Raw genomic sequence first — 54,383 nt, 5'->3', positions numbered from 1 at the left:
TCTTTCATCGATCTCTGGCTGCCGTCCGCCGTCTGCTTCGGCGTCGTCATTCTGTTCGGTGGCGCAACCCTGTTGTCGCGCCGGCTGCGAAGCGGCACTCGTGTGCCTCCCCCGTAATCGGGGGAGGTGGCCCGTAAGGGCCGGAGGGGGAGGGCCTCACACGAGGTTCATAAGGTTCCGACGTCGAAATCTCATGGATCTCGACTGAGGCTCTCCCCCTCCGCCCCTACGGGCCGCCTCCCCCGATCACGGGGGGAGGGATTGGAGGTCCGTCCGGGCGTGCGCGCCTACTTGCGGTCCTTGTAGGGCGGCGCCGGGTAGACCGCCTTGGCCGTGGCGATCTCGGGCGGGAAGACCGCCTCGGGGCCGGACGGCATGTTCTGCATGACGGCGAACTCGCTCTTGAACTGCTTGCCCGTCTGGTCGATTTCGTAGGGACCGGTGACGGTGACGATCTTGTTGTTGAGCTTCAGGGCCGCGGCCTTGAGCTTCGCCGCCTCGAGCGACTGCGCCTCGACGATGATCTGCTCGAGCGCCGCACCGGCGCCGTAAGCCAGCGCGGTCTGGAAGTCGGCGGGATACTGGGCATTGGGGAACAGCCTGGCGTAGCGCTCCATCATCTGCGCCCGGTTGAGCCCGCCGGTCACCTTCCAGTTGATGCGCTCATGCAGCAGGGTCTGGCTCCAATGGTAGAGCGCGTCCTTGCCGATGGCGAGGAACTGCGGCTGCGAAGCATAGACCAGGTAGACCGCCTTGAACTCGACGTTCATCTCGCGCAGCTGGCGGGCGATCGTCATCTGGTCGCCCTCGTAGGCGGTCGGCATGAAGACGTCGGCGCCGGTCGCCTTGGCCTTCTGGATCAGGATGTTGAAATCCTTGGTTCCCTTGGCAAACTTCTCGTTCATCGTCACCTCGATGCCGAGCTTCTTCGCCTCCTCGACGGCGCCGTTGGTCAGCGCGGCGGGGAACGGCTCGTCGAGATAGGCGAAGGCGATCTTCTTGGCGCCGAGCCGGGCGAACGCCTTCACGCCCGGCCGTCCGAGCAGGGTGCCGGCCTGCTGCGTCGCCGACACGATGTATTTGTAGCCCTGCTGGTAGATCGAATCCGCCGAGGCCGACCAGATCACCATGAACTTGTCGTTGGCCTCGGTGGCGTTGACGGCGGCCGCGGTGAGGGTCGAGCCGAACGGGCCGAAGCAGAGATCGACCTTCTCCTCCTTGACCAAGGTCTCGTAGACCTTGGGCACGGTGGTCTTGTCGCTGCGGTCATCGAGCTTCACCAGCTCGACCTTGCGTTTGGTGCCGCCGATCGCGATGCCGCCGCGGCTGTTGACGTCGTCGACCCAGATCTCGGCGCCGCGCAGGCCCGATTGGGCGGCGAGCGCGAAGGTGCCGGTCGACGACACCGTCATGCCGATGCGGATCGGCTTGGCATCCTGTGCACGGGCGCCACTGATCGCGATCGTTCCGGCAGCGCCGGCGAGCAGCGTCCTCCTGGGCAACTTGATTGACATGGCGTTCCTCCTTCCCATCGTGGCCGAGGCTAGCAACCGCCGGCCGGGCGGTCACGTGTCGATGCGCCCCTTCACGTGTCGATACGATAGTCGACCCATTCGGCGATCAGGTCGCGCAGTCCTGAATCCTCCTGAAAGGCATGCGCCGAGCCGTCGACCTTGTTCTGGCCGAGCTCCAGAACGTAGAGGTGCTGGGCGATGCGCACGCACTGGCGCACGTTCTGGTCGACCAGCAGCACGGTGATGCCCTGAGCGGGCAGGCCGCTGATGAAGTCGTAGATGTCGGCGCTGACCCGCGGCGCGATCATCGCCGTCGGCTCGTCGAGCAGCAGCACGCGCGGCCTGAGCGCCAGCGCGCGGCCGAGCTCGAGGAAGCGCTGCTGGCCGCCGCTCATCGAGCCCGCGAGGTCGCGGCGTTTTTCGCGCAACATCGGGAATTGGGCGTAGGCGCGCTCCAGCGCCTCCTCGACCCGGCGGCGATCGCGGCGGAACGACCAGCAGGCGAGGCGCAGATTGTCTTCGACCGACAGCTCGTTGAACAGGCTGCGCTGCTGCGGCACCAGGGCGATGCCGTGCTCGATGAACTTCCACGGCGGCAGGCCGGTCACCGTGCGGCCGTCAATCAGCACTTCGCCGGCGACCGGCTTCAGGAGGCCGTAGAGGGCGCGCAACGCCGTCGACTTGCCGGCGCCATTGGGGCCGATGATGCCGGTGATCAGGCCGGACCTGACCTCGAGCGACAGCCCGCGCAGGATGCGGATGTCGCCGTGATAGGCGACATCGACCTTGTCGAGCGCGAGGACGGGTGGCCCATTCGGGTCATTCGTCGCCATCGTCAGGCCCCGAGATAGGCTTCGATGACGGCCGGGTTGCCGCGGATATCGGCGACGCCGCCTTCGGCGATGACGCGTCCCTGGTTCAGCGCGATGACGCGGCTCGACAGCCGATAGATCGAGGTCAGGTCGTGACTGATCAGCAGCACTACCTTGCCGGCCCGGGCGGTCTCCTCGATGCGCTCGATCATGAACCTGCACAGCACCGGATGGACGCCGGCGAACGGCTCGTCGAGCATGACGATAGCCGGGTCGGGCATCAGCATGCGCGCCATCTCGAGCAGCTTCTGCTGGCCGCCCGACAGCTCCTCGGCGTAGTTGTGGCGCAGCTCGATCAGCTGCATGCGCTCGAGCATCGCCTCGGCGCGGCCGATCAGCTCGGAATCCGATGCCGGGCGATCGAGCACCGGCACCAGGAGGTTGTCGATCAGCGACATCTTGCGGAACACGCGCGGCACCTGGAAAGTCCGGCCGATCCCGTGATGGGCGATCACGTGCGGCGACTGGCCGGTGACCCGCGCGCCGCCGATGAACACGTCGCCGCCATCCGGCCGATAGAGGCCGCAGATGCAGTTCATCAGGGTCGTCTTGCCCGCGCCATTGACGCCGATGACACCCAGGATCTCGCCGGAAGCGGCCTGCAGGCTGACACCGTCGAGCGCCACCAGGCCACCGAAGCGCTTGGTGAGGTCGCGCGTCTCGATGGCGGTGCTCACCGTCGGAATCTCGTGCCGAGCAGGCCCGACGGGCGCAGGAAGATGGTGCCGACCAGGATGACGAAGCCCACGATCTGGGCCAGCGCCTGCGGCAGGAACACCGTCGCCATCTGCTCGGCCAGGCCGAACACCACGCCGGCCAGCAACGCCCCGACCGGATTGCCGAGGCCGCCCAGCACCACGACGATGAAGGCGATGATGGTGTACTCGGCGCCGGAGAAGGCATTGAAGGCCGGGAACACCAGGGCGACCAGCACGCCGGTGACCCCGGCCAGCGCGGAGGCCAGTGCGAAGGCGAAGGCCGACAGACGGACGATGTCGACGCCCATGATCTGGATCGCTTCCGGGTTCATGATCGCCGCGCGCAGCGCCTTGCCGGGGAGGGTGCGGAACAGGAATAGCGCCAGTGCGATCGAGATCGCTATGGTGATGGCGAGCGCCACCAGGCGCGCCGTCGAGATGTAAATCGGGCCGACCTGGACCGAGACCGGCGTGAAGGTGAAGTCGATCGAGCGCGAATCGGCCTCGAACAGCAGCAGCATCAGCGCCGCCGCCGCGATCGACACGCCATAGAACATCAGGAACGACATCAGCTCGGGATCGTCGCTGAGCGCCAGGCGCGGGATCAGCACGTAGTAGAGCAGCCAGCCGGCGACGAAGAAGGCGACGGCGGCCAGCGGCAGGGCGAGCAGGGGAGGGATCTTCAAGGTGCTGAACAGCACGAAGGCGAAGAACGAGCCGGCGATGACGAACTCGCCATGGGCGAAGTTGACGACGCGCAGGACGCCGTAGAGCAGCGTCAGGCTGACGCCGATCAGGGCATAGATGCCGCCGACGATCAGCCCGTTGGCGAGGCCGTTCAGGATCAACAGTTCCACGGCGTCTCCCTAGGGCACGTAGCGCCGCCAGTGCGGCTTGCGGCGCAGCACGGTGCCGACGATGCCGCGCGGCAGGAACAGCACCAGGATCACCGTGGCGACGCCCAGGATCAGGAGATTGAGCAACGGAAACTGGCGCCAGATCAGCTCGTCGAGCCACACCATGGCGACGGCGCCGATGATCGGCCCGGTCACCGTGCCCATGCCGCCGGCGACCGCGTAGATCACCGTCTTGGCGGTGATCAGGGTGTTGAAGGCGGTCTCGGTGTCGACGACGTTGGTGTACCAGGCCTCGACGCCGCCGCACACCGCGGGGAAGAAGGCCGAGATCAGCCAGCCGTAGAGTCGTACCAGGGGAACGTTGACGCCCATCATGTCGGCCGCCTCGGCGTCGTCGCGCGTGGCGCGCAAAGCCTTGCCGAGGCGCGAGCGCGACAGCCACAGGATGGTGGCGAGCGCCAGCACCATGACCGCCATCATCACGTAGAAGCTCTGCAGCGGCTGGGCGCGGCTGCCGAGCTGCAGGCCGAAGCTGCCGCCCGTAATCTCTTCCGGCATGTTGGTGATGGTGAGCCGGCAGATGCCGGCCAGCGCCAGGCTGACGATGCCGAAATAGATGCCGGACAGGCGAAGCGTCGGCGCGAACAAGAGCGCCAGAACGAGGCCCGCGACTCCCGACAGCGGCAGGGCGAGGAACAGCGGAAACGCCGCCTTCTTGACCAGGATCGCCGTGGTGAAGGCCCCGACTCCGTAGAACGCCACGTAGCCGAACGGCATGTATCCCGCGAAGCCCGAGGCGACGTTGAAGGCCGACGCCATGGTGATCCACAGCATCAGGTAGAAATGAAAGGCGACGTTGAGCCCGAGCGCCGGCACCGCGGCGAAGTACACCAGCAGGGCGCCGCCGATCAGGGCAACCAGCGTGAAGTAGATCCGGTCGGCCGAATCGGCAGCGCGAGAAACGGAAAACATCAGATGTCGCGCGAGTTAGGCACGCGGCACGATAGGACAGGGTTATCGCTCCGACAACGAGGGACGTTTGGTGCGACTGCGAAGTTTTCCAACCTCCCCCGTAATCGGGGGTGGGGGCCCGTATGGCGGGAGGGGGAAGGCAACAGTATGGATGTCTCCGACCATGACGTCGGAATCAGAGGGACCTCGACTGTGGCCTTCCCCCTCCGCCCCGTAAGACGGGGCACCTCCCCCGATGACGGGGGAGGAGAATGAGGCGTGTCCGCCGAGCATCACGGAATCTCATAGATCGCCACCTCCGTCGCGATGCCGCGCAGGGGCTGGCTTTGCGCCACGGGCTTCTGCCCGTTGCCGCTGAGCAGGCTGGCGCTCTTCGGATTGTGGACGACGGGGGCCGTCGCCAGGATCGAGCGCGACAGGGCAAGTCCCTGGACGCGCGAGGCGATGTTCACCGTCTGGCCGAAATAGTCCTGGCGCTCGTTGAGGTTCACGGCGAGGCAGGGACCTTCGTGGATGCCGATCTTGAGCAGCAGGTCCTCGCGGCCGTGAGTCTCGTTCAGCTTGCGCATCGCCTCGCGCATGCGCAGCCCCGCCGCGAGCGCCTGGTCGGGCGTGAGGAAGGTCGCCATCACGGCGTCGCCGATCGTCTTGACGACGGCGCCGCCCTCGTCGGCCACGATCTCGTTCAGCGTGCGGAAGTGCTCGCGCACCAAGTCGAAGGCCACCAGGTCGCCGACGCGCTCGTAGAGCTCGGTCGAGCCCTTGAGATCGGTGAACAGGAAGGTGAGGCTGGTGATCTTGAGTCGCTGGTCGACGTCGAGCGTGTCCGTCCGGTAGATGTCGCGGAACGTCTGGTTTGACAGCAGGCGCTTGGCGGTGAGGAACGGACGGCGCTTGCCGGTGATCCCTTCGAATTTCTTGCTGACGACCCACACGGTGGGCAGCACTCGCGTGCCAGTGCGATTCTCGAGAGAGAGCCGGATCGGGCCCGGCCGCATCTCGAGGGCCGCGCCAGGCGCTCGCAGGTTGTTGTAGACGACGGAAAGCGCCTGCCGATCGGCGGTCGGCTCGCCCTTGACGTCGATGAACTGCGCGGTGTGTGTCACCGGCTCGAGCACGATGACGAAGTTCGCCGGCAGCTGCAGGGAAAGCAGCGCCTTCTCGCCAGCCGGCAGCTCGACGGCATCGAGCGTGATCTGCTGCAGGGTCGGCTCGAGGTCGCTGTCGGGCAGCTCGACACCGGAGCCCCAGAAAACCTGGCGGTAATACTCCCAGAGCGGCAATTCGTCGGGATTGTGTGCCGCGATCCGCCGCGCCCGCGGGCTGACGGTAAAGGTCACCTCGACCATCTCGTCGAGCGTCGGTTCGTTGTCGAGATTGCAGAATGCGCAATGGTATTGCCCGGAGCGTACGCTTTTCAGCGAGGCATTGGCGTCGAGCACGCCGCTGCAGCTCGGGCAAAGCACGTTCCATGACAGGTCGAACAGCCCGATCCGGGCAGCCTGAAGGAACGCCGTGATCATCTGTTCTTCGTCGACACCCTCGGCCCTGGCGAAAGCCAGCACGTTGATGCGGGTGAGCTTGCGGTCGGGTGCCTCGCGGACCAGCCGCGCCAGGGCGTTCACGCAATCGGCGTCGGTGGACTGTCGCAGGACCGCAAACAGGTCTTGGGCTTCGCTCATGATCTCGTGCCTCGTCCCCAGACGCCCAGACATGGCACCGGAACAGGCGGGTTCAAGGGCCGTAAGCCTCTATAAAATCTGCTAAAGGCTTTTGGCAGCTCGGCGGCGAAAATGCCGATTACAAGCCCGATTCCCCGATCCAGTCGATCAGCAGGCCGGCCAGCTCGCGGGGACGCTCGAGCGGTGCCATGTGCCCGCATTCCTCGAGGATGGCGAAGCGGGCACGTGGCAGGTGCTGCGCCATGCGCTCGGTCTCGGCGAGCCGGCGCAACCGGTCCTGGCGGCAGGCGACGACCAGCGCGGGGCAGCTGATGCGCTCGAGGTCGGCATAGCCGTCGTTGCGCACCAGCTGGGCCTGGCGCGCCCGCACGTCGCGGCCGAGCCGGCGTTGCATGCCGCGCAACCGGTCGAGCAGCACCGGGTCGGTCTCGCGCGCCGGATGCAGGCCACGCGCCACCGACTCCTCGCCTGCCTTGCGCGGCGGCCGGTCACCCGGCTGATAGCCCGCGCGGCGGCGCGCGATCTCCTCGGCCGAGTAGCCGCGCGCCGAGGAGGCGACGAAGGCGACGCCGGTCACCCGTTCGGGCGCCATCAGAGTCAGCACGCGCGCGACGAAACCGCCCATCGAGAAGCCGACCAGCACGAAGCGCTCGGGCGAGGAGTCGAGCACGCGCCGCGCCATGCCTTCGAGCGAGGTATCCTCGTAGACGTTGCCGTAGTGCAGGGTCGCCACGGTCTTGAGATCGGGGACCATGTCGGCCCACAGATCCCTGTCGCACATGAAGCCTGGGAGAAGGACGAGATCGCGCAAGTGCCTGGTTACTTTTTCAGGGCCCGCAGTATCTTCCCGGAATCGGTGACGAAGCCGAAGCACTTCCTCACGTTCCACACCGTGGCTTCGGTGCAGAAGTCGGGCGAGCTGGTGGCACAGCAATCCTCGACCAGCACGCAGCCGTAGCCCAGAAAGTTGGCGTCGGTCAGCGAATGCAGGACGCACTGGTCGGTGTTGACACCCGAGAACATCACGGTGCGGATGCCGAGATTGCGCAGTATGGAATCGAGGGGCGTGTCCCAGAAGCCGCTGATGCGGTGTTTGTCGACCATGATGTCCTCGGGCACCTGCTCGAGCTCATCGACCACGGCGGCCGCCCACGAGCCCTTCTGCAACACGGCCGCGCCGCTGCCCGGCAGCGGGTCGCCCAACCCGATACCGACGCCTGACGGCTTGTAGATATGGATCTGGTTGGGCGGCATGTTGGCGAGGTCGGGCCGATTGCCCCAGTTGACCCAGATGATCGGCACGCCCGCCTTGCGCAGCGCCGGCAGGAGCTTCTGCAGCGGCGCAATCGGCTTGCGATCGGGCGTGTAGTCGAGGCCAAGCGAATCGACCCAGCCGCCCTTGGCGCAGAAATCGTTCTGCATGTCGATCACGATCATTGCCGTGCGCTTGAGATCGATGGTGATGTTCTGGGGTTGGGCAGCGATGCGCAGGGGCTTCGGTCTCGCAGCCGGCGTCGCCATGTCGATTTCCCTGGCGCTCGCCGTCCAGTGGTAGCCGGCGCGGGGCGCGCCGAGCCGGTGCATCTTGTTGGCCATCCATGTCTCCCAAGCGTCGTAGGCGGTGGCAGGAAAGCAAGTTTCCCGCCATTTGACACGGTCAGACCTTGAGCGGGCCGGCAATGAAGGCGCCAAGCCATGCCGCGACGACCATCAGGATCAGGCCGGGAATGACATAAAGGGCGAAGGCGCGGCCGCCGGTGGTGATGGCGAAAGCGGCCTTGGTGAGGGTATTGGTGGTGAGCGCGGCCAGGATCGGCACAATTGCCATCTGTGAGCTGATCCGCTGGTCCTGAACCAGCGAAGCGACGGACACCGCCGCCGAGTGCGTGTCGGCGAAGCCGCCGATTGCGGCGGCGATCAGCACACCGGTCTCGCCGAACCAGTCCTGCGCGGCCGCGGCAGCCAGCAGGATGGCCGCCAGGATGGTAGCGAAGGCGAGTGCAGTCTTCAGGCTGAACGCGCTGCCCGCCGCGGAGTGTTGGTCGATCCGATGCTCGAGCGCCCACAGGGTGAAGATGCCGCCATAGACGATGGCAGTGACGCCGGAAAGGACCAGCGGCAGCCAGAAGGCGCCGAGCGTCTCCATGCTGATCGCGCCGATCAGGATGGCGAGCTGAACGATGGTGGCGACCGACGACAGCACGGCGCCGGCGACAGCGGGCTTCGTCAGCTCGGGCTGGCCCCGCGTACGCTCGCCCATGGCGCCGATGGTGACGCTGCTCGAGACGAAGCCCGCGGCTAAGCCGGCCAGTGGCAATCCGAACTTCGCGCCGGCCAGGCGCACGGCAACGTAGCCCAGCGCGCTCACACCCATCACAAGGATGACGACCAGCCAGATGTTGCGCAGGTTCAGCGCACCGTAGGGTCCGATCGGATGATCGGGCAGGAGGGGCAGCACGACCAGGGTCGATCCGGCGAAGATCAGCAGGCTGCGCAGCTCGTCGTCGGTGAGGACCGAGCGCGTGAAGCGGTGCAGCGGGGTACGGGCGGCCAGCAGGACGGCGACGACCACGCCGAGACCGGCAGCGATGGCGGGTTCGCGGATCGCCAGGCCGCCGATCAGGGTGGTGACCACGAGCGCGGTCTCGGTGGTCAGCCCGGGATCCTCCTCGTGGGCGCGCCAGTAGGACACGCCGGCAAAGCCCGCGACGGCGAGGCTGGCCGCTGCAAGCAGCAGCGCCCCGCCCGCCGCCATGGCGACGGCGCCGAGCAGGGACGCCAGCGTGAACGTGCGCAGGCCGGCGGCGCTGCGCGTCGAGCCGTCGCCCTTGCGGCGCTCGCGATCGATGCCGACCAGCAGGCCGATGCCAAGCGCCACCAGGAAGCCGAGGGCCAGGGGGTGAAGGTCGCCCATGTCGACGATTATCCCCATCGCGTGCCGGCCGTCACGCAAAGGTAGCCGACCCGTACCGTTCTGTACGCACCGGCATGCATCGCCATGTGCGACGCAACAGACAGGTGCCCGGTGGCGTTTAGATGAGGCGACAGCTGGCTCCGGTCAGGTCTTGGGATCGTTCGTTGCCTGACGGAGAGCAGCCCGAGCTCGTGGGAAGTTTTATCAACGGTGCGAGGCAGAATGGCGCGATGGTATCGGACGGCAGCGCTGTGCTGCGGTGTGTCATTCGCTGTGCTTGCTGCAGCGAGACTTGAAGCCCAGACCAGCACAGGGGGCGGCGCAGTAGGCGGCGTAGCCGGCACCGTGGGCAGCGCGGCAGGCACTGCGGCTAGTGCCGCGGCAGCGGCCGTGGGTGCCGTCGGTTCGGCTGTCGGTTCTGCCGTGAGTGGCGTTGGGGGCGCCGGACCAGGTGGAAGCGGCACCGGCAGTGGCAACGCCGGAGCAGGCAGCGGCAGTGCCGGAACGAGCGAAGGCGCAGCCAGCAACGGCAGCGCTGGATCGGCAAGCGCCGCTGGCGGTGGGACGGCGAGCGGTGCGGCTACCAGCGGTGCAAGCAACAGCGGCGGAACCGGCGGCTCCGGCAGTGGCGCCGGCGGCACCTCGGGGAGCACCGGCAGCACTGTCGCCAACCCGGAGCTTGGTGGTGCAGTCTCCCAGGGCCTCATCAGAGGTGCCGTGGCTCCGGCTGGGGCCGTTAGCAGTGGCACAGTGCCCGGCACCAACGGTGACGGTGCGGGGATCGCCTGGCCCGCCTTCTCCGGTTCCTCGGCAAGCCGAGGCGGATCGGCGGCAGGCGCATACCAGATGCAGGCGATCTATTTCCGCCGCGAAGAGTTCAAGAGCGAAGCGGAGTGCCTGACGGCGGCCTATCGCCAACTCCTGCCCCTCGAGGTGTGCCGGTGATCCGCGCCGCGGCGCGGCGTGACAGTCCTCCACCGCTGCACTTGCCGATGGCCACGAGGATCATCCGGTTGCCGATGTACTTCGCTGCCTTGGCCGTTGCCGCTGGAACGGCAACGGCCGATACGAAACGCTACGCTTGGCAAGACATCGACTGTCGGCAATCGCGCATCGTCGCCTGGGCGGGATTGAAGTGCCGGGCCACCAATCTGGTCACCGGTGAAGGGAATGTCGGCGCTTTCCGCCAATGGGCGGCCTTCGGGGCGGGCAGCAATGGCTACTACGTCCACATGTTCGTGTGGGAGGCACGCAATACCTACTCCTACGTCGTGGCGGACGAGACAACGGCCGACTTCGTGAAATGGATGTTCGAGGACGGCAAGTTCGTCACTCGGATTTCGCAGGTTGCGCGCTACAAGGACGCCGACTACGTGACCTTCCAGGAGGACAAGCAGGGCCGCAGCTGCGTCGGCTTCCGACGGCTGGGCCAGTTCCAGCGCGGCGGCTACGACTCGGTGACCGGCGGCATACTCTGTGCGCCGCCGGGCAAGGGCGTTCCCGACAACGACATCTTCCTCTTCATCGACAATGTGCGCCTTCAGCCGGCGGCTGGCTGAGAAGCCGGCGACGCGGCTGATGGGTGTTATTATCCCCATTGCCTGACGGCCGTCACGCAAACGTAGCCGCTCTGTAACAGTTCCTTGTTCCACCCGCCCTAGGCATCGGGCGGCATGAGCATGAGCATGGCCGGCGCGACCGGGGCTCTCGAATCCCGTCAGGATCGCCCCCGGGCGAACGCGGCGTCGACTCGGCGGCGCAAGGCGCGGCTGCTGCCCTATGCGCTGCTCGCGCCCTCGCTGCTGTTCCTCGCCCTGTTCACCTACCTGCCGATCCTGCGCGTCCTGGTCGATTCGCTGTTCGACAAGCCGCACGGCGCCGGCGCGACCGAGACCTTCGTCGGGTTCGGCAACTACGCCAGGGTGCTTGCCGACCCGGCGTTCCGCCAGGCCGCGCTGAACAACCTCGTCTATGCGCTGGGTGTGCTGGTTCCTACCCTGGTGCTGGCGCTGGCTTTTGCGCTTGCGGTCCGGCGCTCGACGCGCCTGTCGGCGGTGCTGCGCACGGTCTTCTTCTTCCCTTCGCTGGTGCCGCTGGTCGCGGCTGCCTCGCTGTTCTTCTTCATTTTTCTGCCGGGTGTCGGGCTTCTCGACTACTACCTCGCCAAGATAGGCGTGCAGGGACCGAACTGGCTCGGCGATTCCGACATCGCCCTGTGGTCGATGATCGGCCTCACCGTGTGGAAGAACGCCGGCTACTACATGCTGTTCTACATCGCCGGCCTGCAGAACGTGCCGCGCGACACGGTCGAGGCGGCGATGATCGACGGTGCCAATGCGTGGCAGCGCCTGCGCTTCGTCATCCTGCCGGCGCTGGCGCCGACCACGGCCTTCGTGACCGTGATTGCCCTGATCCAGCTCCTGACCAGCGTCGACCACGTGATCGTGCTGACCCGCGGCGGCCCGTCCAACGCCACCAACCTGGTGCTCTATTACATCTTCCAGGCGGCGCACGAGAATTTCGAGTACGGGAAGGCAGCCGCCGCGACCCTGATCAGCGTCGCCGTGCTGCTCGCGCTGTCGCTTGGCTCGCTCAAGGTGATGGAGCGCGGAGCCCGTGGCAATGGCTAGGCGCCGGCTCGCGAAGCGCCTGCCCGGCGCGTTTCTCGTCGCGCTGCTGTCGGCTGTCGCCCTCCTGTGGGCGAGCCCGTTCCTGTGGACCGTGGTCGCATCGTTCCGGCCGGACGGCGCGGGCAGCGCCGGCATGGCCTCGCTGCTGCCCGACTTCACGCCGACATTTGAGAATTTTCGCAACGCGCTCGAGAGCGGCTCCTTCGGCCTCTACTACGTCAACACCATCATCGTGGTGACCGGCCTGCTCGCGGTGCAATGCGTCACCGTCGGCCTGGCCGGCTACGCCTTTGCCCGCCTGCGCTTCGCCGGCCGCGATGTGCTGTTCTACGCCTTCCTGCTGCAGCTCATGCTGGTGCCGCCGGCGCTGATCGTGCCCAACCTGCGCACTGTGGTCGATCTCGGCCTGTACGACACTTTGCCTGGCGTCATGGCGCCGTACTTCGCCTCGGCCTTCGGCACTTTCCTGATGCGCCAGACCTTCCTCGCCTTGCCGCGCGACTTCGAGGAGGCGGCGGCGATCGACGGCGCGCCGTGGTGGGCGATCGTCTGGTACGTGCTGCTGCCGATGGCGCGGCCCGGGCTGCTCGCCTTCGCCATCGTCTCGGTGACGGCGCACTGGAACGAGTTCCTGTGGCCGCTGATGGTGGTCAGCGATCCGAAGAACCAGACGCTTACGATCGGCCTCGCCGCCTTCACGCGCGGCGCCGAGGGCGGCAAGGAATGGGGCGTGCTGGCGGCCGGCACGCTCCTCGTCATGGCGCCGCTGGCGGTGGCGTTCGTCGCCTTCCAGCGCCGCTTCGTCGACAGCTTCGTCTTCAGTGGAGTTAAGGGCTAGGAGGCCAGACCGATGACAATGATCGCCCGCCTGGGCAAGAGCGCGCTGGCAATGTGCCTCGCGATGACGCCGTTCGCGGTGTCGGCACAGACCAGGATCGAGTTTTTCTTTCCCGTTCCGGTCGAAGGCAAGCTCGCGCGCGAGATGACGCGGCTGGTCAAGCTTTACAACGAGAGCCAGAAGGAAGTCGAGGTCACCGCGGTCTATACTGGCGGTTACGACGACACCAAGCTCAAGGCGCAGGCCGCCGCCAAGGCCGGCAAGCCACCCTCCGTCGTGCTGATGAGCGCCAACTTCAATGTCGATCTCAAGCTGTCGGGCGACATCATCTCGCTCGAGCCGATGCTGAAGGCGGAACAGACGACGCGCGAGGCCTTCCTGCAGGATTTCTGGCCGGCGCTGCACGCCAACGCCACGGTCGACGGCGAGCTCTATGGCGTGCCGTTTCACAATTCGACGCCGCTCCTCTACTACAACGTCGCGCACTTCAAGGAGGCGGGCCTCGATCCGGGCAAGCCGCCGCGCACCTGGGCCGAGCTGGTGGACGCTGCCAGGAAGCTTGCCAAGGCCGACCGGCACGGCTTCCTGATGCCGGCCGGCTACGACTATCTCGGCTGGCTGATGGAGGCGCTGTCGCTGTCGAACGGCGGGCGCTACTTCAACGAGGAGTACGGCGGCGAGGTCTACTACGACTCCCCCTCGATGCTGGGCGCGGCGCGCTTTCTCGAGGACCTGATCTTCAAGCACAAGGTGATGCCGCAAGGCGTCACCGAGGCGGGCGGCGTGTCGACCGCGTTCTTCGCCGGCAAGACCTCGATGATGCTCCTGTCGACCGGCTCGCTGTCCTTCATCCGCGAGAACATGAAGCAGCCCTACGACGTCGCCTTCGTGCCGAGGAACGTGCGCAACGCCGTGCCGATCGGCGGCGCCTCGCTGGTCATGTTCAACGGCCAGAGCGAGGACAGCAGGAAGGCCGGCTGGAAGTTCATCAAGTGGCTGACAGCGGCCGAGACGCTGGGTGGCTGGAGCCGTTTCACCGGCTACTTCGCGCCGCGCAAGTCGGCCTACGACAAGCCGGAGATGAAGGAGTTCATTGCCAGGAACCCCGATGCCAGGGTGGCGCTCGATCAGCTACCGTACGCCAAGCCATGGTTCGCGACCTACCAGACCGTCGCCGTGCGCAAGGCGCTTGAGGACGAGATCCAGGCGATGATGAACGGGAAGAAGAAGGCCGAGCAGGCTGTCAAGGATGCCCAGAAGAAGGCCGACGAGCTGATGCGGCCCTATGTCGGGCAGACCTCGCTGAAGTTGCCGTGAAGCGGCCGGGTTGGAAAAGGGAGCGTGCCATGATGATCGCCCAGATCACCGACATGCATGTCCGTCCACGGGGGCGGCTCGCCTACGGCCGGGTCGACACAAACGCGATGCTCGCGGCGGCCGTGGCGACCCTCGAGGCTCTGCCGCGCAAGCCCGACCTGGTGATCGCCACCGGCGATCTCACCGACTGCGGGCTGGCCGAGGAGTACGAGGTTCTGCGCGACATCCTCGATCCCTTGTCGATGCCGGTCTATCTGGTGCCCGGCAACCACGATCGCCGGGCCGAGCTCCTCGCCGAGTTCGGCCCGGACGGCTACCTGCCGACCGACGGCGGCTTCCTGCATTACGCCGTCGATGGCCATCCGGTTCGCCTGATCGGTCTCGACACGGTGGTGCCGGGGTACGGCCATGGCGAGATGTGCGCCGCCCGACTGTCCTGGCTGGAGGCGCGGCTCGGCGAGGCGCCGGGCCGGCCGACCCTGATCTTCATGCACCATCCGCCGTTCGGCGCCGGCCTCGCCGACATGGATCGCATCAATTGCCGCAACGGCGTGGCCATGGCTGCCGTGGTGAGCCGCTTCGGCAACGTCGAGCGTGTGTTGTGCGGCCATCACCACCGCCCGATAACGGTGCGCTGGGCCGGCACGATCGGCTCGGTGGCGCCCAGCACCGCCCACCAGGTGACGCTCGACCTGATTCCCGACGAAAGCCCCGCGAGCTTCACGATGGAGCCGCCCGGCCTGCAGCTCCATCTGTGGTCATCGACAGCCGGCCTCGTGACCCACACCCTGCCGATCGGCACGTACGAGGGTCCGTTCCCCTTCGTGCTCGACGCCGACTATCCCGGCCACTCGAATAAGGCCGAGGCGGCGTAGCACCCATTGTCTTCCGGACCGCGGGCGTCTCGCCCGCCCGAGATTCATGAGCGGGCGGGACGCCCGCGGTCCAAGAGACCATGACCCCGTCGCGTAAGACGCGACACTTCCTCGGCGAAGCCGGGGAGCATGAAGAGTCAAAACCTCAACTTCTTGCCCACCGCGAGCGGGACCAGCTTGCTGTCGCCGAAGGCGTTGGCGAGCGCGGTCATGGCGCGCCAGCCGGTGCAGTGGCCGGCAGCGATGACGTCGAGGCCGAAGCCACCGAGCGCCGTGACCGTCTGCGGGATGACGCGCTCGTTCGGGCCGGAGAGATGCAGGCCACCCAGCACGGCGTGCAGCTTGATCCCGGGGAAGCAGTCGCGCGCGTGGGCGAGCACGTTGATCACGCCGGCGTGGCTGCACGCGGTCAGCACGACCAGGCCCTTGCCGCGCACGTTCACGGCGATGAACCGTTCGTCGATCAGGAGCTCGTCCAACTCCCAGCCGCCGCCGTCTTCCGTGCGACGATGCTGGCCGGGCAGGCCGATCTCGAAGCCGCTGCGGCGCGGGATCTCGCCGCTCACGAACACCGTGCCGCCTGCCGCCGTCTGGGCCTCGCGCGAGGACATCACCTTGCCGCCGTTGGCCGCGAGCGCCGCCGGCGAGGGCACGTCCTCCATCGGCCGGAACGACCCGTCGGGCAGCCGAAGCGCGCGGCTGCGAAACATGTCGGGGTGCACGTAGCACGGCACCTCGCGGCCGCCGTTGCGGTCGCGCGCGAGCTGCAGGGCGCGCAGGAGGGCGCCGGCATGGTCCCAATGGCCGTGGCTCAGCACGATCGCCTCGAGCGGACCGAGATCGAGGCCGAGGCGGGAGACGTTCTGCTCGAAGGTGCGATCCTCCGGTCCGCTGTCGAACAGCACGCTGCGGGTCTTGCCGCCGGCGCTCAGGGTGAGCAGGCACGACAGGCCGTGTGCCGCGCAGCAGAGGCAGTTGCCGCCCAGTACCCAGGCGCCGCCGCGCCGCCGCCCAAGGCCGCCGAGCTCGGTCTCCACGAAGCTCGGCACCGACGACAGCGAATCGGTGACGTTGTCGACGACGATCTGGATGTCGAGAGAATCGACCTCGGCGATTTGGGTCATGGTCTGGGCCAGGTTGGAGGGCGCTTGGCGAGGAAGGCGTCGACTCCTTCGGCAAAGTCGGGCGTGCCGGCGAGCTCGGCCACCGTCTCTAGCTCGTAGGCCATGCCTTGCTCGAAGGTCAAGCCGCCACCCAGGGTGACGGTGCGCCGGATGGCGGCGAGAGCGGCCGGTGACTTGGCCGCCAGCTCCTCGGCGTAGGCTTGCACGCGGTCGCGCAAGGCGGCGGGCTCGACCAGCTCGTCGACCAGGCCCCAGCCCAGCGCCTCGCTCGCCGGCACCAGGCCGCCGTCGTAGAGATAGCGGATCGCGCGCGGCCGGCCGATCAGGCGCGCCAGCGCCTGCGTGGTGGCGATCGGCGGGATGAAACCAATGCGGATCTCGGGCTGGCCGAGTCGCGCGTTGGTCGCGGCGAAGCGCAGGTCGCAATGCAGGGTCATCTCCAGCCCGCCGCCCACGGCCGTGCCGTTGATGGCGGCCAGCAGCGGCTTGGGCGAGCCGCGCAGCAGGCGCACGATGTCGTGACAGCGCATCGCCCACTGCCGCATGCCGTCCTGCTTCATGCCCTTGAAGACGTTGAGATCGGCACCGGCGCTGAAATAGGCCTCGACCGCGCTCGCCAGGACCAGCACGCGCACCTCCGGATCGGCCAGCGCGGCGGCGATCGCGTCGTGCGTCTGATCGACCATGGCGCGAGTGAAGGCATTGACCGGCGGCCGGTCGAAGTCCAGCCAGCCGACATGGCGGACGGTCGATGAACGAATGAAGATGTCCGCGGCGGGCGAAGTCATGAGCTGCTCCTGTCGCCCGCGACTTTGCCGCACCGGAGGCATCAACGCCATCACGGTGCGGCAGATGCAGTCATCGAGAGGTCTTGCGGACCGCGCGAGAGCCGCGCGGTCCGCAAGCCGCGTCCAACGTCACTGCTCGACGATCGTGCCGTCCGGTTGAAGCACGACAGCGACTTCGACGTTGCCGCGCATCGCCTTGGCGGCCCAGTTTCCGGCCGTGTCGCGCGTGAGGCTCCTCACGCCGTTGTAACCGCGCTGCTCGATCGCCGCCTTGGCGGCAGCTTCGCCCGCCGAGGCGTTCGGCGAAGTCTTGGGCAGGTTGGTGTTCGGGTTGCTGGTGCCGCCCGGCATGGAGCGGCTATCGCGGCCTTCCGGCGTGCTCGGTGCCTGCATCTGGGCGTGGGCCACGCCCGCGGCCGCAATCACGCCGAGGATGGCCAGGGTGGTGCGGATCATGGTCGTTCTCCTTTGGTCCTTGTTGACGGCCAGAGAACGCCACCCCGGGAAGGGCGTTGCACGGCATTTCCATGCAACCTTTCGCCCTACCGCACCGTTCGCGCGAGCCGGGCGAGCAGCACCATGGCCAGTAGCGACACCGTTGCGGCGGCCAGCAACATCCATAGTGCGCCCATCGCGCCGTAGAGGCTGAGCACGGCCGCGATCGTGGGCGGCGCGATGGCCGAGACGATGCCCTGCGGCAGCGCCAGGCGGCCCATGTAGGTGCCGAACTGGCCGCGACCGAACAGGGCGAGCGGCAGGGTGGCGCGCTGCACCGCCTTCAGTCCGTTGGCGATGCCGTAGGCTGCGATGCAGGTCAGGGCCGCGACGAAATCGCCGCCGGCCAGCAGCGCGAGCCCCAGGCCCAGGGTCAGCATGGCCGACCCGAACACGGCCGAGCGCATGATCGAGTAGCGATGGCCGAACAGCAGCTCGAAGATGCGGACGGTGACCTGGGCCGGGCCGATCATCGAGGCCAGCAGCACCGCCGAAGCTGGCGCATGGCCGAGGCCGCGCAGGATCTCGATCATGTGCACCATCGCACCGGTGAAGACGAAGGCGCCGCTGGCGAGCGTCAGCGTCAGCAGCAGGAAGGCGCGCGAGTGCACCTCCGGCGGGACGCCGCTCGACGCTGCGGTTGTGGCTCCCGTCGCGTGATGGACCGGCGGTCGGCGCGGCAGCACCATGAGGTGAACCGGCGCGCAGGCGAAAAGGTGGATCGCCGCATAGGCCAGCAGCGTGCCGCGCCAGCCGACGGCCAGGTCGAGAGCGCCCGACAGCGGCCAGAACACGGTCGAGGCGAAGCCGCCGATGATGGCCAGCAGGGCGATCGCCCGGCGCGCGCCGGGGCCGGTCACCTGGGCAAGCGCGACGCTGGCCGGCGTGCTGAGCGCCAGGGTCGAGGCGACGCCAAGGCCGGCCCAGCACAGAAGATAGGTCGTCATGCCCTGCGACAGCGCGAGCGCGGCCAGCGACAGCGCGTAGAGCACCGAGCCTGCCGCCATGAGGGTGCGTGCGCCGGTACGATCGATCAGCCGGCCGACGCGCGGCGCGAAGATCGCACCGACGGCGAACATCACGGTGATGCCGCCGAACACGATCTCGCTCGGCAGGCCGAGCGCGTCCCCGATATGGCGGCCCAGCACCGAGGGCATCAGGAAGGTGGTGCCCCAACCCACGATCTGCGTGAAGCCGAGGCCGATCGTCGCCCGGACGGCGGGCGAGAAAATCACGCCGCCAGCGACCTTTCCGGGTAGAGCGACAGCAGGCCCGCTTCGCTGGCGGCGCACACGCCGCGCTCGGTGATCAGGTTGGTGACCAGCCGGGCCGGCGTCACGTCGAACGCCGGGTTGGAGGCGGCGCTGCCCTCGGGCAGCACGTCGACCGTCACGACCTCGCCCGAGGCGGTGCGGCCGGTGATGCGGCCGACCTCGTCGGCATGTCGTTCCTCGATCGGGATGTCGCGCTGGCCGTCGGCGATCGTCCAGTCGATGCTGGGCGAGGGCGCGCCGACATAGAACGGCACGCCGTTGTCGTGCGCCGCCAGGGCCTTCAGGTAGGTGCCGATCTTGTTGCAGACGTCGCCGCGGCGCGTCGTGCGGTCGGTGCCGACGATGCAGAAATCGACCTTGCCATGCTGCATCAGGTGGCCGCCGGCATTGTCGGCGATCACGGTGTGCGGCACGCCGTGCCGCGCCAGCTCCCAGGCGGTGAGGCTGGCGCCCTGGTTGCGCGGCCGCGTCTCGTCGACCCAGACATGGATCGGAATGCCGGCATCATGTGCCTGGTAGATCGGCGACAGCGCCGTGCCCCAGTCCACGGTGGCGAGCCAGCCGGCATTGCAGTGAGTCAGCGCCTGAAGGCGATCGCCGCGCGGCTTCAGCCGGCGGATCAGCTCCAGCCCGTGCCGGCCGATGCTGTGGCAGATCCCGGCATCCTCGTCGCAGATCTCGGCGGCGCGGCGATAGGCCGCCTCGCGCCGCCGGCCGGTCGGCAGCGGGGCGAGCAGGGCGCGCAGGTCGTCGAGCGCCCAGCGCAGATTGACCGCGGTAGGCCGCGACGCCATGAGCTTGGTGTACGCCTCGGTCAGCATGGCATCGGATGCATCCTTCGCCATCGCAAGGGCCATGCCGTAGGCGGCGGCGGCGCCGATTAAAGGCGCGCCACGCACGATCATGGTGCGGATGCCGCGCTCGGCATCCTCCATGGTCCGCCACTCGCGCACCTCGAATTGGTGCGGCAGCAGGGTCTGGTCGATCACCTGCACGGTCGTGCCGTCGCCGCCGAGCCAGATGGTGCGGTAGTGGGTGCCGTCGACCTTCACGTCTTCGCCTCGCAAGCTGCCCCACCTCCCCCGCAATCGGGGGAGGTGCCCCCGCAAGGGGGCGGAGGGGGAAAGCCACAGTCGAGATGCTTCGCATTTCGACGTCGGACCTTCAGACATCTCGATCGAGGCCTTCCCCTCCGGCCCTGCGGGCCACCTCCCCCGATTACGGGGAGGATAGAAGATGTGTCGAGCCTCCCGGCGTTCGCGTCAAGCAATCGCGCGCGCCACCGCGTCGATGATTGCGGCCGTGTCGATGCGATAGGCGCGGTAGAGGTCGGGAATGTCGCCCGACTGTCCGAAGCTCTCGATGCCGAGCGGCACCGCCCGCTGGCCGCGCACCGAGCCCAGCCACGACAGCGCCAGGGGATGGCCGTCCATCACCGTGACCAGGCGGGCGTCGCGCGACAGGGGCGCCAGCAGCCGTTCGACCGCGCTGTCGGCCGGCTCGAGGCGGCCGACCGTGCGGCCGCGCTTGCGCTGGGCGCCGAGCCAGTCGGCGTGCAGGCGATCGGGCGAGGTCAGCACCAGCAGGCCGGCGCCGGCGAAATCGCGCACCACGCTCTCGTGCGCGGCGATCGCTTCCGGCGTGACGGCGCCCATGGCGACGATGGCGATCTCGGCCCCCGGCTCGGGCGGCGCGTACCAGTAGCCGCCGGCAACGATGTCGACCTCCTGCTGCGGCGACAGCGTGCGCGCCGGCTGCGCCAGGCTTCGGGTCGACAGGCGCAGATAGACCGAGCCGCCATCGGCCTGCTGCATGTAGGCGAGCCCGTGGCGCATCAGCACGGCGAGCTCGTCGACGTAAGCCGGCTCGTAGCTGAGCAGCCCGGGCTGGCCGATGCCGATCAGCGGCGTGTGGATGCTCTGGTGCGCACCGCCTTCCGGCGCCAGGGTCGTGCCCGACGGCGTCGCCACGATCATGAAGCGCGCATCCTGGTAGCAGGCGTAGTTCAGCGCATCGAGGCCGCGGGCGATGAACGGGTCGTAGAGCGTGCCGATCGGCAGCAGGCGGGCGCCGAACAGCTGATGGCTGAGCCCCATCGCCGCCAGCTGGATGAAGAGGTTGTTCTCGGCGATGCCGAGCTCGAGATGCTGGCCACGCGGCGTCTTGCGCCACAGCTGGGCCGACACGACCTTGAGTTCGCGGAACACGTCCTCTGCCTCGGTATGCGCCCACAGGCCGCGCCGGTTCACCCACGGGCCGAGATTGGTCGATACGGTGACGTCGGGCGAGGTGGTGACGATGCGTCGTGCGAGCTCGCCGTCCTCGGCGGCTATGGCGTTCAGGATCTTGCCGAAGCCTTCCTGCGTGCTCGACTTTCGATCGCTGGGCCGCGGCAGCGCCGCCGGTATCTCGACCACCGGGGCCTCGGTGCGCCGCCGGCCGACGGCATTGAAGGGGGCGGCGTCGAGGAAGGCCTGCAGCTCCTGGGCGCTGGCCGACAGACCGGCGAACTTGTCCCATTCCTGCCCGTCCTCGATTCGCATGCCCTTCTTGAAGCCCGCCATCTGGTCGAGCGTCATCAGGCCGGAGTGATTGTCCTTGTGGCCGGCGAACGGCAGGCCCTGGCCCTTGATCGTGTAGGCGATGAAACAGGTCGGCCGATCGTCGTCGACATCTTCGAAGGCATCGAGCACGGCCTGCATGTCATTGCCGGCGAGGTTGGTCATCAGCCTGTGCAGGGCGGCATCGTCGTGCTGGTCGAGGATGCGGCGGACGCCGGGATACTGGTTGAGATCGCGCGTCAGCGCCTCGCGCCAGCCGGCGCCGCCCATGAACACCAGCGCCGAGTAGAGCGAGTTGGGGCAGGCGTCGATCCATTGCCGCAGCTGCTCGCCGTCCGGCTGGGCGAAGGCCGCTTCCAGGAGCTTGCCGTATTTCAAGGTGACGATGCGCCAGCCGACCAGCTCGAACATCTCGCCGATGCGGCCGAACAGGCGGTCGTTGACCACGCCGTCGAGACTCTGGCGATTGTAGTCGATCACCCACCACAGGTTCCGGACGTCGTGCTTCCAGCCTTCGAGCAGGGCCTCGAATATGTTGCCTTCGTCGAGCTCGGCGTCGCCGACCAGCGCTACCATGCGGCCGGTCGGCCTGTTGCCGTCGCCAAGCGCCTTCAGCCGCACGTAGTCCTGCACCAGCGAGGAGAACAGGGTCATGGCGACGCCGAGGCCGACCGAACCGGTCGAGAAATCGACGTCGTCGGCATCCTTGGTGCGCGACGGGTAGGATTGCGCGCCACCCAGTGCGCGGAAGCGTTCGAGCTTGTCGCGCGTCTGGTGGCCGAACAGGTACTGGATGGCGTGGAACACCGGCGAGGCATGCGGTTTCACGGCCACTCGATCCTCCGGCCGCAGCACCGAGAAATAGAGCGCCGTCATCACCGTGGCGAGCGAGGCGCACGAGGCCTGGTGGCCGCCGACCTTCAGCCCGTCGCGGTTGGGCCGCAGGTGATTGGCGTGATGGATGGTCCAGGCGCTGAGCCACAGCACCTTGCGCTCGAGCTCGCGCAGGAACCGCAGGCGCTGCACGGGGACAATAGTGGTCATTGCGCAGGCATACGCCTTGTGGCGCGAAAGGTCCTTGCGTTTGAGCCTCGCAGGAGGCTGTATAGGGCAGGTTTCCCCAGAAAATGGCGATTTTGCGCAATGATCGACCTGGACGCCATCGACCGTCGCATTCTCGACCGTCTGCAGCGCGACGGCCGGCTGAGCAATACCGACCTCGCCCAGCAGGTCGGCTTGTCCTCCTCGCCGTGCTGGCGCCGCGTCAAGGCGCTGGAGGAGGCGGGCGTGATCAAGGGCTACACCGCGCAGCTCGATGCCAAGTCGGTCGGGCTGTCGGTCAACGTCTTCATGAGCGTGTCGCTCACCACCCAGGTCGAGAAGGCGCTGCAGGCCTTCGAACGCGCCGCCGCGGCGCGGCCCGAGGTCATGGAATGCTACCTGATGACCGGCGACAGCGACTACCTGCTGCGCGTCGTCGTGCCCGACCTCGAAGCGTACGAACGCTTCGTCATGGACTTCACCAAGATTCCCGGCATCGCCCAGATCAGAAGCTCGTTCGCGCTGCGCCCGGTGAAGCAGGGCACCGCCCTGCCGCTGGGTTGATTCTTCCCCACGAAGTGGGGAGGTGTCGCGTCTTACGCGACGGAGGGGTCATGGCTGATGCGGACCGCGGGCGTCTCGCCCGCTCATGATCATGAGCATGAGCGGGCGAGACGCCCGCGGTCCGCATCAGCCATGACCCCTCCGCCTGCCTGCGCGAAGCCGAAGCGGCGTCGCTTCGGCGAAGGCAGGTCCGTGAAGACGCGACACCTCCCAAAATTCGCCGGGGAGGAGAAGGTTCTGTATCTCCCACGTAGTTGCGGCCGAGTCTTTCGTGCCCATCATGCGGCGCCATGCACGATCTGCTTGGCCCGCTGATTCTCTTCGCCGCCGCCATGTGCCTGACCCCCGGACCGAACGTCGTCATGGTGACGGCATCGGCGGCGAACTTCGGATTCCGGCGCACGATTCCGCAAATCCTGGGCATCACGCTCGGCTTCGGCATCATGATCATGGCCGCGGGCCTCGGCCTTGCCGGGCTGTTCCGCGCCGAACCGCGTCTGCACCTCGTTCTCAAGTACCTGGGTGCGATCTATCTGCTCTACCTCGCGTGGCGCATCGCCCGCGCCGATGCGAAGGGCGATGGCGGCGCGCGGGCACGGCCGATCAATTTCGTCGAAGCGATGCTGTTCACCTGGGTCAATCCCAAGGGCTGGGTGACGACGGTGGGCGCACTGGCCGCCTTCACCACCATGGGCGGCGACATGCTGCTGCAGACCTCGGTGATCGCCACCGTGCTGGCCGTGGCCTGCTTTGCCTCGGTCGTCGCGTGGGCGGGGTTCGGGTCGGCGATCGCCCGCTTCCTCGCGAGTCGGCGCGCCCGCCTTGCCTTCAACGGGTCGATGGCCGGGCTGCTGGTGCTCTCGCTGGTTCCGGTGTTCGTGTGACCGCCGAATCAGACCTCGATCGTTCCGCGCATCATCGGCACGCAGCGGCCGCCGATGTAGGTCGTGGCGACCTTTCCGGCCTTCTTCTCGGCGGCCGCCTCCAGGATGCTGGGACGGCCCATGTCGAAGCCCTGGCCGATCGTCTTGGCGAGCGTGAGGTCGGGCTCGGGCCGGTAGTGGGCCAGCAGGCCGATCAGGGCGACGTTGGCGCCCCCGGTCGCGGGATCCTCGGGGATGCCATGCAAGGGGGCGAACATGCGCGACTGGATCTCGACGCCATGCTCCCTGGCCGGGACGTAGAGATGGATGCCGGTGACGCGATCGCGCGGCAGATGACGAACGAAGACGTCGCCGCGCGGCGCTGCCGATTTGAGCGCATCGCGCGACGCGAGCTCGACGAAGATCAGCGGGATGCCACACGAGGCGATGCGCGGCCGGTGCGTGTCGACGCGGATGTCGGCCGGCTCGAGCGAGCAGGCCTCGGCGACCAGCTCGACCGGATATTCCTCGCCCAGGGTGAGCGGCACCGGGGCGGCGAGGCGGGTGGCCACGACGGCGCCGCCCTCGTACGTCAGATCCATGGTCACCAAGCCGGCCTTCTCCTCGAACACCAGGCGGTCGCCCGCAAGCTTGCGGCCATGGCACTCGCCGGCGCGCGCCAGCACGAAGGCCGTTCCGACATTGGGATGGCCGGCGAACGGCATCTCGGCCTTGGGTGTGAAGATGCGGACCTCGGCGGTGTGCCGGGCATCCTTCGCCGGCAGGACGAAGGTGGTCTCAGCGAGATTGAATTCGGCGGCGATCGCCTGCATCTGCTCGGTCGAAAGGCCGCGACCATCGGTGACGACGGCCAGCGGATTGCCGCCGAAGCGGCGGTCGGTGAAGACGTCGACGGTGCTGAACGGGAGCTTCATGGGCCGGCACCCTAGCCGCTTGCCGCCCCCCGCTTGCGCGAGATTAACTCGGGCGCAGGAGGAAAATCCCTTGGCCTACGAAACTCTGACCTACGCCCGCGTCGACCGCGTCGCCACCATCACCCTGAATCGGCCCGAGCGGCTCAACGCCATTACGCGCGGCATGCCGGACGAGATCCGCGCCGCCGTCGCCGAGGCCAACCGCGATGACCTCGTCCACGTCATCGTGATGCAAGGCGCCGGCCGCGCCTTCTGCGCCGGCTACGACCTGAAGAACGCTGCCGAGCAGCCGCGCGGCACCGGCGGCAGCCAGGAGATGCCGTGGGACCCGTTCATCGACTTCCAGCTGATGGACCACAACACCCAGTGCTTCCAGGCACTGTGGCGCTCCTACAAGCCCACGATCTGCAAGGTGCATGGCTATGCCGTGGCCGGTGGCACCGATATTGCGTTGAGCTGCGATCTGGTGGTCATGGCCGAGGATGCCCGGATCGGCTATCCGCCGGCTCGCGTGTGGGGCTGCCCGACGACCATGATGTGGGTCTATCGCGTCGGCGCCGAACGGGCCAAGCGGCTGCTGCTGACCGGCGACCTGATCGACGGCCGCGAGGCCGAGCGCATCGGGTTGGTGACCCAGGCGGTGCCGGCGGGCGAGCTCGACGCCGCGGTCCAGCGCCTGGTCGACCGCATGAAAGGCGTGCCGAAGAACCAGCTGTGGATGCAGAAGACCGCCATCAACAGCGCCTTCGACAACATGGGCCTGCGCACCACCCAGACGCTGGCCACCCTGTTCGATGGCATGACCCGGCATTCGCCGGAGGGGATCTGGTTCAAGCAGCGGGCCGAGGAAGCAGGCTTCCACCAGGCCGTCCGGGAGCGCGATTCCGGCGAGCCCATTCCCGGCAGCAAGCCGCCGCGCAACAATTGAGGAAGATGGCCTGCCGCTCGGGCAGCAGCCAGCCCGCAACGGGCGAAATCCCGAGAGAGGCTGGGGCATTCGGAAGTGCCATTTTCTTCGTCGCCCCGAGCGGAGCCGCCCGCTTGGGCGCTGTTTACAGCGCCATTGGCGGCGCAGCCGAGGGACCTCTTATCGTCGATGCCGCGACAAGACAGGTCCCTCCACTGCGCCTCGCTTGGCTCGGCTCCGGTCGGGATGACGGTGTATTGGCTGAAGGCGATGGCCTCGCCGGGCGAAGAGAACCGCAGGCGGTTCCATCCAATCGGGAAGCGCTCTAAGGTCCGCTCCCATGACCCAGATATCCTACGATCACGGCGTATCGACCAAGAAGCTGATCGGCGAGACGATCGGCGCGTTCTTCGACCGCATCGTCGAGACCCATCGCGAGCGTGAGGCGCTGGTGGTGCGGCACCAGAACGTGCGCTGGAGCTGGGGCGAGCTCGGCCGGAGGGTCGACGACCTGGCCGCCGGGCTGATGACCCTCGGGCTGGAGCGCGGCGATCGCGTCGGCATCTGGTCGCCCAACAACTCGGAATGGGCGCTGGTCCAGTTCGCCACCGCCAAGGCCGGGCTGGTGCTGGTCAACGTCAATCCGGCCTACCGGCGCGCCGAGCTCGAGTATGCGATGAACAAGGTCGAGTGCAAGGCGCTGGTTCTGGCGCCGGCGCTCAAGACCTCGAACTATCTCGAGATCGCCTCCGAGCTGGTGAAGGCAGGCAAGCTGCCGCTCTTGAAGCACGTCATCCGGCTCGGCCGCGAGAAGACGCCCGGCATGCTCAATTTCGACGACGTTGCCGGCGCCGGCGGCAATGCGGAGAAGATGAAGCTCGCCGATCTCGGCCCCAAGCTGCAGTTCGACGACGCGATCAACATCCAGTTCACCTCGGGCACCACGGGGCATCCCAAGGGTGCGACGCTCAGCCATCACAACATCCTGAACAACGGCTATTTCGTCGCCGGCGGCCTCAAGTTCACGCCCGAGGACCGGCTGTGCATCCCCGTGCCGCTCTATCACTGCTTCGGCATGGTGATGGGCAATCTCGGCTGCCTCACGCATGGCTCGACCATGGTCTATCCGGCCGAGGCGTTCGATCCACTGGCGACGCTGCAGACCGTGGCCGAGGAGCGCTGCACCGCGCTTTATGGCGTGCCGACCATGTTCATCGCCCAGCTCGACCATCCCGAGTTCGCCAAGTTCGACCTCAAGAGCCTGCGCACCGGCATCATGGCGGGCTCGCCCTGCCCGATCGAGGTGATGAAGAAGGTGCAGAGCCAGATGAACATGAGCGAGGTCACCATCGCCTACGGCATGACCGAGACCTCGCCGGTGTCGACCCAGTGCGCGACCGACGATCCGGTCGAGCGGCGCGTCTCGACGGTCGGCCAGGTGCTGCCGCACATCGAGATCAAGATCGTCGACGCCGAGGGCAAGGCGGTGCCGCGCGGCGAGACCGGCGAGTTCTGCACCCGCGGATACTCGGTCATGAAGGGCTACTGGAACGACGAGGACAAGACGCGCGAGGCGATCGACGAGGCCGGCTGGATGCACACGGGCGACCTCGCGACCATGGACGAGCAGGGCTACGTCAACATCGTCGGCCGGCTGAAGGACATGGTGATCCGCGGTGGCGAGAACGTCTACCCGCGCGAGATAGAGGAGTTCCTCTATCGCCATCCAAAGATCCAGGACGTCCAGGTGATCGGTGTGCCCGACCCGCGCTACGGCGAGGAAATCTGCGCCTGGATCAAGCTGCACGACGGCAAGCAGGCAACCGCCGACGAGATCCGCGAATTCTGCAAGGGCCAGATCGCCCACTACAAGATCCCGCGCTACATCGAGTTCGTCGGCGAATTCCCGATGACCATCACCGGCAAGATCCAGAAGTTCGTGATGCGCGAGCAGACGATCAGCAAGCTGGGGCTGAAGACCGAGAAGACGGCGTAGGTTGCCGGATGCGATCCTCTTCCGGACCGCGGGCGTCCCGCCGCTCATGATCACGAGCGGGCGGGACGCCCGCGGTCCGGAAGACGATGACGTGCGTCAGGCGTCGCGCAATTCGAGCCGCCGCTCGATGCTTTGTCGTCTCTCGATGCAACAAGCACCTGTGTCGGAGCGTTCTGTGGAATATCCCAGGAGCCCCCATGAAGGCGCTTCCAATATCCACAGTGATCGTGATGGCGACAGGCATGGCTCTTGCGCAGACCAGTCAAAGGCCGGCTGATACGCCGCTTTCCGTCAAGCCCATCACCTCCGAAGCGAGGACGACCGACTCCGACGTCATCCGTTCGAAGATCGAGCGGATGGGCTATACCGACGTGGTTGGCCTGTCGCGCGACAGCATGGGCGTCTGGCGCGCGAAGGCGAAGCGGGGAAGCGAAATCGTCGACGTTACCGTCGACAAGGGCGGCCGCATCAAGACGGGACCGCAATAGGGTTCAGTCTGCCGCCGCCCGCTGCTCCAGCGCCGCCGTCACCGGCCGGTTGGCCTTGAGGAACGTCCTGATGTGGCGCACGGCCAGCGGGATCTTCTCCGGCACGTCCTTCCAGGGATACAGGCTCACCTGCGCATTGGGCGCCAGCATCGCCGACTCCATCGCTACCGCGTAGGGATGGGGCGGGATGTCGTCGGGCAGCACCAGGATCGGGGTCTGGCAGGCGCGCACGAAATCGCGGCTCACCGTGAACACGAAGTCGGCATTGGCGCGGTACATGTTGGCAAGGAACTGGCTCACCTGCTCCATGGTGACATCGGGCCGGCGCGCGGCGAAGGCGGGGCCCCAGTTGTTCATGTTGTTCTGGTAGAACTGGTCGGGCGTCTCGGGGCGATGGCCGCTCGGCTGGGTCAGCACGGCGGCGACGACGCGCTTGGGCGCGCGCTTCAGCAGGTTCCAGATGAACGGGCCGCCGATGCAGTAGCCCAGCACCATGAATCGATCGATGCCGAGATGATCCATCAGGCCGATATGGTCGTCGGTGAACGAGTCCCACGGCCGGTCGATCTCGAGCGGGCCGGACGACTGTCCGGCATTGGCGTTGCGCAGGTCGGCGCCGATGCAGCGGAACCCCTCCTTGGCGCACTCCTTCATCGCGTTGAAGGGATGGCTGGTGTCGAGACCGGCGATGGTCGAGTTGAGCCCGCCGCCCGGAATCACCAGCAACGGAAACCCTGAGCCCATCTCCTCGTAATGGATGCGGACTTTGCCTCTTTCATAGATCGGCATGGCGCTTCCTCCTTGGCCAGGGCGCTTCAGCCCCAGACGATGTTTGCGACTTCCACGCAGCGCGCGAGTTTGGCGCGCATGTCGGCCTTGCTCAACGGGTTTCCGGCCGCCGTGCTGGCGAACCCGCATTGTGGGCTGATGCCGAGACGACCGATATCGACATCGCGTGACGCCTCGTCGATGCGCCGCCGCAGCAGGTCGACCGGCTCGAGGGCCGGCACCTTGGAGCTGACAAGTCCCAACACGACGCCCTTGTTGCGGGGGATGTGGCGGAGCGGCGAAAAATCGCCGGCGCGCGGCGTGTCGTACTCCAGCAGGAAATGGCTCACCTCGGCGCGCTCGAACAGCTGCTCGGCGACGTCATCGTAGCCACCGCTCGACAGATAGCGGCCCCGGAAGTTGCCGCGACACATGTGGACCGCGAAGACGATGCCGGGAGGCGCGCCGTCGATCGCCTGGTTCAGCGCCTCGACATAGAGCGTGATCAGGCGCGTCGGATCGAGGCCGTCGGCGCGCACCAGCTCGCGCACCGTGGGGTCGCACAGCATGGCGAGCGCCACTTCGTCGAACTGGATGTAGCGGCCGCCGGCGCGGGCGATGTCGGCGATCTCGGCGCGATAGATCGCCGCCAGCTCGGCGAAGTAGGCGTCGAGATCGGGATAGAGGCCGGGCCGCGCAAATCCGCTGCCGGCATAGAAATGCAGGGTCGAGGGCGCCGGCATCGTCACCTTGACGGTGCGCGAGGTCAGCGGCGTCACGAAGGCGACCTCGTCGGCGGCGAGCGGCACGGTGCGGCGCAACGGCGCCTCGGCGATCGGCGCGGTGAACGCGCTCTCGACGCCCGAATCGTCGCGGAACCTGAAGCGCGCCGCCCCGATCGCGAGGCCCTGCAGGCGCTCGACGAAGCGTCCCCAGTAGGAGCCGCGGCGGAACTCGCCATCGTTGACGACCTGCAGGCCGACCTCCTCCTGCAGCCTGACGGCGTCGCGGATCGCCGCGTCCTGGATCGCGTTGAACGAGGCATCGTCGATGCGCCCCGCCGCGCGATCGCGGAACGCCTGCCGGAGCGCCGCCGGGCGCAACAGGCTGCCGACATGGTCGGCGCGGAAGGGTGGGACGCTCATGATCCTCTTCTTTCGGACCGCGGGCCTCCCGCCCGCTCATGGTTCATGAGCAAGAGCGGGCGGGACGCCCGCGGTCCGGAAGACCATGAGCGGGCGAGACGCCCGCGGTCCGGAAGACCATGAGCGGGCGGGACGCCCGCGGTCCGGAAGAGCATGAGCGGGCGAGACGCCCGCGGTCCGGAAGACCATGGGCGGGCGGGACGCCCGCGGTCCGGAAGAGCATGAGCGGGCGGGACGCCCGCGGTCCAGAAAGAAGATGAAGCTCACCGCACCGTGCCCGTCAGCCGCTGCACGACGTCGAGCTGGATCGCGGCCGCCTCGACCATCTCGGCGATTGGCACCGATTCGTTGGCGGCGTGGCCCTGTGCGCCCGAGCCGGGGCCGAAATTGATGATCTCGATGCCGTCGTCGGCGTAGTAGCGGCCGTCGCTGACGCCGGTGGCGTTGAGGAACTTCACCCTGCGCCCGGTCCGCGCCTTCACCGCGGCCTCGAAGGCGGCGACGGCGGCGCCGTTCTCCGGCGCAAAGAAGCCGTTGGTCCCTGTCAGGAACTCGACGGCGTAGAGCTTGCGCGGCTCGCCGACGCCGTCGACCACGCGCTTCAGCTCCTTGAAGGTGTCCTTCACCTTCTCGCCGGGCAGCAGGCGGCGGTCGATCTCGACGGTGCAGGCCGAGGGCACGACGTTGGTGTTGTGCCCGCCGTGGAACATGCCGATGTTCACGGTCGACTTCATCGCGCCGGCGACGCGCTTGGGCAGAACCTTGTCGTAGTGCGCCTGCAGCGCGCCGACCAGGCGCATCATGCGCAGGATGGCGTTGTCGCCGGCCGACGGGTTGCCGGCGTGCGCCGCCTTGCCCCGGGTGGTGATGCGCGCCCACATCACGCCACGCTCGGCCACGATCAGGTTGTTTTCGGTCTGTGCGCCCAGGATCAGCGCGTCGGGCCGCACCCGGCCGGAGTCGCGCAGGAACGACATGCCCTCGGGTCCGAGATTCTCCTCGTCGGCCACGAAGGTGAAGACGAGCTCGCCCCTGGCCGGCCCGCCGCGGCGCGCGATTTCCTCGGCGAGCCAGATCTGCACCGCCATGCTGCCCTTGCAATTGCCGGCGCCGAGCCCGTAGACCAGCCCGCCCTTGACCAGCGCCTTGAACGGATCGCTGCTCCAGTTGGCACGCTCGCCGACGCCCACCGTATCGACATGGGCGTTGAAGGCGACGACCGGCCCCTTCGCCTTGGCCTTGAGCTGCGCCACGACATTGTCGACGCCCTTGGTTCTGGCCGCGACCTCGACCTTGTAGCCGGCCTTCTTCAGGCGCTTCGCCGCATAGGCGCAGATCTCGACCGACGTGCCGGGCGGGTAGGGACTGGGCAGCGCAATCAGATCGGACAGGATGGCGACGAGCTCGGAGGCGGGTTTCTTGCGCACGGAGGGTCCTTGGTTGGGAGTCAGACTCTCCTCCCCAGCTTTGCTGGGGAGGTGTAGCCGTAACACGGCGACGGAGGGGTCATGGCTGGGAGCGCGCCACTCCTGCGCTCATGGGATGTGTGATCAACAAGAAGAGCGCCATCGGAGTGGCGCGCCCCCAGCCATGAATCATGACCCCCGTCGGCGAAGACGCCGACACCTCCCCAGCGAAGCTGGGGAGGAGAACGAGGAGCGGAATGAATCACCGGTTCGCCAGCTCGACCAGCACCTCGACCAGCACGCGGGTGCCGGCGGCGAGGTCGGCGGGGGTGGCGTTCTCGATTTCGTTGTGGCTGATGCCGCGCTCGCACGGCACGAAGATCATGCCGGCGGGACAGAGCCTGGCGATATGCATGGCGTCGTGGCCGGCGCCCGAGGGCATGTCCATATGGCTGAGGCCGAGCGCGCCTGCCTTGGCGCGCACCAGGTCGATGACGCGCGGGTCGAAGTCGGTCGGCGCCACGGCGGTCACACGCTCGATCCGCGCGACACAGGGCGCCGCGCGGCCGGCGACGATGTCGCGCAGCGTCTTCTCGTGTGCCTCGAGCACGGCATCCTGCGGATGGCGCATGTCGATGGTGAAGGTGGCCTTGCCCGGCACGGTGTTGGGCGAGCCGGGCTGGACCTCGACGCGGCCGATGGTGAAGCGCAGCGTGTCGTCGGCATCGGTCGTCGCCTCGTACATCGCCGCGGCGATACGCGTGGCTGCCGCGAACGCGTCCTTGCGGGCGGCACGCGGCGTGGTGCCGGCATGCGCTTCCTCGCCGTCGGTCTCGACGATGTAGCGGCGGCTGCCCTGGATGCCGGTGACGACGCCGATCGTCCTGCCGGCGTTCTCCAGCCGCGGCCCCTGCTCGATATGCGCCTCGACATAATAGTCGAGCGCGAAGCCCGGCTTGCCGTCGCGCATCGGCGCCGGCGCGGCGCCGAGCGTCTCGGCCAGTGCATCGGCGAGCTTCACGCCCTTCCAGTCCTTGACCGCCAGCATGGCGTCCAGCGCGTAGTGGCCGGCGAAGACGGCCGAGCCCATGGCGCCGGGCTGGAAGCGCGAGCCTTCCTCGTTGGTCCAGGCGACGGCGACGACGGGCCGCCTGGTCCGGACGCCCGCATCCTCCAGCGCTTCGAGCGCCTCGAACGCCGCGAGCACGCCATACATGCCGTCGAAGCGGCCGCCGGTCGGCTGGCTGTCCATGTGCGAGCCGCTCAGCACCGCCGCCGCCGCCGGGTCGCTGCCCTCGCGGCGCACGAACAGATTGCCGATGGCGTCCGTCGAGATCGAGAAGCCGCGCGCCTTTGCCCACGCGGCGAGCTGGTTGCGGGCCGCGGCATCCTCGGGCGACAGCGCCTGGCGGTTGACGCCGCCTTTGGGCGTGCCGCCGAGCCTCGCCATGTCGGCATGCCGCTGCCACAGACGATCTTCGCGCACTGCGTTCGCCAACGCGCTCATGCTGTCTCCCCGAACTTGTCCGGCGAGCTATAGCGGCGTCATAGTTGCCCTTCAATCGTCGGCGCTTTCCGGGGAATTCACCATGCACAGCCATCTCGACCGCGACTTCCTGGGGTACGGCCCCAACACCCCCGATCCGCAATGGCCGGGTGAGGCGCGGATCGCCGTGAGCTTCGTGCTGAACTACGAGGAAGGCGGCGAGAACAACATCCTGAACGGCGACGCCGCCTCCGAGGTGTTCCTGACCGAGACGCCGGGCGGCACGCCGATCCAGGGCGGCCGCGACCTGTCGACCGAATCGATGTTCGAGTACGGCAGCCGCGCCGGCTTCTGGCGCATCCTGCGCCTGTTCGCCGAGCGCGACATGCGCTTCACGTCATGGGCGATCGGCCGCGCGCTGGAGCTGAACCCGATCGCCGGCAAGGCGATGGCCCAGGCCGGCCACGAGGTGGCGAGCCACGGCTGGCGCTGGATCAACTACAAGGACTTTACCCTGGAGCAGGAGCTCCAGCACATGCGCCGCGCGGTCAAGGCGATCGCCGACACCGCCGGCAAGCCGCCGGTCGGCTGGTACACCGGCCGCTTCGGCATGCACACGCTATCGGCCGTGATCAAGCATGGCGGCTTTCTCTACTCGAGCGATTCGTATTCGGACGACCTGCCCTACTGGGTGAGCGTCGATGGCACGCCGCACCTGATCATTCCCTATACGCTCGAGGTGAACGACATGAAGTTCGCCGTGCCGCCCGGCTACACCGCCGGCGACGGCTGGCTGCAGGCGATGAAGGACAGCTTCGACCTGCTCTATGCCGAAGGCGCACGCAGCCCCAAGATGATGTCGATCGGCCTGCACTGCCGGCTGTGCGGCCGGCCGAGCCGCGCCGCCACCCTGGCGCGCTTCCTCGACTACGTCGCCTCCAAGCCCAAGGTGTGGGTGGCGACCCGCGAGGAGATCGCGCGGCACTGGATGACGGTGCATCCGGCCCAGGGGTGAGCACGGACACCTCCCCAGCTTCGCTGGGGAGGAAGGGATGGCGCTACCCGCCCAGCATCCGTCCGACCCAGCTCTCGATGCCGGCGGCGTCCATCGCGCCGGATTGGCGGCCGATCTCGCGGCCGTGCCTGAACAGGATCAGCGTCGGGATGCCGCGAATGCCGAACTGGCCGGCGAGGTCCCGCTCCTCGTCGGTGTTGACCTTGGCCAGCCGCACGGCCGGCTCGAGGCGGCTGGCCGCGCGCTCGAACTGCGGTGCCATGGCCTTGCACGGCCCGCACCAGGGTGCCCAGAAGTCGACCAGCAGCGGGATGTCGCTCTTTGCAGCATGCGATGGAAAGCTGGCTTGCGAGAGGGCGATGGGACGCCCTTCGAACAGGGGCGAACCGCATTGTCCGCACTTGCCCCGGCTGCCCGCCGCGAGCTTGTCGCCCGGAGCGCGATTCAGGGTGTTGCAGGCAGGACAGGCGACAATCAGTGCTTCCACCATGGACAGTCTCTCCAAAACCTCGAGTACATTGGTGCAACCGGATGCCGGCTGCCTTGACCGGAATCAATCATCCGGGCGCGGCTCTGCGCAGAATTGCAGCGGAGTGCTTCCTGCGGCGGGAGACCCATGTGTGAGCTGTTCTGCCTGTCCAGCCGGTGGCCGACCCGTGCCACCATCTCGTTGAAGGCGTTCGCGGCGCGCGGCGGCCTGGCCGGCCACACCCTCGATGGATGGGGTATCGCCTTCCACGATGGCCGTGACCTGCGACTCTACCGGGAACCCGAGCCGGCCGGCGACAGTGCGTGGCTCGCCTTCATCGAGGCGCGTCGCGTCTCCTGCAGGCTCCTCATCTCTCATATCCGACACGCCACCCGCGGTGGTCTGACACTCGCCAATACCCAGCCCTTTGCCCGCGAGCTCGGCGGGCGCATGCACCTGTTCGCCCATAACGGCCGCCTCGACGGCGTGGAGGCGCTGCTCGGCTCGAAACGGCGATTCAATCCCATCGGTGAGACCGATTCGGAGATCGCCTTCTGCCTGCTGCTCGAAGCCCTGTCGGGGCCGTGGGGCGACAGCGCCATCCCGTCGGTGGAAGCGAGGCTCGCCGTGGTCGGCGCCTTCGCCGCGACGATGCGAACCCTCGGTCCGGCCAATTTCCTCTACAGCGACGGCGAGCTCGTCTTTGCGCACGGCCATCGCCGAACCCAGGCCGGCGGCACCATTGCCCCGCCCGGACTGTGGTGCCTGCACCGCGACTGCGCGGTCGATCGCGACGCCCTCGCACCGGCGGGCCTCTCGATCGAGACGCCGCCCGGAGCACAGGAACTCACCCTCCTGGCCAGCGTGCCGCTCAGCGACGAGCCCTGGCGGCCGCTGGCGGAAGGCGAGATCGTCGTGATCGCCAAGGGTCAGGTGCTGCCGATCGGCCTGCCGTCGTCGCGCAGCCAGACATAGATCGCCGGTATCACCAGCACGGTGAGCGCGGTGGAGGAGGCGAGGCCGAACACCAGAGAGATCGCCAGTCCCTGAAAGATCGGGTCGGCCATGATAAAGGCGGCGCCGATCATCGCCGCCGCTGCCGTGAGAAAGATCGGCTTGAAGCGGATGGCGCCGGCATCGAGCAGCGCATCGCGCAGGCCCGCGCCTTCACGGCGTCGATGCTGGATGAAGTCGACCAGCAGGATTGAGTTGCGCACAATGATGCCGGCGAGCGCGATGAAGCCGATCATCGACGTTGCCGTGAAGGGCGCCCCCAGCATCCAGTGACCGAGCACGATGCCGATCAGCGTCAGCGGCACGGGAGTCAGGATCACCAGGGGCAGGCGGTAGGAGCCGAATTGGGCCACCACCAGCAGGTAGATGCCAAGGATGGCGACGGCGAACGCGGCGCCCATGTCGCGGAAGGTGACGTAGGTCACCTCCCACTCGCCATCCCACAGCAGCGACGGGCGGGACTCGTCGGACGGCTGGCCGTGATAGTGGATGGGCGGCGGCCCCGCCTTGCCCCAGTCGAGCCTGGCGATCTCGTCCTCGACGGCCAACATGCCGTAGATGGGTGCCTCGAAGCGGCCAGCCACCTCCGCCTGCACCATCTCGGCGAAGCGGCCGTCGCGGCGGAACAGCGTGTAGGAGGCGGGCTCGCGCGCCACCGTGACGACATCGCCCAGCTCGACATTGGCGCCGGCGCGGCGAGTGCCGCCTGCCGGCAGCGGCGTCGAGAGAATGCGTTCGCCCAGCCATTCGGAACTGCGGGGCAGCTTGACCACGATCTCGATCGGCTTCGTGCCATGACCGCGCTGGGAGAATCCGACCTTCACGCCGCCGATGATGGCGGCAATGGTGTCGTACACCGCCTGCTCGTCGACGCCGTGGAACTCGAGGCTCTCCTGGTTGATCGAGAAGCGCAGCCGCTCGGCAGGCCGATGGAGCGTGTCGTCGATATCGACCACGAACGGCACCTTGCGAAACGCCTCCTTCACCTTGAGCGCGGTGGCGCGCCGCGCCTCGGCGTCGGAGCCGTAGATTTCGGCGAGCAGCGTGGCGAGCACGGGCGGGCCCGGCGGCACCTCGACCACCTTCACCGCCGTACCGGCCGGCTTGGGCAGGTCGGCCAGCCGCTTGCGCACGTCCAGCGCAATGGCGTGGCTCGCACGCTTGCGGTCGCCCTTCGGCTGCAGGTTGACCTGCAAGTCTCCCTGTTCCGGGCTGTTGCGCATGTAGTAGTGGCGCACCAAGCCGTTGAAGTTGAACGGCGCGGCCGTGCCGGCATAGACCTGGATCGTGGTCATCTCCGGCAAGTCCTTCAGGCGCCCGGCAGCGGCCATCAGAAAGCGCTCGGTATCCTCCAGCGTGCTGCCCTGCGGCAGGTCGACCACGACCTGCAGCTCCGACTTGTTGTCGAAGGGCAGGAGCTTCACCGTGACGTCGCGCGTGACGAACAGGACGCACACGGCGGCGGTGGCCGCACCGACGGCGAGGACGAAGGCGATGGCGCGCCGCCGCCCGGTGAGCAGGGGGCGGGCGATCCTGAGATAGAAGCGGCCCAGCAGGTCGACCGAGCCGTGCGCGGGCGCCGCCTGCGGCGCTGCGAAATGCCGGCTGGCGAAGCGATAGAGCAGCCAGGGCGTGATCGTCACGGCGACGAAGAAGGAGAATACCATCGCCATCGAGGCATTGGCGGGGATCGGGCTCATGTAGGGGCCCATCAGGCCGGTCACGAACATCATGGGCAGCAGCGCCACGATGATGGTGAGCGTCGCCACGATGGTCGGGTTGCCGACCTCGGCCACGGCCTCGACCGCGACCGTCTCGAGGTCGGCGCCGCGCCGTGCCTGCCAGTGCCGGACGATGTTCTCGACCACGACGATGGCATCGTCGACCAGGATGCCGATCGAGAAGATGAGCGCGAACAGGCTGACGCGATTGATGGTGTAGCCCATCAGCCACGAGGCGAACAGGGTGAGCAGGATGGTGGTCGGGATCACCACCAGGACGACCAGGCCCTCGCGCCAGCCGACGGTGAAGGTGATGAGCAGGACGATCGACACCGTGGCGAGCCCGAGATGGAACAAGAGCTCGTCGGCCTTCTCGGTGGCGGTCTCGCCGTAGTCGCGGCTGACCGTCACCGCGATGTCGTCGGGCACCAGTCGTCCCTGGACCGCCTTCAGTCGGGCCAGCAGGTCGTCGGCCACCACGACTGCGTTGGCGCCGCGCCGCTTGGCGAAGGCCACTGTCACCAGCGGCCGCCGCTCGAGCTCTCCCGAGGCGCCGCGGGTGAGAGTCCAGCCGCGATGGCCGGTCTCGGCTGCGCCGACGATCACCGTTGCGACGTCCTTGACGTAGACTGGCCGGCCATCGCGCGACGTGATCAGCAGCAGGCCGATGTCCGGCACGCCCTGCAGGGTCTGCCCGGCGACGATCGGCACGTTCTTGTCGAGCTGCCGGAAGGCGCCGACCAGGAACGAGCGGTTGGCGTTGGCGAGCTTGTCGACCAGCTGGTTCAGCGTGATGCCATAGAGGGCCAGGCGTTCGGGGTCGGGCTCGACGCGGATCTGGTTGGGGCTGCCGCCGACGATGTAGCTCAGCCCGACATTGTCGACCTTGATCAGCTCGTGCCGGAGCTCGTCGGCGATCTGGAACAGGCCGTTGTCCGTCCAGTGCGCCGCCGAGGCCGGCTTCGGCTCCAGGGTGACGGTCACGATCGCCACGTCGTTGATACCGCGGCCGATGATCAGAGGCTCCGGGATGCCCTTGGGAAGGTCGGCGATATTGGCGCGAATCTTCTCGTGGATGCGCAGCAGCGCGGTGTCCTCCTCGGTGCCGACGTAGAACCGCGCGGTGACCAGCACGGCGTCGTCCTGCGTCGAGGAGTAGACGTGCTCGACGCCGTTGATGCCCTTGATGATGTCCTCGAGAGGCTTGGTGATGAGCTCTACCGCGTCGTCGGCCTTGTAGCCGTTGGCGGTGACGAGAATGTCGACCATCGGCACGCTGATCTGGGGCTCCTCCTCGCGCGGCAGCGCCAGCAGGGCCAGGCTGCCGACGATCAGCGCCGTCACCAGGAAGAGCGGCGTGAGCGGCGAGCGGATCGAGGCGCGGGTCAGGATGCCGGATATGCCGAGCTTCATGGCCGGACCACCGCATCGCCTTCCTTGGCACCGGCCAGTATCTCGACGCCGCTGTCGGTCGGCATGCCGACCTGGACGACCACCTCGGTGCCATCCTTCAGCTTGAGGTAGCTGACGCCGAATCGGCGGTAGACGTATTCCGCCGGCACCACCAGCGCATCGCGCCGGCCGGTGGCGACGTAGACGCGCGTGCGCTCGCCGACGAAGTAGTCGCCCAGGCCCTCGACGACCGCATCCGCCATCACCCGACCCTGGTCGATCTGGGGATAGACCAGGGTCACGCGTCCGCGTCGCAGCACCTCCTGCTCCTGCTGCTGCAAGCCTCGGGCGCCCACCAGGATGGTGTCGCCCGGCTTGAGGAAGCGGGCGTGGCGCTCGGGAAGCTGCAGCCGCAGGATGTAGTTGTCGGCGGCCAGCGTGGCGATGGTCTCGCCGGGCAGCACGACGCTGCCCACCGCCACCGGCACGGCGAGAACCCGTCCGGCGCCCGGTGCGAGCACGGCGCCTTCCGTCGATTGCTGCTCGACGACCTCGCGGTCGGAGCGCAAGGCCTGGAGGGTGCGCTCGGCCATGTCGAGCCGCGTGCGCGCCTGGTCGAGCTGTGCCTGGGAGATGGTGCCGGACCCGCGCAGCTGCTGCATGCGATTGAAGTCAATCTGGGCCTGCTCGCGGTTCGCCTTCTGGGCCTCCATTCGCGACTCCAACGCCTGTATCTGCAGGGCGAGCTTGGGGTCGACGACCAGGGCCAGCTGGTCGCCGGCGGCGACCCGATCGCCTTCGCGCACGGTCAGACTGGTGATCGTGCCGCCGAGGCGGGCGCGCGCCTTGAGTTCGCGCACCGGCTCGACGGTCGCGATCACGGCCTTGCGGTCGTCGACCTGCTGGCGGACGACCGCGTGTTGTGCCGATGCCGGCTGGCCGATTGTGACCACCAGGGCCACGGCGACGAAAGCGGCGTTGCGGATCATTCTCGTGACTTTCTCGAAGGGGCAGCTCTTGACGGATATATGAGCAGTAACTAATTTAGCAAGCATGAATGTCGAAGACATCAAGGCCAAGGCCGGAGAGGCGGCGAGCTTCCTGAAGGCGATGGCCAACGACCGCCGCCTGATCGTCCTCTGCGAGCTGGTGAAGGGGGAGCGGACGGTAGGTCAGCTGGGGGACGTCTCCGGCCTCAGCCAGTCGGCGCTGTCGCAGCATCTCGCCAAGCTGCGCGAGGCCAGGCTGGTCGGCACGAGACGGGAATCCCAGACGATCTACTACTCGCTCGCCAATCCCGGCGTGAAAAGCCTGATCGGCGTTCTCTACGACCTCTATTGCCGGCCGCGCCGGCGGTGATTGCGAAAGGAGCCATCCATGTCCATTGATCGCGCTGTCATGGCCCTCGCGGGCTTCATGATCCTGGCCAGCCTGGTGCTGAGCCAGCTCCATAGTCCCTACTGGCTGCTGTTCACCGCCTTCGTCGGACTGAACATGCTGCAATCGGCTTTCACCGGCTTCTGCCCGGCCGCCATCATCTTCAAGCGTCTCGGCCTGAGGACGGGCTGCGCGTTCTCGTGACGCCGGGCGGCACTGTCGAAACCGTCTTGCCATGGCGCGCACGGTGCCGCAGGCGCGCCACGACACCTTGATGCACATCAACGTGCGGCATCCGGCGGCTGTTCACGCTGCATCATTCGAGATTGGAGGCGTACATGCCTAGAATCATCGTCCTTGGGGCCGGCATCGGCGGCATATCGATGGCCTACGAGCTCAGGGAGAAGGTCGGACGTCACGCCGAAATCCTGGTCGTCTCCGACTCCGAATGGTTCCACTTCGTGCCGTCCAACCCTTGGGTGGCGCTGCGCTGGCGCAAGCCGGAGGACATCAAGATCCGGCTCCCCGATCTGCTCGCCAAGTTCGGGATTGGCTTCGACGCGACGGGCGCCAGGCGCGTTCTGGCGGCGGAGGACGCCATCGAGCTGAACGATGGCCGCAAGCTCGCCTACGACTACCTGGTGATCGCCACCGGACCGGCGCTCGCCTTCGACGAGGTTCCCGGACTGGGCCCACAGGCCAACAGCGTCTCTATCTGCCACGTCGATCATGCGGCGTCAGCGGCCGAGCGCTGGGAGCGCTTCTGCGAGGATCCCGGCCCGATTGTCGTCGGCGCCGTGCAAGGAGCGTCCTGCTTCGGCCCAGCGTACGAGTTCGCCTTGATGATCAACACGGAGTTGCGCCGGCGCAAGATCCGCGACCGCGTTCCGATGACCTTCGTCACCTCCGAACCCTACATCGGTCATCTCGGGCTGGGCGGGGTCGGCGACACCAAGGGTCTCCTGGAATCGCTGCTGCGCGACTGCGACATCCGCTGGCTTACCAGCACCCGCATCGACCGCCTCGATGCCGACGCGGTGCAGTGCACCGAGGTAGCGGCCGATGGCAAGCCCGGGCAGCAGCACAGCCTGCCCGCCAAGCTCAGCATGTTCATCCCGGCTTTCCGCGGCGTCGCCTGCCTGATGGGTGATGACGGCAAGGGCCTGCCCGGATTGGCCAATCCGCGCGGTTTCGTGCTGGTCGACGAGCTGCAGTGCAATCCGACCTATCGCAACGTATTCGCGGTCGGCGTTTGCATCGCCATCCCACCCTACGAGCAGACCCCGGTCCCCGTGGGCGTGCCCAAGACCGGCTACATGATCGAGTCGATGGTCACGGCGGTGGCCGAGAACATCGCCGCCCTGGTCGCCGGCAAGCAGCCGACGCAGCATCCGTCGTGGAATGCGGTCTGCCTGGCCGACTTCGGCAACAGCGGGGTGGCCTTCGTGGCCTTGCCGCAGATCCCGCCGCGCAATGTCAACTGGTCGGGCCAGGGCTATTGGGTGCACGCCGCCAAGGTGGGCTTCGAGAAGTACTTCCTCCACAAGGTGCGCAGCGGCGCCAGTGAGCCCGGCTACGAGCGTCTGATCATGAAGATGCTGGGCATCGGCAAGCTCAAGTCCGAGCCCGGTCGATCGTCGAGGAACGCAGCGTGAGCCCGTCGCCGGACGGTTGAGCGCGTGCTACAAGCCGGCGCATGGATGAACTCGTCATGCAGGCGCCGACTGGCATCAGCCTGGTGCTGCGCGCCTTGGCGCGTTTCCCCGACCGCAAGGCCTTCGTCTGGGACGACGGCAGGCTGACCTACCGTGCCGCTTCGGATCTGATCGGCCGGCTGCAAGCGGCGATGGTAGCGGCCGGGCTGGCCAAGGGACAGACCGCAGCCTTCCTCAGTGCCAACAGCGCCGAGACCTGGTGTGCCGGCGTGGCGGCCGGGGGGCTCGGCCTGCTCTCGACCTGGCTGCATCCGCTCGGCGCGCTCGGCGATCATCTCGACGTCATCGAGGATTCGGGCGCGACGGTGCTGATCGTCGATCCGCGCACCCACGGCGAGCGCGGCGCCGAGCTCGCGGCCAAGGCGGCCGATCGTCTGGCCGTCGTGCTCACCATGGGCAAGGCCGCGTTCGGCCGCGACGTGATGGCGGCCGCCGAGACGATCGGCGCTGCCACGCCGATCGATGTCAGCCATCCCGACGACTACGCGATTCTCAATTATACCGGCGGCACCACCGGCAAATCGAAGGGCGCGATCCGCCGCCATCGCTCGAGCGTGGCCTCGACCCTGGCGATCGCCGCCGACTTCGAGTTTCCCGCGACGCCGCGCTATCTCGCGGCGGCGCCGATCACCCATGTCTCGGGCACCAAGGTGGTGCCCTCGCTGCTGCGCGGCGGCACCATCCATCTGCTGAAGGGCTTCGATCCCGAGAGGTTCCTCGCCACCATCGAGCGCGAGCGCATCAATTTCACCTTGATGGTGCCGACGATGATCTACGTGCTGCTGGATCATCCGCGGCTGGACAAGACCGACCTCGCGTCGCTCGAGCTCGTCCTCTACGGCGCCTCGCCGATGTCGCCGACGCGCCTGGTCGAGGGTCTCGAGCGGATCGGCCCGGTGTTCAGCCAGCTCTACGGCCAGACCGAATGCTATCCGGTGAGCGTGCTCGGCCGGGCCGATCACGATGCGGCGCGGCCTGAGCTGTTCGCCTCGTGCGGCTTCCCGGTCGCCGCCTGCAGCGTCAGCCTGCGCAACGAGGCCAACGAGGAAGTGGCGCAAGGCGAGGCGGGCGAGATCTGCGTGCGCGGGCCGCACACCATGGAGCGCTACTGGAAGCGGCCCGAGCAGACCGAGGAAGCCTTTGCCGGCGGCTGGCTGCACACCGGCGACATCGCGCGCGCCGACGAGCGCGGCTACCTCTACATTGTCGATCGCAAGAAGGACATGATCGTGTCGGGCGGCTTCAACATCTATCCACGCGAGGTCGAAGACGTTCTGTCCTCGCATCCGGACGTGGCGATGGCCGCGGTGATCGGCGTGCCGCACGAGAAGTGGGGCGAGGCGGTGACCGCCCTGATTGTGACAAAACCGGGAACTCAACCCGCCGCCGATGCATTGATGCAGCATGTCCGCGAACGCAAGGGCGGCACGCACACGCCCAAGCAGATCGAGTTCGTCGACGCGTTGCCTCTCACCGCCGTCGGCAAGGTCGACAAGAAGGTGCTGCGCGCGAAGTACTGGAGCGGCCGGTCACGACAGGTCGGTTGATCGCGGCCTGCGTGAATCTTCACGACGATCACCAAAAGAACTCACGCAGGTTCATGACGCGTTCTCGCTTCGGTCCCGTTGCGCCGCACCCTATGTGGATTTTGTGGGTTTACCCGACGCCGCGAATCGTGGAAACACTGAGCGGTGGTGATGACAAGAATACGCTCATCCATCGGTCTCGCGACGACCGCCCTCGCTCTGTGCGCGTGCAAGCCGCAAGAGCAGCCCATGAACCTCGTGTCGTACTCGATGCACGACGCGCTGAAATCGGAGATCGACGAGCGCAAGGACGAGATGCTGCGCCAGCTCGCCCATTGCGAGTCGGGTGGTTCGGGGCCATCCGAGCGGCCGATCTATGGCGGCCGCGGCGTCTATCTCGGTCGCTTCCAGTTCTCCGTGAACACGGTGATCGGCTACCAGCGCAAGCGCGACGGCACGCAACTCACCGGCCGCGAAGCCTCCGAGCTGGCGCATGACTACGAGCGTGCCATGGATCTGGCGAAGTACATGATCTTCGAGCTCGAGGAGCCCTGGCACTGGCCCTTGTGCTCGCGCAAGATCGGCCTGCGCGACCAGATGGCCCACATCAAGACGCTGTCGATGCAGGCGCAGGCGCGCTGATCTTTCTTGTGGACCGCGGCGTCTCGGGCTTCTCCTCCCCAGCTTCGCTGGGGAGGTGTCCGCGTCTTCGTGGATGGAAGGGGCATGAATCTGGACCGCGGGCGTCTCGCCCGCTCATGCTCATCAATCATGAATCATGAGCGGGCGAGACGCCCGCGGTCCAAGAGACCATGACCCTTCCGTCGCCGAAGACGGCACCTTCCCGGCAGAGCTGGGGAGGAGAATCGGGACGCCCGTGGGCCGCAGCGCTCACTTGAGCTCGGCGCAGAACTCCTGGATGCGGCGGCAGCCTTCGCGCAGGCTCGCCATGTCGGTCGCGTAGGAGATGCGGAAATACGGGCTCATGCCGTACGCCGCGCCTTGCACCGTGGCGACGTGCTTCTCTTCCAGCAACGCCGTGACGAAGTCGGTGTCGGTCGCAAGCTTGCGGCCGCCCCGGGTGGTCTTGCCGATACAGCCTGCGATGTTGGGGAAGACATAGAACGCGCCTTCGGGCTTGTGACAAGTGATGCCGCGCGCCTCGCGCAGCATGGCCACCACCTCGTCGCGGCGCCGGCAATAGTCGGCCGCGCGCTCGGCGATCAGCTCCTGCGGGCCCATCAGCGCGGCGGTCGCCGCGGCCTGGCTGATGGTCGAGATGCCCGAGCCTATCTGGCCCTGCATGTTGGTCATCGCCGCGATCATGGGCTTCGGTCCGCCGGCGAAGCCGACGCGCCAGCCGGTCATGGCGTAAGCCTTCGAGGCGCCGTTCACAGTCAGGGTGCGCTCGCGCAGCCGGGGCTCGACCTCGGCGATGGTGCAGAAACCGAAGCCGTCATAGACGAGATGCTCGTAGACGTCGTCCGACATGATCAGCACGTGCGGATGCGCCAGCAGCACCTCGGCGATCTCCTTCATCTCGGCGCGCGAGCACACCGCGCCGGTCGGGTTGTTGGGGAAATTCAGCACCGTCCACTTGGTGCGCGGCGTGATGGCGGCCTCGAGGTCGGCGGCGCGCAACTTGAAGTGATTGTTCTCCGGGCACGACACCGGCACCGGCCTGGCGCCGGCGATCACCGCCTGGTCGGCGTAGGAGATCCAGCCCGGCGCCGGGATGATCACCTCGTCGCCCGGGTTCACGCTCGCCATCAGCGCGTCGTACATGATCTGCTTGCTGCCGTTGCTGACCATGATCTCGTCGAGCGCGTAGTCGAGCTTGTTGTCGCGCTTGAACTTGTGCTGGATCGCCTCCTTGAGGGGCCTTGTGCCGTCCATCGGCGGGTACTTGGTGTCGCCGGCCAGGGCCGCCTCGTGTGCCGCCTCGATGGCGTGCGCCGGGGTCGGGAAGTCCGGCTCGCCCGACGACAGGCCGACGATCTTGACGCCCGTGGCGCGCAGTTCCCGCACCTTGCGGGTCATCGCGGCCGAGGCCGACACCTTGACGTTTCTGAGACGCTCGGCGACTTCGAACATGGTTCTCTTCTAGTCCTTCTTGTTGATCACGAGCGCGATGCCGCCCAGGATCGCCGCCGAGGCCAGCAACAGCCGGAGCGTGACCGGCTCGGCGAGTAGCATTGCTCCCCCGATCGCCGCAATGGCCGGAACGCTGAGCTGGATTGTGGCGGCGGAGGTTGCGCGCAGTGCCGGCAGCGCGGCGTACCACAGCACGTAGCCCAGACCCGAGGTCACGGCGCCCGACAGCGCCGCATAGAGCGCGCCCATGAAATCGCTGTCGACGCGGCCGAATGTGCTCAGGATCAGCAGGGCGGCGAATGGCACGGAGCGCAGGAAATTGCCGCCGGTCGCCGCGATCGGCTCGCCGGCCGACCTTCCGAGCAGCGAGTAGACGCCCCACGCCGCGCCCGCCAGCAGCATCATGATCGCGGCGGCGATTGGCGGCGCGGCGAGGCCCGGCAGCAGCAGGCCGACCAGGCCCGCCGCCGCGACGATCAGGCCGGTCAGCCGCAGGCCGTGAAAGCGCTCGCCCCGCCACAGGCCGTAGCCGGTCATGGTGAACTGAACGGCGCCGAACAGCAGCAGCGCGCCGGTCGCCGCCGTGAGGTCGCGATAGGCGAACGAGAAGAACGCCGCATAGGCCGACAACATGGCCGCCATCGGCCAGCTGCCGCCCGATGTCGGGCTGACGCCGCGCAGGCGCAGAATGGCGACCAGGATCAGCGCCCCCGATACCAGCCGGATCGCGGTGAAGCTCGCCGCATCGATGGTCGTGCTGGTGAGCGCCAGCCGGCACAGGATCGAGTTGCTGGCAAAGGCCAGCATCGCCAGCACGGTGAGCAGGGCGACGCGCGGGGCGGCGGCGGGAGGGTTCATTCCTCTCGAATACTCCTCCCCAGCTCCGCTGGGGAGGTGTAGCCGTCACACGGCGACGGAGGGGTCATGGGCCGGGAGCGCCAACCTCGCCGAAAAAGGGCGTCATGCGCTGGGAGCGCGCCACTCCGATGGCGCTCTTCTTGATGACTACACATCCCATGAGCGCCATCGGGAGTGGCGCGCTCATAGGCGCTAACTTTGGCCGGTCCAGCAAAGTCCTCATCCTGAGGAGGTCGCGTAGCGACCGTCTCGAAGGATGCGCGACAGACCAGATTGCTGGAATAGCGGTGTTGCAACATCGGATTTGTTGCCGGCCCTTCGAGACGCGGCCTCCAGGCCGCTCCTCAGGGTGAGGTCCCTTTGTAAGTTAAGTTAGCGCCTATGAGTGGCGCGCTCCCAGCCACGAGACTCATGACCCCTTCGTCGGCGAAGACGCCGACCCCTCCCCAGCTCCGCTGGGGAGGAGCAGAGTGTCGTCAGTTGCTCAGGCGGTAGAGCTTCATCGCGTTGTCGCGCGTGATCTTGCGCCGCGTTTCGGCCGACACGCCGGCGAGCTCGCGGTCGAGGAATTCCTGCGAGTCGGGCCAGATCCCGTCGGGGTGCGGGTAGTCGGAGCCCCACATCACGTTGTCCTCGCCCAGCACGTCGAGCAGGCGGATGCCGATCGGGTCGGTCTGGTAGGTGGCGTAGAATTGCCGGTACCAGTATTCGCTGGGCTTCATCTTGAGCTCGAGATCCTTGAACTGGTCCTCCCATTCGAGGTCCATGTGCTGCAGCACGTAGGGGATCCAGCCCAGCCCCGCCTCGCCGATGACGATCTTGAGGTTGGGATAGCGCTCGGGCGCGCCCGAGTAGATCAGCGACATCAGCATGTAGCTCATGTGCATCTGGAAGTTGGTGATCTGCGCGGCCTGCACGCGGCGCACGACGTAGTGCGGCAGCTTGCTGGTGTCGGGCGAGCGCCCGCCGATGGTGTGGAAGTGGATTGGGATGCCGGTCTCGTGAGCGCATTTCCACAACGGCTCCCAGAAGGGATCCCACAGCGGCGTCATGTCGGGCCGGTTGGCGACATCGAAACCGCGCACGCCGCGCTTGGCGTTGCGCATCATCTCGGCGACCGAGTCTTCCATGTTGTAGCCGGGAATGTTGGCCAGCCCGATCAGCCGGTCTGGCGCCGCCTTGCAGAAATCATGCAGCCAGTCGTTGTAGATGCGCAGCATCTCGAGCGCGGCCTCGGGATCGTTCAGCCGGCCGCTCGAGCCCAGGACGCCGTAAAGGATCTCGGCCTGCACGCCGTCACGGTCCTGGTCCTTCAGGCGCAGGCCCGGCTCGGTGAGGCGGCGCACGCCCTTCTTGCCGTCGTCGTAGAGGCCGGTCGAGGCCATGCGATCGGAGCGGTGGATCACACCGGGCACATATTCGCGGCCGGCCGATCCCATGCCGTTCATCAGCCCGAACTTCGCGCCCTTGGCGCTGACCCATTCCGGCCCTTTCGGGCCCTCGACCACGTGGGGCATGCGGTCCTTGAGCTCGGACGAGGCGTTCGCGGTGAACAGGTCGGGCGGCAGCCAGATCAGATCGACATGACCGTCGGCGGAGATGACATCGTACTTCATGGATACAACCTCCGGAGTGACGTCGAGCATGCGCCCTTGCAGCCACCTCGTCGAGGGAGGATGGCAACGTCGTTGTTTCGACAGTCGGCACGGTGTGGTGTCCAGCGCGGATCCTCACGCGTCGGGTGCGAGGCCGTCCACGAGGCAAGGATGGTGTCATGGCTCGGTGCTGGGGGCGCGCCTCTCATAGCCGCTCACTTTGACGCAAGAGGGCGTCGTTTGCTGGGAGCGCGCCACTCCGATGGCGCTCCCAGGATGTGTGATCGACAAGAAGAGCGCCACCGGAGTGGGCGCGCTCCCAGCGAAGACCATCGAACCGCGCACGTTCACTGCCGGACGGACGGACTCTCGCATCAGGAATCGTGGGCGATCAGGAAACCGATGACCGCGCGCACCGCGGGAAGCTGGCCGCGACGGTGGGGCGTCAGGATGGTCGTCGTCACGTCGCCCGCCCGCCAGGCGGGCAGCACCCGCGCCAAGGCGCCGCTTTCGAGCTGGTCGCGACATATGTGTTCGGGAACCGGGGCGATGCCCAGGCCTGCGAGGGCGGCGCCGAGCAGCATCGTCGATTCGTCCGCCGCCATCCGCAGCCGCGGCGCCACCACCGCTTCATCGCCGGACTCGTTGCGCAGTCGCCAGGTGGTCGCGATCTCGTTCGCCAGCAACCCGTCATGGCTGGCGAGATCGTCCGGACAGCGCGGCGCACCGCGGGCTGCAAGATACGACGGCGCGGCGACCAGCACGATCGGCTGCACGCGCAGCCGACGCTGCACGAGGCCGGAGTCGGGCAGGGGAGAAAAGTGGCTGCGCACGGCGACGTCGAAGCCCTCCTGCACGAGATCGACGAAGCGGTCGCTGGCATGAAGCACCAGTCGAATCTTCGGATGGAGCTCTGCAAATCGTGGCAACCGGCGGACGAACTCGAACTGCATGGTCGGAATGGAAGCGGTCATGCGCACGGTGCCGCTGGGCTCCGCCAGGCGCCGTTGCACCGCCATCTCGGCGCTCTCGACCTCGATCTGAACGGCGCGGGCATGCTGGTAGATCTCGCGCCCGAGCTCGGTCAGCACGAAGCTGCGCGACGTCCGCTGCACCAGCCGTGCGCCGAGCGCCGCCTCGAGGGCGGCCAGGCGCTTGCTGAGAGTCGATTTGGGCAGGTTCAAGCGCCGTGCCGCGGGCGCGAAGCCGCCGCTTTCGACGGCTTGGGCAAACAGGAGGAGATCGCTCGGGCTGACCATTCATCGTCCACACGTGTGGACGACAAGTCTCCATTGATGCGACTACCACGTCAAAGTCCACGTGCTTACTTGGTCGAGGCGTCAATTCCAGCACGGAGACCTCAATGGACCCCATCCTGTTCTACGGCGTTCCGGCCGGCTGCTCGTTCGGTGCGATCGTCGCGCTCGAATGGTCGGGCCGGCCCTATCGCCTGTGCCGCATCGAGATGCCTGCCGTCGTCGCCAGTCCGGCCTATCGTCGATTCAATCCGCTGGGGGAGACTCCGACCTTTCTGAGCGATACCGGCGAGGTCTTCAGCCAGAGCCTCGCCATCCTGCAGCACATTGCGCGATCCTCGAGCGATCCGCGCATGGGCCCTGGTCCCGCGACGCCCGACTTCGACCGGCTGATCGAAAGTCTCTCCTTTCTCCACACCAGTTTATTCAGCGCGTTCAGCCCGCTCTGGCAGGCATTCGAGGGTGCCGAGGAAGGCGAGAAAGAGGTGCTGCGCGCCATCGGGCGTCGCCGGGTGCGCAAGGCGTTCGATCAACTGGCGCGTCTGCTGGGCGGGCGGACGTGGCTGGTCGGCGATGGGCCGACCGTGGCCGATGCGTATTTCATGGCGATCGTTCGCTGGAACGACTTCCACAAGGTCCTCGATCCGGCTGACCACCCGACCCTGGAGGCGCTGCGGGCGCGACTGGAGCGCGAGCCGGCGGTGCAGTTTGCGCTGGCGGTGGAGCACGGCCAGGAAGCCAGGAGCAGCGGCCAGTTCCGCGGCCATGTCGCGCTGGCGGAGGCGTCAAGGGGCGCGCGCCTCGCGGCATGATCGCCCGCCAGGGAGACGGCCGGCGGTTCATGCGTATGATGGGAGGGGAGACCTGATGCATGACCGCCGCCGCCGTTGCCCGCGCCGCTCTGGCCCTGACCATCCTCATCGCCGCGGGCTGCTCGGCCGATCTCGGCGAGCCCAGGGTGGCGAAGACCGACTTCCGCGCCACGCTGAGCGGCGCCGGCGAGGTGCCGCCGACCGACAGCCGCGCCTGGGGCTACTTCGAGGCGGTCTATCGGCCATCGACCAAGGTGCTCGAGTATCGCCTGAACCTGGTCGGGCTAAGCAGCCCGATCACCATGGGCTACCTGCAGGGACCGGCCGGCCCCGGTGAGAATGCCCAGCAGGTCGCGCCGATCAACATCCCGATCTACGACTACACGATCTGGGATGGCGTCACGCTCACCGACCAGCAAGCCGTCGAGGTGCTGGCCGGCCGCTGGTACGTCAACGTGCTGACGGTGAACCATCCCGACGGCGAAGTGCGAGGGCAGATAATGCCGCTGAAGAAGTAGCGACTAGTCGAAATTGTAGTTCCAGCCGATCCATTCGCAAAGGCCGCGGCCCATGACCTGCTCGAGGTCGTTCCCCTTGAGCCACGGCAGCTCCTCCGTGAACATGGTCACGCACTGGCGCCAGGTGCAGGGCATCCTCGTGATGTCAGTGCCCCAGAAGAATCGCTTGGGACCGTAGGCGTCGAAGATGCGATGCAGCCCGTCGTGCAGGTTCCGGAACGGGTAGGGTTGGGTCGAGTAGCCCGGTGCACCGGTCGCCTTGACCGCGACGTTGGGCAGCCTGGCGAGCGCGCACAGCTCGTCGAGCTTGCCGAACGCCGCCGCGTCTTTCTCGAGCCGCAGCAGGCCGCAATGGTCGATGATCAGCTTCAGCTGCGGATGCGCCTCGGCGATCTTCCTGAACTGTGGCAGGAACAGCCCGGCCATGGTGGCCACGGGAAGTCCTTCCTTCTCGGCGGCCGGCCACACCCAGTCGAGCTTGCCCTCGTGCAGCGCCTTCTGCTGGTCGGGATAGAGCAGGGCCCAGCGCAGGCCCATCATGCCCGGCTGGTTGCGCCAGCCGACGATGCGCTTGCGGCTTTCGGGATCGTCGAGCGGGAACTGGCCCATCACGGCGAAGCGGTCGGGATACTTCTTCGCCGACTCGACGGCGTAGGCGTTCGAGTCGGGGTCCCAGCTGTAGGGCGGATGGATCAGCGCGGCGTCGACGCCCGCCTCGTCCATCTCCTTCAGTGCCTCTTCAGCTGTGTACTTCGGCACTTTGCGATGCAGGCCGGATGGCGGCGTGACGGTCTGGGTCCAGATGTGGATCTGGGCGTCGATGATCTTCATGGCGTTTCACCTGGGGCGCGCGATTGATTGTGCTATCATTCTGCGCCAATTCGGCGGAGCAATTCCATGGCGACCACCGACAAGCTGTTCGCAGGCTCGATCCCCGAAATTTACGATCGGCTGCTCGTTCCCCTGATCTTCGAGTCCTGCGCCCGCGACCTCGCCGAGCGGATGGCCGCCACGAAGCCGGCGACCGTCCTGGAGGTCGCGGCGGGCACCGGCGCGTTGACCCGGGCCCTGGCGTCGCGCCTTCCCGAGGCGCGGATCGTCGCGACCGATCTCAACCAGCCAATGCTCGACAGGGCGGCTGAGCGGCAGCCGGCCGGCCGGGTCGAATGGAAGCAGGCCGACGCGCTGGCGCTGCCGTTCCCGGAGGCGAGCTTCGACGCCGTCGCCTGCCAGTTCGGCGCGATGTTCTTTCCCGACAAGGTGCAGGGTTATCGCGAGGCGCGCCGCGTGCTGAAGGGCGGTGGCCGATACCTGTTCAACGTGTGGGACCGGATTGCCGATAACGAGTTCGCCGATGTCGTCACCGAGGCGCTTGCGGCGGTGTTTCCGGACGATCCACCACGCTTCATGGCGCGGACGCCGCATGGCTATCACGACGTTGCGCTCATCCGACGCGAGCTCGAGGCGGCAGGCTTCGCTGGCATCGAAGTGGATGCCGTGGACGGCGTGAGCAAGGCATCCTCGCCGCGCATCCCCGCGATCGCCATCTGCCAGGGCACGCCGCTGCGCAACGAGATCGAGGCACGCGACGCCGCGCGGCTGGAGGAAGCGACCGAGCGGGCGGCGGAAGCCGTGGCCCGGCGTTTCGGTAACGGCGCCGTCGAAGGGCGCATCAGGGCGCTGGTGATAACGGCCCGGCGCTGACCTGCCAGGGCTATCGCATATGAAAAAGCCGTCTTCCCGAGCGGAGCCGAGCCCCTCGAGTTCCTCGGGATAAACTCCGCGAGGCGTTGTGGAGGGACCTTTCTTGTTGCGGCATCAGCAAGAAAGGTCCCTCGACTGCGCCGTCCTGCGGGCGGCTTCGCTCGGGATGACGGTATTTTCCCCAAATGCGATAGGCCTGCGGTGACCGCGGAGAAACCGGTCAGTTCGGCGTCGGCGAGGCCGGATCGATCAGGTTCTCGCGCTTGAGCTCGCTCCACAGCTCGCTCGGCAGCTTGACCGACATGCGAGCCGCATTCTGCTTCACCTCGGCGACGCTGAGCGCGCCGGGAATCACCGAGCACACGGCCGGATGGAACAGCGGGAACTGCAGTGCTGCCGCACCGAGCTCGACGTTGTGACGCTGGCAGATCGCCTCGATCTTCTGCGCCTTCTCGATGAGATTGGCCGGTGCCGGGGCATAGTCGTGCGTGGCGCCGGGCTTCACGCCGCCGGTCAGGATGCCGGAATTGTACGGGCCGCCCAGGATCACCGAGACGCCGCGCTTGACGCACTCGGGCAGGAATTCGCCGAGTCCGCCCTGCTCGAGCAGGGTGTAGCGGCCGGCCAGCAGCATGCAATCGAAGTCGCCGGCCTGGATGAAGCGCAGGCTGGTGTCGGCCTCGTTGATGCCGACGCCGATAGCACCGATCACGCCGGCACGGCGCAGCTCGTCGAGCGCCTTGTAGCCCGAGTCCATCACCGTCCTGAATCGTTCCTCGAGCACGGCGCGGTCCTTGGTGGTCCAGAAATCGACGTCGTGCACCAGGGCGATGTCGATGCGGGCGATGCCGAGGCGGAGGTGCGAATGCTCGAGCGAGCGCATGACTCCGTCGTAGGTGTAGTCGAACACCGGAGCGAAGCCGGGCAGGCCGTTGTCGCGAAAATCGGCCGGCGGCTGCTCGCCGGGCTTCATGGCATGGAGGATGCGGCCGATCTTGGTCGACAGGACGTAGCCGTCGCGCGGCTTGCCGCGCAACGCCGCGCCCATGCGCAGCTCGCTGCGTCCGTAGCCGTAATAGGGTGAGGTGTCGAAGTAGCGGACGCCGGCCTCGTAGCCCTGGTTGGTGATCGCCAGCGCCTTGGACTCCGAGATCGTGGCGCGGAAGCCGCCCATCGGTGCGCCGCCGAGACCGAGCGTGGTGACTTCGACCTTGGTGCGGCCGACCCGGCGGCGGGGAAGGTTGGACATCAGGCGGCCTCCTGCGCGACGGTCGGGCCGTCGCTGCGGGTTGTCGTGCGGCGCATGTCGCGCACGAGGGTGAGATCGTCGAAGCGGCGCACCCGATGCATGGTGGTGCGGTTGTCCCACATCACCAGGTCGTGCTGCGTCCAGCGATGGACGTAGACGAAAGCGGGCTGCGTCGCGTGCTCGATAAGATCGCGGATGAAGGCCATCGCCTCGGGCCGCGGCCAGCCGACGATGGCGCCGATATGGGCCGACAGGAACAGCGATTTGCGGCCGCTCACCGGATGGGTGCGCACCAGGCGCTGCAAGACCGGTTTCATCGACACGCGCTCGTCGGGCAGGAAATCGGAGAAGCCGAGCTGCTGGCGCGAATAGATCAGCGAATGCTCGCAGACGAGGTTCTCGACCTCGGCCTTGGCCCGCGCATCGAGCGCGTCGTAGGCGGCGCGCATGTCGGCGAACTCGGTGTTGCCGCCCGCCGTGGTGACGATGCGGCCGCTCAGGATCGAGTAACGCGCCGGCACGGCGCGGAACGAGGCATCGGAATGCCACAGGCGGTTGCCCAGCGAGGCCATGCGCCGGCGGTTGTCGCGCGCCAGCCTGGTGCCATCCTTGTCGAGATTGGAGACATCGGCGAAGGCCGGTGCGAGGCGCAGCTCGGCATTGCGTACCGTGCTGTTGGCGCCTTCCTCGAGCGGCCCGAAGTTGCGCGTGAAGGCAAGCTGCTGCTCGTCGGTGATGTCCTGCCCAGGCAGCACGAGGACGGCATGGCGGTCCATGCCGGCCTCGACGGCGGAAACCTCGGCCTGCGACAGGGGTGCACGCGCATCGATGCCGGCCATGCGCGCGCCGATGTGCGGCGTGAGGGGCGTGATCGAGATAGGCATGTTTTAACTATAACGCCGCCGGGTCATGCGTGGGAGGAAACCCAGCTACAGCGATGAGGCTCTTCCTTGGACCGCGGGCGTCCCCCCCCCGCAAGAATCATTCATGAGCGGGCGGGCCGCCCGCGGGCCAAGGAATAGCATGAGCGCCACAGGAGTGGCGCCCACAAAGGCGCA

At 67.4% G+C, this 54,383-nt stretch carries 51 protein-coding genes; 21 read left to right on the top strand and 30 right to left on the bottom strand.

Going from position 1 to position 54,383, the window contains the following annotated elements:
* Nucleotides 1–287: 287 nt before the first annotated feature.
* From AB7O82_RS06435 to AB7O82_RS06395, 9 genes are all read right to left on the bottom strand, one after another.
* Complete coding sequence (locus tag AB7O82_RS06435; protein WP_428546731.1) at nucleotides 288–1,514, bottom strand: amino acid ABC transporter substrate-binding protein; 1,227 nt, start codon at nucleotides 1,512–1,514, stop codon at nucleotides 288–290.
* Between the two features lie 71 nt (nucleotides 1,515–1,585).
* Complete coding sequence (locus AB7O82_RS06430) at nucleotides 1,586–2,347, bottom strand: ABC transporter ATP-binding protein (protein WP_428546734.1); 762 nt, start codon at nucleotides 2,345–2,347, stop codon at nucleotides 1,586–1,588.
* A 2-nt stretch (nucleotides 2,348–2,349) separates the two neighbouring features.
* On the bottom strand, nucleotides 2,350–3,063 hold the full coding sequence (locus AB7O82_RS06425; RefSeq protein ID WP_428546737.1) for an ABC transporter ATP-binding protein: 714 nt from the start codon (nucleotides 3,061–3,063) through the stop codon (nucleotides 2,350–2,352).
* The gene (locus tag AB7O82_RS06420) at nucleotides 3,060–3,941 is read right to left on the bottom strand and encodes a branched-chain amino acid ABC transporter permease (RefSeq protein WP_428546740.1); all 882 of its coding nucleotides are present in this window, start codon (nucleotides 3,939–3,941) and stop codon (nucleotides 3,060–3,062) included. Before AB7O82_RS06420 ends, AB7O82_RS06425 begins: the two co-directional genes overlap by 4 nt.
* 9 nt (nucleotides 3,942–3,950) lie before the next feature.
* Nucleotides 3,951–4,913 carry a branched-chain amino acid ABC transporter permease gene (locus AB7O82_RS06415; RefSeq protein WP_428546743.1) on the bottom strand — a complete coding sequence of 321 codons (963 nt, stop codon included), beginning with the start codon at nucleotides 4,911–4,913 and terminating at the stop codon, nucleotides 3,951–3,953.
* Nucleotides 4,914–5,185: 272 nt separating this feature from the next.
* The gene (locus tag AB7O82_RS06410) at nucleotides 5,186–6,595 is read right to left on the bottom strand and encodes an adenylate/guanylate cyclase domain-containing protein (RefSeq protein WP_428546746.1); all 1,410 of its coding nucleotides are present in this window, start codon (nucleotides 6,593–6,595) and stop codon (nucleotides 5,186–5,188) included.
* Between the two features lie 118 nt (nucleotides 6,596–6,713).
* The gene (locus tag AB7O82_RS06405; RefSeq protein ID WP_428618938.1) at nucleotides 6,714–7,469 is read right to left on the bottom strand and encodes an alpha/beta fold hydrolase; all 756 of its coding nucleotides are present in this window, start codon (nucleotides 7,467–7,469) and stop codon (nucleotides 6,714–6,716) included.
* A complete protein-coding gene (locus AB7O82_RS06400) occupies nucleotides 7,415–8,191 on the bottom strand; it encodes a cysteine hydrolase family protein (RefSeq protein ID WP_428546752.1) in 777 nt (258 codons plus the stop codon). The genes AB7O82_RS06405 and AB7O82_RS06400 overlap by 55 nt, the downstream gene beginning before the upstream one ends.
* Nucleotides 8,192–8,252: 61 nt before the next feature.
* A complete protein-coding gene (locus tag AB7O82_RS06395; RefSeq protein WP_428546755.1) occupies nucleotides 8,253–9,509 on the bottom strand; it encodes an MgtC/SapB family protein in 1,257 nt (418 codons plus the stop codon).
* 750 nt (nucleotides 9,510–10,259) lie between these two features.
* On the opposite strand from AB7O82_RS06395, the gene AB7O82_RS06390 reads away from it, so the two are divergent.
* The 6 genes from AB7O82_RS06390 (at nucleotide 10,260) to AB7O82_RS06365 (ending at nucleotide 15,169) form a co-directional block, all read left to right on the top strand.
* Nucleotides 10,260–10,454, top strand: a complete 195-nt coding sequence (locus AB7O82_RS06390) for a hypothetical protein (RefSeq protein ID WP_428546758.1) — start codon at nucleotides 10,260–10,262, stop codon at nucleotides 10,452–10,454.
* A gap of 47 nt (nucleotides 10,455–10,501) precedes the next feature.
* A complete protein-coding gene (locus tag AB7O82_RS06385; protein ID WP_428546761.1) occupies nucleotides 10,502–11,068 on the top strand; it encodes a hypothetical protein in 567 nt (188 codons plus the stop codon).
* Nucleotides 11,069–11,194: 126 nt separating this feature from the next.
* The gene (locus tag AB7O82_RS06380; protein ID WP_428546764.1) at nucleotides 11,195–12,139 is read left to right on the top strand and encodes a carbohydrate ABC transporter permease; all 945 of its coding nucleotides are present in this window, start codon (nucleotides 11,195–11,197) and stop codon (nucleotides 12,137–12,139) included.
* On the top strand, nucleotides 12,132–12,977 hold the full coding sequence (locus tag AB7O82_RS06375; protein ID WP_428546767.1) for a carbohydrate ABC transporter permease: 846 nt from the start codon (nucleotides 12,132–12,134) through the stop codon (nucleotides 12,975–12,977). Before AB7O82_RS06380 ends, AB7O82_RS06375 begins: the two co-directional genes overlap by 8 nt.
* 12 nt (nucleotides 12,978–12,989) lie before the next feature.
* A complete protein-coding gene (locus AB7O82_RS06370; RefSeq protein ID WP_428618936.1) occupies nucleotides 12,990–14,294 on the top strand; it encodes an ABC transporter substrate-binding protein in 1,305 nt (434 codons plus the stop codon).
* Nucleotides 14,295–14,323: 29 nt separating this feature from the next.
* Complete coding sequence (locus tag AB7O82_RS06365) at nucleotides 14,324–15,169, top strand: phosphodiesterase (RefSeq protein WP_428552573.1); 846 nt, start codon at nucleotides 14,324–14,326, stop codon at nucleotides 15,167–15,169.
* Between the two features lie 137 nt (nucleotides 15,170–15,306).
* Here AB7O82_RS06365 and AB7O82_RS06360 read toward each other — a convergent pair whose 3' ends face one another.
* The 6 genes from AB7O82_RS06360 to AB7O82_RS06335 all read right to left on the bottom strand — a co-directional run bounded on the left by AB7O82_RS06360 (nucleotide 15,307) and on the right by AB7O82_RS06335 (nucleotide 22,455).
* A complete protein-coding gene (locus tag AB7O82_RS06360; RefSeq protein WP_428552576.1) occupies nucleotides 15,307–16,293 on the bottom strand; it encodes an MBL fold metallo-hydrolase in 987 nt (328 codons plus the stop codon).
* Nucleotides 16,290–17,081, bottom strand: coding sequence for an enoyl-CoA hydratase/isomerase family protein (locus AB7O82_RS06355; protein ID WP_428552580.1), 792 nt, complete (start codon nucleotides 17,079–17,081; stop codon nucleotides 16,290–16,292). Before AB7O82_RS06355 ends, AB7O82_RS06360 begins: the two co-directional genes overlap by 4 nt.
* Before the next feature lie 129 nt (nucleotides 17,082–17,210).
* Nucleotides 17,211–17,537 carry a hypothetical protein gene (locus AB7O82_RS06350; protein WP_428552583.1) on the bottom strand — a complete coding sequence of 109 codons (327 nt, stop codon included), beginning with the start codon at nucleotides 17,535–17,537 and terminating at the stop codon, nucleotides 17,211–17,213.
* 86 nt (nucleotides 17,538–17,623) lie between these two features.
* Nucleotides 17,624–18,811: an MFS transporter gene (locus AB7O82_RS06345; RefSeq protein WP_428552585.1), complete on the bottom strand. Its 1,188-nt coding sequence runs from the start codon at nucleotides 18,809–18,811 to the stop codon at nucleotides 17,624–17,626.
* Nucleotides 18,808–19,902, bottom strand: a complete 1,095-nt coding sequence (gene mtnA, locus AB7O82_RS06340) for an S-methyl-5-thioribose-1-phosphate isomerase (protein WP_428552587.1) — start codon at nucleotides 19,900–19,902, stop codon at nucleotides 18,808–18,810. Before mtnA ends, AB7O82_RS06345 begins: the two co-directional genes overlap by 4 nt.
* 210 nt (nucleotides 19,903–20,112) lie before the next feature.
* The gene (locus AB7O82_RS06335; RefSeq protein ID WP_428552590.1) at nucleotides 20,113–22,455 is read right to left on the bottom strand and encodes a transketolase; all 2,343 of its coding nucleotides are present in this window, start codon (nucleotides 22,453–22,455) and stop codon (nucleotides 20,113–20,115) included.
* A gap of 99 nt (nucleotides 22,456–22,554) precedes the next feature.
* On the opposite strand from AB7O82_RS06335, the gene AB7O82_RS06330 reads away from it, so the two are divergent.
* Nucleotides 22,555–23,016, top strand: coding sequence for an Lrp/AsnC family transcriptional regulator (locus tag AB7O82_RS06330; protein ID WP_428552593.1), 462 nt, complete (start codon nucleotides 22,555–22,557; stop codon nucleotides 23,014–23,016).
* A 290-nt stretch (nucleotides 23,017–23,306) separates the two neighbouring features.
* Entirely contained in the window at nucleotides 23,307–23,900 is a 594-nt protein-coding gene (locus AB7O82_RS06325) for a LysE family translocator (protein ID WP_428618933.1), read from the top strand.
* Nucleotides 23,901–23,908: 8 nt separating this feature from the next.
* Here AB7O82_RS06325 and AB7O82_RS06320 read toward each other — a convergent pair whose 3' ends face one another.
* Nucleotides 23,909–24,814: a PhzF family phenazine biosynthesis protein gene (locus AB7O82_RS06320; RefSeq protein ID WP_428543948.1), complete on the bottom strand. Its 906-nt coding sequence runs from the start codon at nucleotides 24,812–24,814 to the stop codon at nucleotides 23,909–23,911.
* Nucleotides 24,815–24,884: 70 nt separating this feature from the next.
* On the opposite strand from AB7O82_RS06320, the gene AB7O82_RS06315 reads away from it, so the two are divergent.
* The 3 genes from AB7O82_RS06315 to AB7O82_RS06305 all read left to right on the top strand — a co-directional run bounded on the left by AB7O82_RS06315 (nucleotide 24,885) and on the right by AB7O82_RS06305 (nucleotide 28,205).
* Nucleotides 24,885–25,742: a crotonase/enoyl-CoA hydratase family protein gene (locus tag AB7O82_RS06315; RefSeq protein WP_428543946.1), complete on the top strand. Its 858-nt coding sequence runs from the start codon at nucleotides 24,885–24,887 to the stop codon at nucleotides 25,740–25,742.
* A gap of 319 nt (nucleotides 25,743–26,061) precedes the next feature.
* Nucleotides 26,062–27,717 carry an AMP-binding protein gene (locus tag AB7O82_RS06310; RefSeq protein WP_428543944.1) on the top strand — a complete coding sequence of 552 codons (1,656 nt, stop codon included), beginning with the start codon at nucleotides 26,062–26,064 and terminating at the stop codon, nucleotides 27,715–27,717.
* Between the two features lie 230 nt (nucleotides 27,718–27,947).
* The gene (locus AB7O82_RS06305; protein WP_428543942.1) at nucleotides 27,948–28,205 is read left to right on the top strand and encodes a hypothetical protein; all 258 of its coding nucleotides are present in this window, start codon (nucleotides 27,948–27,950) and stop codon (nucleotides 28,203–28,205) included.
* A gap of 3 nt (nucleotides 28,206–28,208) precedes the next feature.
* On the opposite strand, the gene AB7O82_RS06300 is transcribed toward AB7O82_RS06305, so the two are convergent.
* The 4 genes from AB7O82_RS06300 to AB7O82_RS06285 form a co-directional block, all read right to left on the bottom strand.
* Nucleotides 28,209–28,994 carry an alpha/beta fold hydrolase gene (locus AB7O82_RS06300; protein ID WP_428543940.1) on the bottom strand — a complete coding sequence of 262 codons (786 nt, stop codon included), beginning with the start codon at nucleotides 28,992–28,994 and terminating at the stop codon, nucleotides 28,209–28,211.
* 26 nt (nucleotides 28,995–29,020) lie between these two features.
* Entirely contained in the window at nucleotides 29,021–30,118 is a 1,098-nt protein-coding gene (locus tag AB7O82_RS06295) for a cobalamin-independent methionine synthase II family protein (RefSeq protein ID WP_428543938.1), read from the bottom strand.
* Between the two features lie 263 nt (nucleotides 30,119–30,381).
* Nucleotides 30,382–31,545, bottom strand: a complete 1,164-nt coding sequence (locus tag AB7O82_RS06290; RefSeq protein WP_428543936.1) for a M20 family metallopeptidase — start codon at nucleotides 31,543–31,545, stop codon at nucleotides 30,382–30,384.
* Nucleotides 31,546–31,786: 241 nt separating this feature from the next.
* Nucleotides 31,787–33,031 carry a Zn-dependent hydrolase gene (locus tag AB7O82_RS06285; protein ID WP_428543934.1) on the bottom strand — a complete coding sequence of 415 codons (1,245 nt, stop codon included), beginning with the start codon at nucleotides 33,029–33,031 and terminating at the stop codon, nucleotides 31,787–31,789.
* 82 nt (nucleotides 33,032–33,113) lie between these two features.
* Here AB7O82_RS06285 and puuE point away from each other — a divergent pair, with 82 nt between their 5' ends.
* Entirely contained in the window at nucleotides 33,114–34,025 is a 912-nt protein-coding gene (gene puuE, locus AB7O82_RS06280; protein ID WP_428543932.1) for an allantoinase PuuE, read from the top strand.
* Between the two features lie 43 nt (nucleotides 34,026–34,068).
* Here puuE and trxC read toward each other — a convergent pair whose 3' ends face one another.
* Nucleotides 34,069–34,515 (bottom strand): thioredoxin TrxC, encoded by a 447-nt coding sequence (gene trxC / locus AB7O82_RS06275; RefSeq protein WP_428543930.1) that lies wholly within the window; start codon nucleotides 34,513–34,515, stop codon nucleotides 34,069–34,071.
* A gap of 126 nt (nucleotides 34,516–34,641) precedes the next feature.
* Here trxC and AB7O82_RS06270 point away from each other — a divergent pair, with 126 nt between their 5' ends.
* The gene (locus AB7O82_RS06270) at nucleotides 34,642–35,469 is read left to right on the top strand and encodes a class II glutamine amidotransferase (protein WP_428543928.1); all 828 of its coding nucleotides are present in this window, start codon (nucleotides 34,642–34,644) and stop codon (nucleotides 35,467–35,469) included.
* Here the strand turns inward: AB7O82_RS06270 and AB7O82_RS06265 are convergent.
* Together AB7O82_RS06265 and AB7O82_RS06260 are read right to left on the bottom strand one after the other, a co-directional pair.
* Complete coding sequence (locus AB7O82_RS06265; RefSeq protein WP_428543926.1) at nucleotides 35,424–38,642, bottom strand: efflux RND transporter permease subunit; 3,219 nt, start codon at nucleotides 38,640–38,642, stop codon at nucleotides 35,424–35,426. The genes AB7O82_RS06270 and AB7O82_RS06265 overlap by 46 nt on opposite strands.
* Entirely contained in the window at nucleotides 38,639–39,610 is a 972-nt protein-coding gene (locus AB7O82_RS06260) for an efflux RND transporter periplasmic adaptor subunit (RefSeq protein ID WP_428543924.1), read from the bottom strand. Before AB7O82_RS06260 ends, AB7O82_RS06265 begins: the two co-directional genes overlap by 4 nt.
* A 64-nt stretch (nucleotides 39,611–39,674) precedes the next feature.
* Between AB7O82_RS06260 and AB7O82_RS06255 the strand changes: the two genes are divergently transcribed.
* The 5 genes from AB7O82_RS06255 to AB7O82_RS06235 all read left to right on the top strand — a co-directional run bounded on the left by AB7O82_RS06255 (nucleotide 39,675) and on the right by AB7O82_RS06235 (nucleotide 43,881).
* A complete protein-coding gene (locus AB7O82_RS06255; protein ID WP_428543922.1) occupies nucleotides 39,675–39,980 on the top strand; it encodes an ArsR/SmtB family transcription factor in 306 nt (101 codons plus the stop codon).
* Between the two features lie 18 nt (nucleotides 39,981–39,998).
* Nucleotides 39,999–40,202 carry a YgaP family membrane protein gene (locus AB7O82_RS06250; RefSeq protein WP_428543920.1) on the top strand — a complete coding sequence of 68 codons (204 nt, stop codon included), beginning with the start codon at nucleotides 39,999–40,001 and terminating at the stop codon, nucleotides 40,200–40,202.
* A gap of 134 nt (nucleotides 40,203–40,336) precedes the next feature.
* A complete protein-coding gene (locus AB7O82_RS06245; protein ID WP_428543918.1) occupies nucleotides 40,337–41,653 on the top strand; it encodes an NAD(P)/FAD-dependent oxidoreductase in 1,317 nt (438 codons plus the stop codon).
* A gap of 41 nt (nucleotides 41,654–41,694) precedes the next feature.
* The gene (locus AB7O82_RS06240; protein ID WP_428618930.1) at nucleotides 41,695–43,260 is read left to right on the top strand and encodes an AMP-binding protein; all 1,566 of its coding nucleotides are present in this window, start codon (nucleotides 41,695–41,697) and stop codon (nucleotides 43,258–43,260) included.
* A 228-nt stretch (nucleotides 43,261–43,488) separates the two neighbouring features.
* Nucleotides 43,489–43,881, top strand: a complete 393-nt coding sequence (locus AB7O82_RS06235) for a hypothetical protein (protein WP_428543914.1) — start codon at nucleotides 43,489–43,491, stop codon at nucleotides 43,879–43,881.
* 249 nt (nucleotides 43,882–44,130) lie between these two features.
* Here AB7O82_RS06235 and AB7O82_RS06230 read toward each other — a convergent pair whose 3' ends face one another.
* The 4 genes from AB7O82_RS06230 to AB7O82_RS06215 all read right to left on the bottom strand — a co-directional run bounded on the left by AB7O82_RS06230 (nucleotide 44,131) and on the right by AB7O82_RS06215 (nucleotide 49,045).
* Complete coding sequence (locus tag AB7O82_RS06230; protein ID WP_428543912.1) at nucleotides 44,131–45,333, bottom strand: pyridoxal phosphate-dependent aminotransferase; 1,203 nt, start codon at nucleotides 45,331–45,333, stop codon at nucleotides 44,131–44,133.
* A 9-nt stretch (nucleotides 45,334–45,342) separates the two neighbouring features.
* Entirely contained in the window at nucleotides 45,343–46,191 is an 849-nt protein-coding gene (locus tag AB7O82_RS06225; RefSeq protein WP_428543910.1) for a DMT family transporter, read from the bottom strand.
* A gap of 476 nt (nucleotides 46,192–46,667) precedes the next feature.
* Complete coding sequence (locus AB7O82_RS06220; protein ID WP_428543908.1) at nucleotides 46,668–47,807, bottom strand: amidohydrolase family protein; 1,140 nt, start codon at nucleotides 47,805–47,807, stop codon at nucleotides 46,668–46,670.
* Nucleotides 47,808–48,160: 353 nt separating this feature from the next.
* Nucleotides 48,161–49,045, bottom strand: coding sequence for a LysR substrate-binding domain-containing protein (locus AB7O82_RS06215; protein ID WP_428543906.1), 885 nt, complete (start codon nucleotides 49,043–49,045; stop codon nucleotides 48,161–48,163).
* A gap of 104 nt (nucleotides 49,046–49,149) precedes the next feature.
* Here AB7O82_RS06215 and AB7O82_RS06210 point away from each other — a divergent pair, with 104 nt between their 5' ends.
* Together AB7O82_RS06210 and AB7O82_RS06205 are read left to right on the top strand one after the other, a co-directional pair.
* Nucleotides 49,150–49,854, top strand: a complete 705-nt coding sequence (locus AB7O82_RS06210; protein WP_428543904.1) for a glutathione S-transferase family protein — start codon at nucleotides 49,150–49,152, stop codon at nucleotides 49,852–49,854.
* A gap of 59 nt (nucleotides 49,855–49,913) precedes the next feature.
* The gene (locus AB7O82_RS06205) at nucleotides 49,914–50,372 is read left to right on the top strand and encodes a CHRD domain-containing protein (protein WP_428543902.1); all 459 of its coding nucleotides are present in this window, start codon (nucleotides 49,914–49,916) and stop codon (nucleotides 50,370–50,372) included.
* A 3-nt stretch (nucleotides 50,373–50,375) separates the two neighbouring features.
* Here AB7O82_RS06205 and AB7O82_RS06200 read toward each other — a convergent pair whose 3' ends face one another.
* Nucleotides 50,376–51,203: an amidohydrolase family protein gene (locus AB7O82_RS06200; RefSeq protein ID WP_428543900.1), complete on the bottom strand. Its 828-nt coding sequence runs from the start codon at nucleotides 51,201–51,203 to the stop codon at nucleotides 50,376–50,378.
* Nucleotides 51,204–51,269: 66 nt separating this feature from the next.
* Between AB7O82_RS06200 and AB7O82_RS06195 the strand changes: the two genes are divergently transcribed.
* On the top strand, nucleotides 51,270–52,076 hold the full coding sequence (locus AB7O82_RS06195) for a class I SAM-dependent methyltransferase (RefSeq protein WP_428543898.1): 807 nt from the start codon (nucleotides 51,270–51,272) through the stop codon (nucleotides 52,074–52,076).
* Nucleotides 52,077–52,296: 220 nt separating this feature from the next.
* Here the strand turns inward: AB7O82_RS06195 and AB7O82_RS06190 are convergent, their stop codons facing one another.
* Entirely contained in the window at nucleotides 52,297–53,325 is a 1,029-nt protein-coding gene (locus AB7O82_RS06190; RefSeq protein WP_428543896.1) for an aldo/keto reductase, read from the bottom strand.
* The gene (locus AB7O82_RS06185) at nucleotides 53,325–54,209 is read right to left on the bottom strand and encodes a TauD/TfdA dioxygenase family protein (protein WP_428543894.1); all 885 of its coding nucleotides are present in this window, start codon (nucleotides 54,207–54,209) and stop codon (nucleotides 53,325–53,327) included. Before AB7O82_RS06185 ends, AB7O82_RS06190 begins: the two co-directional genes overlap by 1 nt.
* Between the last annotated feature and the right edge of the window lie 174 nt (nucleotides 54,210–54,383).

Source organism: Reyranella sp. (assembly GCF_050185545.1).
Lineage (GTDB): Bacteria > Pseudomonadota > Alphaproteobacteria > Reyranellales > Reyranellaceae > Reyranella.
The sequence above is the reverse complement of the archived record's forward strand: the minus strand, read 5'-3'. Positions and strand labels throughout refer to the sequence as shown.

What these genes read in the sequence shown, in the direction of transcription:
- AB7O82_RS06435 (WP_428546731.1), bottom strand. Translation starts at nt 1,514, where the DNA reads ATGTCAATCAAGTTGCCCAGGAGGACGCTGCTCGCCGGCGCTGCCGGA.
- AB7O82_RS06430 (WP_428546734.1), bottom strand. Translation starts at nt 2,347, where the DNA reads ATGGCGACGAATGACCCGAATGGGCCACCCGTCCTCGCGCTCGACAAG.
- AB7O82_RS06415 (WP_428546743.1), bottom strand. Translation starts at nt 4,913, where the DNA reads ATGTTTTCCGTTTCTCGCGCTGCCGATTCGGCCGACCGGATCTACTTC.
- AB7O82_RS06410 (WP_428546746.1), bottom strand. Translation starts at nt 6,595, where the DNA reads ATGAGCGAAGCCCAAGACCTGTTTGCGGTCCTGCGACAGTCCACCGAC.
- AB7O82_RS06400 (WP_428546752.1), bottom strand. Translation starts at nt 8,191, where the DNA reads ATGGCCAACAAGATGCACCGGCTCGGCGCGCCCCGCGCCGGCTACCAC.
- AB7O82_RS06395 (WP_428546755.1), bottom strand. Translation starts at nt 9,509, where the DNA reads ATGGGCGACCTTCACCCCCTGGCCCTCGGCTTCCTGGTGGCGCTTGGC.
- AB7O82_RS06385 (WP_428546761.1), top strand. Translation starts at nt 10,502, where the DNA reads ATGGCCACGAGGATCATCCGGTTGCCGATGTACTTCGCTGCCTTGGCC.
- AB7O82_RS06380 (WP_428546764.1), top strand. Translation starts at nt 11,195, where the DNA reads ATGGCCGGCGCGACCGGGGCTCTCGAATCCCGTCAGGATCGCCCCCGG.
- AB7O82_RS06375 (WP_428546767.1), top strand. Translation starts at nt 12,132, where the DNA reads ATGGCTAGGCGCCGGCTCGCGAAGCGCCTGCCCGGCGCGTTTCTCGTC.
- AB7O82_RS06370 (WP_428618936.1), top strand. Translation starts at nt 12,990, where the DNA reads ATGACAATGATCGCCCGCCTGGGCAAGAGCGCGCTGGCAATGTGCCTC.
- AB7O82_RS06365 (WP_428552573.1), top strand. Translation starts at nt 14,324, where the DNA reads ATGATGATCGCCCAGATCACCGACATGCATGTCCGTCCACGGGGGCGG.
- AB7O82_RS06360 (WP_428552576.1), bottom strand. Translation starts at nt 16,293, where the DNA reads ATGACCCAAATCGCCGAGGTCGATTCTCTCGACATCCAGATCGTCGTC.
- AB7O82_RS06355 (WP_428552580.1), bottom strand. Translation starts at nt 17,081, where the DNA reads ATGACTTCGCCCGCCGCGGACATCTTCATTCGTTCATCGACCGTCCGC.
- AB7O82_RS06350 (WP_428552583.1), bottom strand. Translation starts at nt 17,537, where the DNA reads ATGATCCGCACCACCCTGGCCATCCTCGGCGTGATTGCGGCCGCGGGC.
- AB7O82_RS06335 (WP_428552590.1), bottom strand. Translation starts at nt 22,455, where the DNA reads ATGACCACTATTGTCCCCGTGCAGCGCCTGCGGTTCCTGCGCGAGCTC.
- AB7O82_RS06330 (WP_428552593.1), top strand. Translation starts at nt 22,555, where the DNA reads ATGATCGACCTGGACGCCATCGACCGTCGCATTCTCGACCGTCTGCAG.
- AB7O82_RS06325 (WP_428618933.1), top strand. Translation starts at nt 23,307, where the DNA reads ATGCACGATCTGCTTGGCCCGCTGATTCTCTTCGCCGCCGCCATGTGC.
- AB7O82_RS06320 (WP_428543948.1), bottom strand. Translation starts at nt 24,814, where the DNA reads ATGAAGCTCCCGTTCAGCACCGTCGACGTCTTCACCGACCGCCGCTTC.
- AB7O82_RS06310 (WP_428543944.1), top strand. Translation starts at nt 26,062, where the DNA reads ATGACCCAGATATCCTACGATCACGGCGTATCGACCAAGAAGCTGATC.
- AB7O82_RS06305 (WP_428543942.1), top strand. Translation starts at nt 27,948, where the DNA reads ATGGCGACAGGCATGGCTCTTGCGCAGACCAGTCAAAGGCCGGCTGAT.
- AB7O82_RS06300 (WP_428543940.1), bottom strand. Translation starts at nt 28,994, where the DNA reads ATGCCGATCTATGAAAGAGGCAAAGTCCGCATCCATTACGAGGAGATG.
- AB7O82_RS06295 (WP_428543938.1), bottom strand. Translation starts at nt 30,118, where the DNA reads ATGAGCGTCCCACCCTTCCGCGCCGACCATGTCGGCAGCCTGTTGCGC.
- AB7O82_RS06285 (WP_428543934.1), bottom strand. Translation starts at nt 33,031, where the DNA reads ATGAGCGCGTTGGCGAACGCAGTGCGCGAAGATCGTCTGTGGCAGCGG.
- puuE (WP_428543932.1), top strand. Translation starts at nt 33,114, where the DNA reads ATGCACAGCCATCTCGACCGCGACTTCCTGGGGTACGGCCCCAACACC.
- trxC (WP_428543930.1), bottom strand. Translation starts at nt 34,515, where the DNA reads ATGGTGGAAGCACTGATTGTCGCCTGTCCTGCCTGCAACACCCTGAAT.
- AB7O82_RS06270 (WP_428543928.1), top strand. Translation starts at nt 34,642, where the DNA reads ATGTGTGAGCTGTTCTGCCTGTCCAGCCGGTGGCCGACCCGTGCCACC.
- AB7O82_RS06265 (WP_428543926.1), bottom strand. Translation starts at nt 38,642, where the DNA reads ATGAAGCTCGGCATATCCGGCATCCTGACCCGCGCCTCGATCCGCTCG.
- AB7O82_RS06260 (WP_428543924.1), bottom strand. Translation starts at nt 39,610, where the DNA reads ATGATCCGCAACGCCGCTTTCGTCGCCGTGGCCCTGGTGGTCACAATC.
- AB7O82_RS06255 (WP_428543922.1), top strand. Translation starts at nt 39,675, where the DNA reads ATGAATGTCGAAGACATCAAGGCCAAGGCCGGAGAGGCGGCGAGCTTC.
- AB7O82_RS06250 (WP_428543920.1), top strand. Translation starts at nt 39,999, where the DNA reads ATGTCCATTGATCGCGCTGTCATGGCCCTCGCGGGCTTCATGATCCTG.
- AB7O82_RS06245 (WP_428543918.1), top strand. Translation starts at nt 40,337, where the DNA reads ATGCCTAGAATCATCGTCCTTGGGGCCGGCATCGGCGGCATATCGATG.
- AB7O82_RS06240 (WP_428618930.1), top strand. Translation starts at nt 41,695, where the DNA reads ATGGATGAACTCGTCATGCAGGCGCCGACTGGCATCAGCCTGGTGCTG.
- AB7O82_RS06235 (WP_428543914.1), top strand. Translation starts at nt 43,489, where the DNA reads ATGAACCTCGTGTCGTACTCGATGCACGACGCGCTGAAATCGGAGATC.
- AB7O82_RS06230 (WP_428543912.1), bottom strand. Translation starts at nt 45,333, where the DNA reads ATGTTCGAAGTCGCCGAGCGTCTCAGAAACGTCAAGGTGTCGGCCTCG.
- AB7O82_RS06225 (WP_428543910.1), bottom strand. Translation starts at nt 46,191, where the DNA reads ATGAACCCTCCCGCCGCCGCCCCGCGCGTCGCCCTGCTCACCGTGCTG.
- AB7O82_RS06220 (WP_428543908.1), bottom strand. Translation starts at nt 47,807, where the DNA reads ATGAAGTACGATGTCATCTCCGCCGACGGTCATGTCGATCTGATCTGG.
- AB7O82_RS06215 (WP_428543906.1), bottom strand. Translation starts at nt 49,045, where the DNA reads ATGGTCAGCCCGAGCGATCTCCTCCTGTTTGCCCAAGCCGTCGAAAGC.
- AB7O82_RS06210 (WP_428543904.1), top strand. Translation starts at nt 49,150, where the DNA reads ATGGACCCCATCCTGTTCTACGGCGTTCCGGCCGGCTGCTCGTTCGGT.
- AB7O82_RS06205 (WP_428543902.1), top strand. Translation starts at nt 49,914, where the DNA reads ATGACCGCCGCCGCCGTTGCCCGCGCCGCTCTGGCCCTGACCATCCTC.
- AB7O82_RS06200 (WP_428543900.1), bottom strand. Translation starts at nt 51,203, where the DNA reads ATGAAGATCATCGACGCCCAGATCCACATCTGGACCCAGACCGTCACG.
- AB7O82_RS06195 (WP_428543898.1), top strand. Translation starts at nt 51,270, where the DNA reads ATGGCGACCACCGACAAGCTGTTCGCAGGCTCGATCCCCGAAATTTAC.
- AB7O82_RS06190 (WP_428543896.1), bottom strand. Translation starts at nt 53,325, where the DNA reads ATGTCCAACCTTCCCCGCCGCCGGGTCGGCCGCACCAAGGTCGAAGTC.
- AB7O82_RS06185 (WP_428543894.1), bottom strand. Translation starts at nt 54,209, where the DNA reads ATGCCTATCTCGATCACGCCCCTCACGCCGCACATCGGCGCGCGCATG.